Source organism: Rhizobium sp. BR 315 (genome assembly GCF_050577975.1).
Lineage (GTDB): Bacteria > Pseudomonadota > Alphaproteobacteria > Rhizobiales > Rhizobiaceae > Rhizobium > Rhizobium miluonense.
Window position 1 is genome coordinate 1 of sequence record NZ_JARWKZ010000048.1, and the last position, 43439, is coordinate 43439.

The 43439-nt window shown below is 60.0% G+C and carries 39 protein-coding genes and 2 pseudogenes; 27 read left to right on the forward strand and 14 right to left on the reverse strand.

Annotated features, from left to right (window positions below; genetic code table 11):
- Positions 1–169, reverse strand: a pseudogene (locus QD409_RS28640) (IS630 family transposase); the annotation flags it as partial.
- A gap of 481 nt (positions 170–650) precedes the next feature.
- Here QD409_RS28640 and galE point away from each other — a divergent pair.
- A complete protein-coding gene (galE, locus tag QD409_RS28645; RefSeq protein WP_430764283.1) occupies positions 651–1634 on the forward strand; it encodes a UDP-glucose 4-epimerase GalE in 984 nt (327 codons plus the stop codon).
- Entirely contained in the window at positions 1612–3180 is a 1569-nt protein-coding gene (locus tag QD409_RS28650) for an alkaline phosphatase family protein (protein WP_430764284.1), read from the forward strand. Before galE ends, QD409_RS28650 begins: the two co-directional genes overlap by 23 nt.
- A 6-nt stretch (positions 3181–3186) precedes the next feature.
- Here QD409_RS28650 and QD409_RS28655 read toward each other — a convergent pair whose 3' ends face one another.
- Positions 3187–3693 carry a DUF1993 domain-containing protein gene (locus QD409_RS28655; RefSeq protein WP_430764285.1) on the reverse strand — a complete coding sequence of 169 codons (507 nt, stop codon included), beginning with the start codon at positions 3691–3693 and terminating at the stop codon, positions 3187–3189.
- A 372-nt stretch (positions 3694–4065) separates the two neighbouring features.
- Between QD409_RS28655 and QD409_RS28660 the strand changes: the two genes are divergently transcribed.
- The 13 genes from QD409_RS28660 (at position 4066) to QD409_RS28720 (ending at position 18353) form a co-directional block, all read left to right on the forward strand.
- Positions 4066–4995, forward strand: a complete 930-nt coding sequence (locus QD409_RS28660) for a sugar ABC transporter substrate-binding protein (protein WP_430764286.1) — start codon at positions 4066–4068, stop codon at positions 4993–4995.
- 72 nt (positions 4996–5067) lie between these two features.
- On the forward strand, positions 5068–6609 hold the full coding sequence (locus QD409_RS28665; protein WP_430764287.1) for a sugar ABC transporter ATP-binding protein: 1542 nt from the start codon (positions 5068–5070) through the stop codon (positions 6607–6609).
- Positions 6610–6641: 32 nt separating this feature from the next.
- Complete coding sequence (locus QD409_RS28670) at positions 6642–7667, forward strand: ABC transporter permease (protein ID WP_004127101.1); 1026 nt, start codon at positions 6642–6644, stop codon at positions 7665–7667.
- 284 nt (positions 7668–7951) lie between these two features.
- Entirely contained in the window at positions 7952–9022 is a 1071-nt protein-coding gene (locus QD409_RS28675; RefSeq protein ID WP_092851741.1) for a dipeptidase, read from the forward strand.
- 36 nt (positions 9023–9058) lie between these two features.
- Complete coding sequence (locus tag QD409_RS28680) at positions 9059–10696, forward strand: ABC transporter substrate-binding protein (RefSeq protein WP_430764288.1); 1638 nt, start codon at positions 9059–9061, stop codon at positions 10694–10696.
- 21 nt (positions 10697–10717) lie between these two features.
- Entirely contained in the window at positions 10718–11785 is a 1068-nt protein-coding gene (locus QD409_RS28685) for an ABC transporter permease (protein ID WP_430764289.1), read from the forward strand.
- A complete protein-coding gene (locus QD409_RS28690; RefSeq protein WP_430764290.1) occupies positions 11782–12708 on the forward strand; it encodes an ABC transporter permease in 927 nt (308 codons plus the stop codon). Before QD409_RS28685 ends, QD409_RS28690 begins: the two co-directional genes overlap by 4 nt.
- Positions 12705–13538, forward strand: a complete 834-nt coding sequence (locus tag QD409_RS28695; protein WP_430764291.1) for an ABC transporter ATP-binding protein — start codon at positions 12705–12707, stop codon at positions 13536–13538. The genes QD409_RS28690 and QD409_RS28695 overlap by 4 nt, the downstream gene beginning before the upstream one ends.
- Positions 13535–14284: an ABC transporter ATP-binding protein gene (locus tag QD409_RS28700; protein WP_430764292.1), complete on the forward strand. Its 750-nt coding sequence runs from the start codon at positions 13535–13537 to the stop codon at positions 14282–14284. Before QD409_RS28695 ends, QD409_RS28700 begins: the two co-directional genes overlap by 4 nt.
- A 262-nt stretch (positions 14285–14546) precedes the next feature.
- Positions 14547–14735 carry a hypothetical protein gene (locus QD409_RS28705; RefSeq protein ID WP_430764293.1) on the forward strand — a complete coding sequence of 63 codons (189 nt, stop codon included), beginning with the start codon at positions 14547–14549 and terminating at the stop codon, positions 14733–14735.
- Positions 14736–14898: 163 nt separating this feature from the next.
- Positions 14899–15057 carry a hypothetical protein gene (locus tag QD409_RS28710; protein WP_430764294.1) on the forward strand — a complete coding sequence of 53 codons (159 nt, stop codon included), beginning with the start codon at positions 14899–14901 and terminating at the stop codon, positions 15055–15057.
- 757 nt (positions 15058–15814) lie between these two features.
- Positions 15815–16918 (forward strand): OpgC family protein, encoded by a 1104-nt coding sequence (locus QD409_RS28715; protein WP_425348543.1) that lies wholly within the window; start codon positions 15815–15817, stop codon positions 16916–16918.
- Positions 16919–17261: 343 nt separating this feature from the next.
- Entirely contained in the window at positions 17262–18353 is a 1092-nt protein-coding gene (locus QD409_RS28720) for a porin (RefSeq protein WP_430764295.1), read from the forward strand.
- Positions 18354–18600: 247 nt separating this feature from the next.
- On the opposite strand, the gene QD409_RS28725 is transcribed toward QD409_RS28720, so the two are convergent.
- Positions 18601–20370, reverse strand: coding sequence for a glucan ABC transporter ATP-binding protein/ permease (locus QD409_RS28725; RefSeq protein ID WP_092851823.1), 1770 nt, complete (start codon positions 20368–20370; stop codon positions 18601–18603).
- A gap of 368 nt (positions 20371–20738) precedes the next feature.
- Between QD409_RS28725 and QD409_RS28730 the strand changes: the two genes are divergently transcribed.
- Positions 20739–21479 (forward strand): helix-turn-helix transcriptional regulator, encoded by a 741-nt coding sequence (locus QD409_RS28730; RefSeq protein ID WP_092851824.1) that lies wholly within the window; start codon positions 20739–20741, stop codon positions 21477–21479.
- Between the two features lie 115 nt (positions 21480–21594).
- A complete protein-coding gene (gene pyc / locus QD409_RS28735) occupies positions 21595–25056 on the forward strand; it encodes a pyruvate carboxylase (RefSeq protein WP_430764296.1) in 3462 nt (1153 codons plus the stop codon).
- Positions 25057–25155: 99 nt separating this feature from the next.
- On the opposite strand, the gene QD409_RS28740 is transcribed toward pyc, so the two are convergent.
- The 4 genes from QD409_RS28740 to QD409_RS28755 all read right to left on the reverse strand — a co-directional run bounded on the left by QD409_RS28740 (position 25156) and on the right by QD409_RS28755 (position 28972).
- Positions 25156–26412 carry a multidrug effflux MFS transporter gene (locus QD409_RS28740; RefSeq protein WP_430764297.1) on the reverse strand — a complete coding sequence of 419 codons (1257 nt, stop codon included), beginning with the start codon at positions 26410–26412 and terminating at the stop codon, positions 25156–25158.
- Between the two features lie 262 nt (positions 26413–26674).
- Entirely contained in the window at positions 26675–27436 is a 762-nt protein-coding gene (locus tag QD409_RS28745) for an amino acid ABC transporter ATP-binding protein (protein ID WP_430764298.1), read from the reverse strand.
- A complete protein-coding gene (locus tag QD409_RS28750) occupies positions 27433–28113 on the reverse strand; it encodes an amino acid ABC transporter permease (protein WP_092851776.1) in 681 nt (226 codons plus the stop codon). The genes QD409_RS28745 and QD409_RS28750 overlap by 4 nt, the downstream gene beginning before the upstream one ends.
- Before the next feature lie 85 nt (positions 28114–28198).
- Positions 28199–28972 carry an amino acid ABC transporter substrate-binding protein gene (locus QD409_RS28755; protein ID WP_430764299.1) on the reverse strand — a complete coding sequence of 258 codons (774 nt, stop codon included), beginning with the start codon at positions 28970–28972 and terminating at the stop codon, positions 28199–28201.
- A 284-nt stretch (positions 28973–29256) separates the two neighbouring features.
- Here QD409_RS28755 and QD409_RS28760 point away from each other — a divergent pair, with 284 nt between their 5' ends.
- A complete protein-coding gene (locus QD409_RS28760; protein WP_430764300.1) occupies positions 29257–30195 on the forward strand; it encodes a LysR family transcriptional regulator in 939 nt (312 codons plus the stop codon).
- Here the strand turns inward: QD409_RS28760 and QD409_RS28765 are convergent.
- Positions 30146–30880 (reverse strand): SDR family oxidoreductase, encoded by a 735-nt coding sequence (locus QD409_RS28765; protein WP_430764301.1) that lies wholly within the window; start codon positions 30878–30880, stop codon positions 30146–30148. The genes QD409_RS28760 and QD409_RS28765 overlap by 50 nt on opposite strands.
- 595 nt (positions 30881–31475) lie before the next feature.
- A complete protein-coding gene (locus QD409_RS28770) occupies positions 31476–31721 on the reverse strand; it encodes a DUF2188 domain-containing protein (RefSeq protein ID WP_430764302.1) in 246 nt (81 codons plus the stop codon).
- Between the two features lie 128 nt (positions 31722–31849).
- Between QD409_RS28770 and QD409_RS28775 the strand changes: the two genes are divergently transcribed.
- The 3 genes and pseudogenes from QD409_RS28775 (at position 31850) to QD409_RS28785 (ending at position 34156) form a co-directional block, all read left to right on the forward strand.
- A complete protein-coding gene (locus QD409_RS28775) occupies positions 31850–32641 on the forward strand; it encodes a type IV toxin-antitoxin system AbiEi family antitoxin domain-containing protein (RefSeq protein WP_430764303.1) in 792 nt (263 codons plus the stop codon).
- Positions 32628–33545 (forward strand): annotated as a pseudogene (locus QD409_RS28780) (nucleotidyl transferase AbiEii/AbiGii toxin family protein). The gene QD409_RS28775 and the pseudogene QD409_RS28780 overlap by 14 nt, the downstream one beginning before the upstream one ends.
- 158 nt (positions 33546–33703) lie before the next feature.
- Positions 33704–34156 carry a hypothetical protein gene (locus QD409_RS28785; protein ID WP_430764304.1) on the forward strand — a complete coding sequence of 151 codons (453 nt, stop codon included), beginning with the start codon at positions 33704–33706 and terminating at the stop codon, positions 34154–34156.
- 7 nt (positions 34157–34163) lie between these two features.
- Here the strand turns inward: QD409_RS28785 and QD409_RS28790 are convergent, their stop codons facing one another.
- Together QD409_RS28790 and QD409_RS28795 are read right to left on the reverse strand one after the other, a co-directional pair.
- On the reverse strand, positions 34164–34748 hold the full coding sequence (locus QD409_RS28790; RefSeq protein WP_430764305.1) for a hypothetical protein: 585 nt from the start codon (positions 34746–34748) through the stop codon (positions 34164–34166).
- Positions 34749–34871: 123 nt separating this feature from the next.
- Positions 34872–35744: a DMT family transporter gene (locus QD409_RS28795; protein WP_430764306.1), complete on the reverse strand. Its 873-nt coding sequence runs from the start codon at positions 35742–35744 to the stop codon at positions 34872–34874.
- A 252-nt stretch (positions 35745–35996) separates the two neighbouring features.
- Between QD409_RS28795 and QD409_RS28800 the strand changes: the two genes are divergently transcribed.
- Positions 35997–37196, forward strand: coding sequence for an MFS transporter (locus tag QD409_RS28800; protein WP_430764307.1), 1200 nt, complete (start codon positions 35997–35999; stop codon positions 37194–37196).
- A gap of 126 nt (positions 37197–37322) precedes the next feature.
- A complete protein-coding gene (gene ispG, locus QD409_RS28805; RefSeq protein ID WP_430764308.1) occupies positions 37323–38576 on the forward strand; it encodes a flavodoxin-dependent (E)-4-hydroxy-3-methylbut-2-enyl-diphosphate synthase in 1254 nt (417 codons plus the stop codon).
- Positions 38577–38650: 74 nt separating this feature from the next.
- Here ispG and QD409_RS28810 read toward each other — a convergent pair whose 3' ends face one another.
- Both QD409_RS28810 and QD409_RS28815 read right to left on the reverse strand, forming a co-directional pair.
- On the reverse strand, positions 38651–39292 hold the full coding sequence (locus tag QD409_RS28810; RefSeq protein ID WP_430764309.1) for a LysE family translocator: 642 nt from the start codon (positions 39290–39292) through the stop codon (positions 38651–38653).
- 183 nt (positions 39293–39475) lie between these two features.
- On the reverse strand, positions 39476–40390 hold the full coding sequence (locus tag QD409_RS28815; RefSeq protein WP_430764310.1) for a polyprenyl synthetase family protein: 915 nt from the start codon (positions 40388–40390) through the stop codon (positions 39476–39478).
- A gap of 100 nt (positions 40391–40490) precedes the next feature.
- Between QD409_RS28815 and mtgA the strand changes: the two genes are divergently transcribed.
- The 4 genes from mtgA to rpmF all read left to right on the forward strand — a co-directional run bounded on the left by mtgA (position 40491) and on the right by rpmF (position 43152).
- Entirely contained in the window at positions 40491–41315 is an 825-nt protein-coding gene (gene mtgA / locus QD409_RS28820; protein ID WP_430764311.1) for a monofunctional biosynthetic peptidoglycan transglycosylase, read from the forward strand.
- Between the two features lie 95 nt (positions 41316–41410).
- Positions 41411–42133 carry a DUF1868 domain-containing protein gene (locus tag QD409_RS28825; protein ID WP_092851798.1) on the forward strand — a complete coding sequence of 241 codons (723 nt, stop codon included), beginning with the start codon at positions 41411–41413 and terminating at the stop codon, positions 42131–42133.
- Positions 42134–42149: 16 nt separating this feature from the next.
- Positions 42150–42797, forward strand: a complete 648-nt coding sequence (locus QD409_RS28830; RefSeq protein ID WP_092851804.1) for a glutathione S-transferase family protein — start codon at positions 42150–42152, stop codon at positions 42795–42797.
- Between the two features lie 169 nt (positions 42798–42966).
- Complete coding sequence (gene rpmF / locus QD409_RS28835; protein ID WP_016556742.1) at positions 42967–43152, forward strand: 50S ribosomal protein L32; 186 nt, start codon at positions 42967–42969, stop codon at positions 43150–43152.
- Positions 43153–43256: 104 nt separating this feature from the next.
- Here rpmF and QD409_RS28840 read toward each other — a convergent pair.
- The coding region (locus QD409_RS28840) for a transposase (protein ID WP_430764312.1) at positions 43257–43439 on the reverse strand (183 nt) is incomplete at its 5' end.

The window sequence follows — 43439 nt, forward strand, 5'->3', positions numbered from 1 at the left end:
AGCGTAGCGTGATATTGCCCAGGCGGGCGGCGTCTGAACGAGAGCCGCCATCATAGATGACGGCAAGCGCTAAAAGTCGCCGGGCTTGAGCGGCATCCTTACTCTGGCGCGCCAGACGGCGCAGACGCTCGCCATCAAAATCTTCTCGCAATGAAATCGCTGAACCCATCGCAGCAAACCTCCCGTTTGCCACAGAGATTCAGATTCATCCCCTCTTGGGAAGCCCGTGAGTCAGATTTATCGAGACGCCGTATGAGTAGCAACGGAACAGAAAACCTACGTAAGGCTTGGGCGATCCAATACCGAGAACCACCAAAGGGAGGATTAGGGTTAGGTCCAATGCGGAGGATCGCGCGGCGGTTAAGGTACCATCAAAGCAGAAGCACTTGGCTGGTTTCGCTTTAACAGACGAAGCACTTCCACAGCGTCGCCGTTTGCGCTTCTCTTAATAACTCAGTCCATGGCGTTCCTCACCCAAGTCAATCCGAGTGGAAGACTGTTCAAGATTGAGAGAGCTTACACCCCGGTGCCGCTTCACACCCTAAGTCATTTTCCAACCTTGCAACTCGTCTAGAGATCTCTAACTCTACACCTCGGATCAAGCACGATCCGACATGCTTTGGGCAGTACATCGTTGAGAAGGGATGACTATGGCAGGGGAAATGGTTCTTGTGGTGGGCGGAGCCGGCTATATCGGTTCGCACACATGTCTGGATCTGGCGAACAAGGGCTTTCAGCCCGTCGTCTATGACAATTTCTCCAATGGGCATCGTGAATTCGTCAAATGGGGTCCGGCCGAGGAAGGCGATATCCGCGATCGGGCGCGTCTCGACGAGGTGCTGGCCAAATACAAGCCCGCCGCCATCCTGCATTTCGCCGCATTGATCGAAGTGGGTGAATCGGTCAAGGATCCCGTCTCCTTCTATGAGAACAACGTCATCGGCACGCTGACCTTGCTTTCGGCAGCCCAGGCGGCCGGCGTGAAGGCCTTCGTCTTTTCCTCGACTTGTGCAACCTATGGTCTGCCGCAGAGCGTGCCGCTCGACGAAAGCCATCGACAGGTGCCGATCAACCCATACGGTCGCACGAAATACATCGTCGAGCAGGCGCTCGCCGATTATGACCAATACAAAGGGCTGCGCTCGGTCGTGCTGCGGTATTTCAACGCTGCCGGCGCCGATTTCGAGGGCCGTATCGGCGAGTGGCATAAGCCGGAAACCCATGCCATCCCGCTCGCCATCGATGCAGCCCTCGGTCGTCGCGAGGGCTTCAAGGTCTTCGGCAGCGATTATGATACCCGCGATGGGACCTGCGTGCGCGATTACATCCATGTGCTCGATCTTGCCGATGCCCATGTCCGCGCCGTGGAATATCTGCTGCGCGGCGGAGACTCCGTCGCCCTCAATCTCGGTACGGGTACCGGTACGACGGTGAAGGAATTGCTGGGAACGATCGAGGCGGTTTCGAACCGGCCGTTCCCGGTCGAATATGTCGGCCGCCGCGAGGGCGATTCGACGACGCTCGTCGCCAACAACGACAAGGCCCGCGATATCCTCGGCTGGTCGCCACAATATGATCTGACCGAGATCATCCAATCCGCGTGGAACTGGCATGCCAAATCCAACCAGCACTGAGCATTCCTCCTTTGCTGGCGTTGGAGGCAAGCGCCCAAATGTGCTGTTGATTTCGGCTGACCAATGGCGGGGGGATTGCCTCTCCGCCGTCGGTCATGAATGCGTGAAGACGCCGAATGTCGATGCGCTGGCGCGGGAAGGCGTCCTGTTCCGCCGGCATTATGCGGGTGCGGCACCCTGTTCGCCGGCGCGGGCGACGCTCTATACCGGCCTCTATCAGATGAACCATCGCGTTTGCCGCAACGGATCGCCGCTGGATGCGCGTTTCGACAATATCGCGCTTGCGGCACGTCGGGCGGGCTATGATCCGACGCTGTTCGGCTATACGGACACCGCGCCTGATCCGCGCGGCCGCGATCCGCACGATCCGCATCTGACGACCTATGAAGGCGTCCTGCCGGGCTTTACCGCACGGCAGCTGCTGCCCGAACATGAAAAGCAGTGGTTATCCTGGCTGCGGTCGCGCGGCCATGCCGATGCCGTCAGTCGCGATATCCATATTCCGGTCGGCGCGGCGCCCGGCGAGATTTCCAACAATGCGCCGGCCTACTCTAAGGACGAGACGCAGACGGCCTTTCTGGCCGGCGAATTCATTCGCTGGCTCGGCGAGCAGGACGCACCCTGGTTTGCACATGTTTCGTTTCTGAGGCCCCATCCGCCATTCTCGGTGCCAGAGCCGTACAATCGCATGTTCTCCGCGGCCGATGGCCCTGCCTTCGCCCGCCCCGTTGATCGAGAGACTGAAACGGCGACGCATCCATTGCTTGCCTTCGCGTTGCCGCAGATCGGCAAGAGCGGCTTCATGTATGGTGGCCAGGGCTCCATTAACGAATGGACGTCGCAGGATTTTTCAGCGATCCGCGCCGTCTACTACGGCATGATTGCCGAAGTCGACGCGCAGCTCGGGCGGATCTGGCAGGCGTTGAAGGATGCCTGTGCCTGGGACGACACGGTCATCGTCTTCACCTCGGATCATGCGGAAATGATGGGCGATCACTGGATGCTCGGCAAGGGCGGTTTCCATGACGGCAGCTATCATGTTCCGCTTGTCATTCGCGATCCGTGCCAGCCCGCCACGAATGGCCGACAGGTGGAGCATTTTACTAGCGCTGCGGATATTTTTCCGAGCCTGTGCGACCGACTTGGGATCGCTCCAGCAAACCATGTCGATGGTGAAAGCCTTCTGCCGTTCCTGTCCGATTCCGAACCGGCGCACTGGCGCGAGGCGGCATTCTGGGAGTTCGATTTCCGCGATATCGCCAACGAAAGTCCCGAGCGGCATTTCGGCCTGAAATCCAATGCCTGCAACCTCGCCGTCATCCGCGACGAACGGTTCAAATATGTCCATTTCGCCGGTCTTCCGCCACTACTGTTCGATCTGGCGAAAGATCCGATGGAGCTTTCAAACGTCGCGAATGATGGCACTTATACGTCGACCCGGCTCGCCTATGCGGAAAAACTGCTTTCTTTGCGGGCGGAGCATCTGGACCAGACGCTTGCCTATACGGAGCTGACGGAAGAAGGGCCGGTTTCGCGCCGGCCCTGATCCGTTTTAGGCAAACGATCCGAGATAGGTCATCTTGCCGACGGGCAAGCCGCGGCTGCGCAGAATGCCGTGTGCGGTGGCGACATGGAAGAAGAAGTTCGGCAGGGCGAACTTCGTCAGATAATCCTCACCCTTGAAGACCATCTTGTTGCCTCCCGGCGAGATCGTCACCTCCCGCGTTTCGCTGCCTTCCATCACAGCCGGCGTGACCGTTGCCAGGAAATCCTGTGTTTTCTTCAGGCGTTCGCGCAGGTCGGCGACTGTCGTCTCATTGTCTTCGAAGCGTGGGGCATCGACGCCGGCCAGCCTGGCGATGGCGAGTTTCGCGGCGTCGGAAGCGCGCTGAAATTGGCCGGAAAGCGGCAGCATATCGTCGAAGAGGCGTGCTGCGACGAGCTCTTTGGGCTCGATGCCTTTTTCAGAGGCATAGGCTTCGATCTGATCGAGGTAGACCGAAAGGTTTTGCAGGCCGCGTTGAAAGACGGGGACCGAGAAACTGTACATCGAGGGCATGTTTGTTCTCCGTTACGGGCCACCGTCGGCGGCCGGGATCAGTCGCATTCTACCCCGTTCCTATGGCGATGGAATAACCGTTTCATTGGGCAGGGTGCCGGTATGTAGGTTCGGCGGCCGATACTTGCACTAGCGCCCGCCAGAAATCCGTCTTTTTCGCCTTCGGCAATGCGGCCCGAATTTAGTATTGACCTTTGCTATAAAAAATGGAATGAATATTCCGTACTTGGAATTTTACGGTTTGTTTGTTCCGTTTTTTCAATGTGGTCGTCATGGGAGTGCCGACCGAATTGATGACAGGCCCCACGGTCGAGACCGGGGGCTCCGGCATTTAGGAGGGGTGTGGCCGGGCACCGTATCTGGGAGGAAAACATGAAGAAATTCATTCTTGGTTCGGCGATGGCACTTCTGTTGTCGACCACGGCTCATGCCCAAACCGTCGGCGTGTCGATGGCGCTGTTCGACGACAACTTCCTGACCGTTCTGCGCAACGGTATGCAGGACTATGCGAAGGGCATGAATGGCTTGACGCTGCAGGTCGAAGACGCTCAGAACGACATTGCCAAGCAGCAGAGCCAGATCCAGAACTTTATCGCCAGTAAGGTCGATGCCATCATCGTCAACCCGGTCGATACCGATGCAACGGCTGCCATGTCCAAGCTGGCTGCTGACGCCAAGATCCCGCTGATCTACGTCAACCGCGAGCCGGCAAACGTCGACAGCCTTCCGGACAAGCAGGCTTTCGTCGCATCCAACGAGCAGGAATCCGGCACTCTGGAAGCCAAGGAAGTATGCCGAATCCTCGGCGGCAAGGGCAAGGCCGTTGTCATGATGGGCGAATTGTCCAACCAGGCCGCCCGCATGCGTACGAAGGACGTTCATGACGTTCTGGCCACTGACGGGTGCAAGGGTATCAAGATCGTTCAGGAGCAGACTGCAAACTGGCAGCGTACCCAGGGCGCCGACCTGATGACCAACTGGCTCTCCAGCGGTCTCGAATTCGATGCGGTCATCTCCAACAACGACGAAATGGCGATCGGCGCCATCCAGGCGTTGAAGGCTGCCGGCAAGCCAATGGACAAGATTGTCGTTGCGGGCGTCGATGCAACGCAGGACGCGCTTGCCGCCATGCAGGCAGGCGACCTGAAGGTCACCGTGTTCCAGGATGCTGCCGGTCAGGGCAAGGGCGCGGTCGATGCCGCGCTGAAGCTCGCCAAGGGCGATAAGATCGACAAAAAGGTCTATATTCCCTTCCAGCTCGTGACGCCGACAAACGTCAAGGACTTCGTGAAGAAGAACTGATCGCTTGATGATCGACGGATGCGGGCATTTGAGCCCGCATCCTCATAAATCCGATCTGCCCGGGAGGGAAAAATGGTTGTGAGCCCATCCACCATGGCGGCGGTGCGCGCCAGCGGCGTTGTTCCGAATGCCGCCTATCTGCTGAGCGCGGAAAGCATCCGCAAGGAATTTCCCGGCGTGCTGGCCCTCGACGACGTTTCCTTTCACCTGAAGCGCGGAACGGTGCATGCGCTGATGGGCGAAAATGGCGCGGGCAAGTCTACGCTGATGAAGATCCTTGCCGGCATCTATATTCCCGACCAGGGCGAGGTGCGCCTTAAGGGCGTCGAGATCCGGCTGAAGTCGCCGCTCGATGCGCTGGAAAACGGCATCGCGATGATCCATCAGGAACTCAACCTGATGCCCTATATGACGGTCGCAGAGAATATCTGGATCCGGCGTGAGCCGAAGAACCGTTTGGGCTTCGTCGATCATACGGAGATGAGGCGCAAGACCGAGGAACTCTTCCACCGCCTGAATATTTCCATCGATCCTGAAATCCAGGTGCGCGAGCTTTCAGTTGCCAACAGGCAGATGGTCGAAATCGCCAAGGCGGTTTCCTACAATTCCGACGTGCTGATCATGGATGAACCGACCTCGGCCCTGACCGAGCGCGAGGTGGCCCATCTCTTCCAGATCATCCGCGATCTGCGCGCCCAGGGCATCGGCATCGTCTACATCACCCACAAGATGAACGAGCTGTTCGAAATCGCCGACGAATTCTCGGTGTTCCGCGACGGCAAATATATAGGCACTCATGCCTCCACCGATGTCACGCGCGACGATATAATCCGCATGATGGTCGGCCGTGAGATCACGCAGATGTTCCCGAAGGAAGAGGTGCCGATCGGCGATACCGTCCTTTCGGTCAAGGATCTCAGCCTCGACGGCGTGTTTTCGAATGTTTCCTTCGATGTCAGGGCCGGCGAAATTCTCGGCGTTGCCGGGCTGGTCGGCTCCGGTCGGTCGAATGTCGCCGAGACCATTTTCGGCGTGACGCCCGCATCGTCAGGCACGATCCAGCTCTTCGGCAAGATGGCCGAGATTTCCTCGCCGGCCGACGCGATCCGCCACCGTATGGCGTTCCTGACAGAAGACCGCAAGGATACTGGCTGTCTTCTCATCCTCAGCGTGCTTGAGAACATGCAGGTTGCGGTCCTGCACGACAAGTTCGTGCGCGGCGGCTTCGTGCAGGAGGGGCCGATCGAGCAGGCCTGCGAGGAGATGGCGAAGAAGCTGCGCGTCAAGACGCCTAATCTCGATGAGCGCATCGAAAACCTTTCCGGCGGCAATCAGCAGAAGGCGCTGATCGGGCGGTGGATGCTCACCAACCCGCGCATTCTGATACTGGATGAGCCGACGCGCGGTATCGACGTCGGCGCAAAGGCGGAAATCCATCGCCTCGTCACCGAAATGGCGCGCAACGGCGTCGCCGTCATCATGATCTCGTCGGAAATGCCCGAGGTGCTCGGAATGAGCGACCGCATCATGGTGATGCACGAAGGACGGGTGACCGGTTTCCTGGATCGCGCGGACGCAACTCAAGTGAAGGTGATGGAACTGGCCGCGCAGTGACGCCGCCAATCATCGCAAGGGAGGATTGAACCATGGTTAGCAAAGTTGCAGAGGCGGCCGCACCGGCACTGACTCGTCCTAGACGGCGCCGCGTTCCCCCGGAACTCGGCATCTTCCTCGTGCTGATCGGCATCGCGCTCCTCTGTGAAATCCTCGGCTGGATCTTCGTCGGCCAGAGCTTCCTGATGAACCTGCAGCGTCTGAAGATCATGATCCTGCAGGTCTCCGTCATCGGCATCATCTCCGTCGGCGTGACACAGGTCATCATTACAGGCGGCATCGACCTATCGTCGGGTTCCGTCGTCGGCCTGACGGCCATGGTGGCGGCCAGCTTCGCTCAGTCTTCCACCTGGGCACGGGCCGTCTATCCGGCGCTGACCGACATGCCCTTCTTCGTTCCGATCGGCATCGGTTTGCTGATCGGCCTCGTTGCGGGCTATATCAACGGCCAGCTCATTACCCGCACGAAAATTCCACCCTTCATCGCCACGCTCGGCATGATGGTCTCGGCGCGCGGCCTGTCGAAGCTCTACACCAAGGGCCAGCCGATCTCGGGCTTGACCGATCAGTTCAATTTCATCGGCTCCGGCATCTGGCCCGTCGTCGTCTTTCTGATCATCGCGGTCGTTTTCCATATCGTGCTGCGCTACACGCGCTACGGCAAGTTCACCTACGCGATCGGTGCCAATGTGCAGGCGGCGCGCGTCTCGGGCATCAATGTCGAGGGACATCTGGTCAAGGTCTATGCAATTGCCGGGCTTCTGGCAGGCCTTGCCGGCATCATTACGGCAGCCCGCGTCCAGACGGCGCAGGCCGGCATGGGCGTGACATATGAATTGGACGCTATCGCAGCGGCTGTCATCGGCGGCACCTCGCTCACCGGCGGCGTCGGGCGCATCGCCGGCACGGTGATCGGCACGATCATCCTCGGCGTGATGATCTCCGGCTTCACCTTCCTGAACGTCGACGCCTATTACCAGGAAATCGCCAAGGGCGTCATCATCATCGCTGCCGTCGCCATCGACGTCTACCGCCAGAAGAAGCGCGCCAAACGCTGAAATGCCCGACACATCGTCAGCGATCTAGAGCATTTCCGCTTTTTCCTCGAATCGCGAAAATGCTCTATTTCCTTGTTTCTTTACGCATTCCGGACGGAAAACCGCTGCGCACTTTTCCTGGACATGCTCTCAAGGCGGGGTTTTTACCCCGCCTTTTCTGTTTGAATGGGCCATTCCATGCAAATGCAAATTTTTTTCATTTGGGTATGGCGAATCCTGTCAGCTTTTCTATTCTGCCACTTTCCATTCGCTCCCCCCATCGGGGTGCCTATCCAGGGTAGACGATGCAATCCGTATTCGATGGTCATAACGACGTCCTGCTGAGACTGTGGCATCATGCGCGCGATGGCGCCGATCCGATCGCCGAGTTCAGGGACGGGATATCTAGCGGCCATATCGATGCGCCGCGGGCCCGCGCCGGCGGGCTGGTCGGTGGTCTCTGTGCCATCTACATCCCCTCCGGCGATCTCGTCTTCGCCGATCCGGACGGCAATGGTCATTACGCAACGCCGCTTTCCGCTCCCCTGGAGCGGGCGCCGTCGCTTGACATCGCGCTGGAAATGGCAGCGATTGCCTTGCGGCTTGATCGTGCCGGTGCCTGGAAGCTCTGCCGCTCCACCGCGGAAATCCGCGATTGCATGGAAAAGGGCGTCTTCGCAGCCGTGATGCATATGGAAGGCTGCGAAGCCATCGATGCCGATCTCGCAGCGCTCGAAACCTTCTATGCCGCCGGGCTGCGCTCGCTCGGCCCCGTCTGGAGCCGGAACAATGTCTTTGCCCATGGCGTGCCTTTCGCCTATCCGAGTTCTCCGGACACCGGACCGGGCCTGACGGAGGTCGGCTTCGCGCTCGTGCGTGCGTGCAATCGGCTCGGCATCCTTGTCGATCTCGCCCACATCACCGAGAAGGGCTTCTGGGATGTGGCCAAGACTACGGACCAGCCGCTGGTTGCCAGCCATTCCAATGCCCATGCCCTGACGCCGGTTGCGCGTAACCTCACCGACAGGCAGCTCGACGCCATCAAGGAGAGCCACGGCATCGTCGGCCTCAACTATGCGACGGCCATGCTGCGCGAGGATGCGCGCTCGGATGCCGATACGCCGCTCGAAGCAATGGTGCGGCATGTGGACCATTTAGTGGGACGCGTCGGCATCGACTGCGTCGGCCTTGGATCAGACTTCGACGGCGCGACGATTCCCGCCGAAATCGGCGATGCTGCGGGTAACCAAAACCTGATTGCCGCCCTTCGGAAGGTTGGCTATGGTGAGGCCGATCTTGTAAAGCTGTGCAAGGAGAACTGGCTTCGCGTCCTCGCGTCCGCTTGGAAGGAAGGCAGCCGATCAAGTGCGTCCTGATATTGCGTAAAGTTTATTAAGAGGGGAATGAAAACAATGATTACCAAGATGAACAGCGCTTTCCGCGCGCTTTCCGCCGGCGTGGCTCTCTCGCTTCTGCTGATGGCGGCGCCGAACGCATACGCTGCGACGCCCAAGGATACGCTGGTCGAAGGCTTCGCCTTCGACGATATTCTGAGCATGGACCCGGCCGAAGCATACGAGCTGTCCGCTGCCGAAATCACTGGCAACACCTACAGCCTGCTCGTGCGCCTCGACATCAACGATACCTCCAAGATCAAGGGCGACCTTGCCGAGAGCTGGTCCGTCTCCGATGATCACCTGACCTATACGTTCAAGCTGAAGCCCGGCCTGAAATTCGCGTCCGGCAATCCGATCACCGCCGACGACGTTGCATGGTCCTTCGAGCGTGTCGTCAAGCTCGACAAGAGCCCGGCCTTCATTCTCACCCAGTTCGGCATCAACGGCGGCAACGTGACGGAAAAGGCCAAGGCGACCGATCCGAACACCTTCGTCTTTACCGTCGACAAGCCCTACGCGCCGAGCTTCGTGCTGAACTGCCTGACGGCAACCGTCGCCGAAGTGGTCGACAAGAAGCTGGTCATGCAGCATGTGAAGCCGGTAACGCCGTCTGCCGACTACAAGTATGACAACGATTTCGGCAATGGCTGGATGAAGACCGGTTTTGCCGGTTCAGGCCCGTTCAAGCTGCGCGAGTGGCGCGCCAACGAAGCCGTCGTGCTGGAGCGTAACGACAACTACTACGGCGAAAAGACGAAGCTCAACCGCGTCATCTATCGCTTCATGAAGGAAAGCTCCGCACAGCGCCTGGCGCTTGAAAACGGCGATATCGATATCGCCCGCAATCTCTCGCCGACCGATCTCACGGCTATCGAGAAGAACCCGAAGCTCGCTTCGACCAGCGCGCCCAAGGGCACGATCTACTACATGAGCCTCAACCAGAAGAATGCGAACCTTGCCAAGCCGGAAGTGCAGCAGGCGTTCAAGTCCCTGGTCGATTACGACGCCATCGGCAAGACGCTGATCAAGGGTATCGGCGAGATCCACCAGACCTTCGAGCCGAAGGGTATGCTCGGTTCGCTGGACGAGAACCCGTTCAAGCTCGACGTCGCCAAGGCCAAGGAATTGCTGGCCAAGGCAGGTCTGCCGAACGGCTTCTCGATCACGATGGACGTGCGCAGCATCGAGCCGGACACGAGCATCGCCACGGCGATCCAGCAGACGCTCGGCCAGGCCGGCATCAAGGTGGAGATCATCCCCGGCGACGGCAAGCAGAAGCTGACCAAGTATCGCGCCCGCAATCACGACATCTATTTCGGCAACTGGGGCCCGGACTATTGGGATCCCCATTCCAACGCCGATACCTTCACGACCAACGACGACAACTCCGATACCAGCACGAACAAGACGCTCGTCTGGCGTAACACCTGGACGGCGCCGGAGCTGGAGAAGCTGGCCAAGGCTGCCCTCTTCGAAGGCGATGCGGCCAAGCGCGGCGCCATGTATCAGGACATCGAGAAGAAGTTCATGGAAGCGAGCCCCTTCGTTATCCTGTATCAGCAGACGGAAGTCGCCGGCTATCGCAAGGACGTGAAGGATTTCAAGCTCGGCCCGAGCTTCGACAACAACTTCGTCTGGCCGATCTCGAAGTGATGATCCGGCAGGATTAGTCTTTTGAGCACTGTCGAACGTAAAAAGCAGGTGCGGCCCAAGAAGGGCCGTGCCGCTCCGTTTTTCATGGGGCTGCTGCGATTCCTCGTCGTGGCAATCACCACTTATCTTGGCCTTCTCGCAGTTACCTTCTTCATCGGGCGCGTCATTCCGATTGATCCGGCGCTGGCGATCGCCGGCGACCACGCGCCACAGCAAGTGCTGGAACGCCTGCGGCGCGAGATGCATCTCGACCAACCGCTCTATCTGCAGTTCTATTACTATCTATTGAGCGCCTTGAGCGGCGATTTCGGCACGTCGGTGCTGACCACCAATGCCGTCATGGACGACATCAAGCGCGTCTTCCCGGCGACGATGGAGCTTGCGACCGTCGGCACGATCATCGGCGCCGTATTCGGCGTTCCCTTCGGCGTTCTCGCTGCAGTGCGCCGCAACAGCTTCATCGACCAGATCGTCCGCGTCATCGGCCTTGTCGGCTATTCCGTGCCGGTCTTCTGGCTGGCCATGGTTTCGCTCGTCATCTTCTATGCGAAGCTGAACTGGGTGGCCTATCCCGGCCGCATCGACATCGCGTTCGAATATACCTTCACGCCAATCACGGGCTTCTTCCTGCTCGATAGCGGCATGCAGGGCCAGTGGGACGTCTTCTGGGACGTCTTCCGCCATATCATCCTGCCGGCGTCGCTGCTTGGCTATTTCTCGCTCGCCTATATCAGCCGCATGACGCGCAGCTTCATGTTGAACGAGCTGGGCCAGGAATATGTCGTGGCCGCCCGAGCCAAGGGCCTTTCCGAGACGCGGGTGATCTGGGGACATGCCCTGCGCAGCGCCATGGTACCGTTGATCACGGTGATCGCGCTTTCCTATGCTGGATTGCTCGAGGGCTCGGTGCTGACGGAGATCGTCTTCTCCTGGCCGGGCATCGGCTTCTACATCACCAGCTCGCTGCGCAATGCCGATATGAACGCCGTCCTCGGCGGCACCATCGTCGTCGGCACGGTTTTCATCGGCATCAACTTGATTTCCGATCTCCTGTATCGGACTCTCGATCCAAGGACTCGACGTAAATGACGGCTGAGACCATCCAACCCAGCTTGCGGGACTGGCTGCTGTCCGACCGGCCGCAGTCGCGCAGACAGGCAAGACTCGGGCGTGCTTATGTCACATGGCGGCAGTTTTCCGCCAATCGCCTCGCCGTTGTCGGCCTGCTGATCATCATCGCGCTCGTGCTCATCGCGGCGCTTGCCGATGTCATCGCACCTCACTCGCCCGTCATCGGCGATCTGACCAATGCCTATCTGAAGCCGCCCGGCACGCCGGGCTACCTTCTCGGCACAGACGACCTCGGGCGCGATATTCTTTCGCGCCTCATCTACGGTTCGCGTTGGACGCTCTACATCGTCGTTCTGGTTGCGATCATATCGGCGCCGGTTGGCCTGATCATCGGCATGATCTCCGGCTATCTCGGCGGCTGGACCGATACCATACTGATGCGGATCACAGATATCTTCCTTGCCTTCCCGAAGCTGGTGCTGGCGCTTGCCTTCGCCGGCGCACTCGGGGCAGGCATTGAAAACGCCATCATCGCGATCGCCATCACCTCCTGGCCGCCCTATGCGCGCTTGGCGCGTGCGGAAACGATGACTGTGCGGCACTCGGATTATATCGCCGCCGTACAGCTTATGGGTGCCACGCCTCTGCGCATCATCTTCCGCCACATCATGCCGCTGTGCATTTCCTCGGTGATCGTGCGCGTCACGCTCGATATGGCGGGCGTAATCCTGACCGCGGCTGGTCTCGGTTTCCTCGGTCTTGGCGCGCAGCCGCCTTTGCCCGAATGGGGGGTCATGATCGCCAGCGGCTTCAAATACTATCTCGATCAATGGTGGGTGGCGGCTATGCCCGGCATCGCGATCCTGATCGTCAGCCTCGGCTTCAACCTGCTTGGCGACGGCCTGCGCGACGCGCTCGATCCGAAGGAGAGCGGCCAATGACAACGCTGCTGACAGTCGAAAACCTCAGGGTCCGCTATCCGACGCGCACAGGTGTCATCGAAGCGGTGCGGGGCGTATCCTTCACACTCGGCCGCGAAAGGCTCGGGATCGTCGGCGAAAGTGGCTCCGGCAAGTCGCAGACGGGCCGAGCCATCATGGGGCTGACCCCGCCGCACGCGCTCGTCAGCGCCGACAAGCTGAATTTCAGCGGCATGGACCTTCTGTCGATTTCCGCCAGGGAGCGGCGGTCGCTGCGTGGCAAGCGCATCGCCATGGTGCTGCAGGATCCGAAATATTCGCTCGATCCTGTGATGACCATCGGCAAGCAGATCACCGAGACGCTGCGCACGCATGAGAAGGTGAGCAAGGCGGAGGCGCGTGACCGTGCGCTGGCTATGCTCGAAGCCGTGCAGATCCGTGATCCCGGCCGTGTTTATGACCTGCATCCGCACGAGGTTTCGGGCGGTATGGGACAGCGCGTCATGATCGCGATGATGCTGATCGCCGGGCCGGAACTGCTGATCGCCGACGAGCCGACCTCGGCGCTGGACGTGACTGTGCAGCTCGATGTTCTCAAAATCATGGACAAGCTGGTGTCGGAGCGCGGCATGGGACTGATTTTCGTGTCGCACGACCTGCGGCTGGTTTCCTCCTTCTGCGATCGAGTGCTCGTCATGTATGCAGGCAAGGTCGTGGAGGAAATCAAGGCTTCCGAGCTCAACAATGCCCAGCACCCCTACACTCGTGGTCTGCTGAGCTGCATGCCCGTGATCGGAGAGAATCGTCATCCGTTGCCGGTTCTCGACCGTAAGCCGGAGTGGGCGGCATGATGGCGGCGCTTGCGGTTGATGGCCTCAGCGTCGTCTATGACGGTTACTATGCCCTCGATGCCGTCAGTGTCGATGTGAACAAGGGCGAATCCTTCGGTCTGGTCGGTGAATCCGGCTCCGGCAAGTCGACGCTGCTGCGTGCCGTCGCGGGCCTTGCGCCCGTTACCGATGGCACCATCCGCGTCGGCGACGAGCAGCTGAAGGGCGCAAGGCGCAGCAAGGTCTTTTATAGCCAGGTGCAGATGGTATTCCAGGATCCTTACGGTTCCTTGCATCCGCGCCAGACGATCGACCGTCTGCTGCTGGAGCCGCTGGCGATCCACGGGATCGGCGACAGCGAAACACGGATTGCCAGGGCGCTCGACGAAGTGGGCTTGGGGACCGGCTTTCGCTTCCGCTATCCGCATCAGCTCTCCGGCGGCCAGCGTCAGCGCGTCGCCATTGCGCGGGCGCTGATTGTCGAGCCCTCCATCCTGCTACTCGACGAGCCTACCTCGGCACTGGATGCCTCGGTGCAGGCCGAAGTGCTCAATCTGCTCGAACAGGTGCGCAGGGATCGTCAGCTGACATTCGTGATGGTGAGCCACGATCTCGGCGTCGTCACCCATATGTGCGAACGCCTGGCGGTCATGCGCAACGGCGCGGTCGTCGAGAGACTGACGGCGAAAGAGCTGGCGGCGGGCGACGTCAAGGAAGACTACACGCGCAATCTCATGGTTGCCAGCAAAGGCTTCGTCCGCGCCTGAGCGGATGATTTCCGGCGGCTTGCCAGGTTAAAGCGGCTCAGGGTTTCACGGGAATCGCCGAGCCACTTTAACCGCTTGTTTTAATGCAAGTCTGGACGGAAGAACCTCCGTGCGCTTCTCCTGGAATTGCTTAACGGACGAGCTGCCGAAACACGACCAATCGTATAGACTATTGACACCTGCCGCAATTCTGTCATGATCTCGTTAATGGCGGTTAACTTTCGTGATCCCAAACATGGGTCACACGCGAGTGGAGGCAGGCATGTTTTTCATGGGTGGCATGACCATGGGCTATCTTCATCCGCCGGTCCCGGCGAAGCAGGACGGTGTGCGGTCTGCCTCTCTTTCCGATGAAAAATGCCGCCGCCAGGCCGGATCTGCCGAAGAGCAGGTGGCCGATACGAGCGCCATAGAGCGCAGTTTGATTTGGGCTCGCCGCATTCTCTGCTGATTTGGTTTTTGCCGATCTTATGAGCCCTTGCAACCCAGTGGTTTATTTTTTCTCGAGCGTGCTGCTGGACAGAAATTCATCTCTACCTAATTGATAGGAATTGTGTGAATGTCTGTTCGAAGCTCGATCAGAGACACATAAGAAGAACGAACGGAGGCAACACATGGCGAATTTGGGCATATCGAATGCGCATGTGAATCAGTTCGACGGTTCCAAGCGAACCGTCAAGACGCGGCACAAGATACAGACAGCGGTTAACGTCGTACTGTTTTCAGCGGCGTTTCTGTTCGTAGCGGCGATTGTCTTAGGCTTCGTGATCTGATCGAAGAGCGTTTGCGGGGAGGCGGGTTTGACCGTCTCACGGCAAGGCTCTTCGGAGTTCATTTTCTTCAATAGCGAATGGTGAGGGCGCGGCCGACAGAATTGTCGATGCTGCGCTTTTTAGTATGGGCCACGTCGTCATGGGCGTGCGCGAGATCGCACCGAAGATGCCTGTATTGCTTCGATATGCTCAGTCGGGTCAGCCATGCACATGATCGTGATCGGGTCGATAGCGATCGTGTAGAGCCCTCTGTCGTTACGGCTGATATCTAATATAAAGGGAATCGACTCGCCGTGGCGACTGGACCTGACAACACAGGATCCGCCGGCCGGCTGTATCGTGTCGCGATCGAAGGCATTCTCGGCAACAGCGCCAATATGGCCGGCCTCACCTCAAGCCGCCGCTGCCTTCATGACGGGATAGCTTGGCGGCGGACATTGAGCCGTCAGACGGAAAAATCTCTGCTTCCGTCTCAAAAGCGCCCGAAGCGGCGGGATACTCGGTCATCGTAATATCGGACGGTTGCCCATCCCGAGGGCATCCGATCGGACAGTAGCATTTACTGCACTGTTTTGCGTCGTCGTTCGGTGCAGGGAAGGAACTCTCTAGCTCCGATCGCATTTGATTGTCGGAACAGGAGATCTCGATGAACTCAAGGGCGAATATCGGCCCGGCATCGGCACAGCCAGTCAGTTTGCCGCGGCCGGTGCTTCAGAGGGATACGCGACTGGATGTCCTCAGGGCCTTGGCCCTGATCATGATCTTCATCAACCATGTGCCGGGGCAGATCTTCGAGTTCATGACCTCGAAGAACTTCGGCTTTTCCGACGGAGCCGAAGCCTTTGTGCTGATCTCCGGCATATCGGTCGGTCTCGCCTACGGAACCCGCTTTTCTCCTGGAAGCCGGCTGTCGATGGCATGGAAGGCGGTCAAGCGCGCCTTCACGCTCTATACCGCGCATATGATCACCACCTTCGTGACGCTGGTGCTTTTCATCGCCGGTGCCTGGATATTCCAGCAGAAGGGTCTGCTGTGCGAAGTGAATATTCTGGCCTTGCTTATGGATCCGGCTGGCGGCATTCCGGCGCTGCTCACGCTTGGACACCAGATCGGCTACAATAATATCCTGCCGATGTACGCAGCGCTGTTTCTCATGTTGCCTCTGATCATGCTGCTGGAGGCGAAGAGTCCGCCGCTGCTGCTTTTGGTTTCCGCCAGTGTCTGGCTTGTGTCGGGCATCTATTACATTGCGCCCCATACGACCTTGCTCGAAGGCTTTTGGTTCCTCAACCCACTGTCCTGGCAATTCCTGTTCGTCATAGGCTTCGTCGCCTGCATGCATGTGAAGCGCGGTGGAAAGATCCCCGCTCATCCGGTGCTGATCGCACTCGCGTCCGTGTATGTGCTCGTTTCTTTTGTCTGGGTTACCGACAAGCTCTGGGTGCTCGGCGATTACCTGGCGACGCTGGGTCTGCCGACCGTCGTCACCGGTTTCGACAAGACCTTCCTGTCGCTGCCGCGATTGCTGCATGTGCTGGCGCTGGCCTACCTGATCGTCAGCGTGCCGTCCATTTCGCGGTTTCTGCGCCGTTCCGCTCATCATCCGCTGACGATCCTCGGGCGGCATTCGCTCAATATTTTCGTCGCGGGTACGATCCTCGCCATGGCCGGCCAGGTTCTTCTCTATGTGACCAACAAGAGTCCCATCGTTGGTGCGATCTATGTTGTCATCGGCACCGCCACGCAGTTCCTCTATGCCTATCATCTCGAGCGCAAGCGGCTTCAGACTGCCGGGCAGCGGCCTGAAAAGGCACAGCTGGCGGCGACCGCCGTGCCGGCGCATATCGCAAAGCGCCGCTGAGCGCCCCACCGGGCCACGCGTAAGGCGCGGCCTAATTATCTGATTTTTCTCTAAAATTCATTTGTGACACTTTCACGAAGGAAGTGTGACGTGATTTTTCTGCAACGCAAAATGATTGCGCTGCGGTGCGGCAGAAATTTAAGTGCCCAAAATCTTGTTGTGCAAAATTTAATTGTTATATCGTCGTCGTGACGGCACTTAGGGAGTGCCGCCATCGCGTCGCCGGCTTTTCCAAGGGGGATGGCCGCGCATTCGTGGGGATTGTCAAAATCGGGAATGGGTACGGACGTCGAACTCTCGGCGCGATAGCTCATGTCCAATCGATACTGAATTGGAGTAATCTATGAATATCAGAAGTCTTCTTCTCGGTTCGGCCGCCGCTCTGGCAGCTGCATCGGGTGCGCAGGCGGCTGACGCCATCGTGGCCGCCGAGCCGGAACCGCTTCAATATGTTCGCATTTGTGATGCCTATGGCCCCGGCTACTTCTTTATTCCGGGCACGGAAACCTGCCTCAAGGTCGGCGGCCGCGTCCGTACCGAGGGTGAATGGTACGATGCCTACAATGCCAGCAGCAAGAGCGGTACGCTCTGGCATACCCGTGCAGAACTCGCCGTCGACACAGCGACGGACACCGAATACGGCCCGCTGAAGACCAACACGGTTATCCGCTGGGACTGGAACGACGGCAACACGACCAGCACCAAGCTGCTCTGGGCCAATATCAGCCTCGGCGGCTTCCTCGTCGGTAAAGCTGACTCGCAGTACAACTCCTACATGGGTTATGCCGGCAACGTCATCAACGACGACGTCATCTATGACGGCCCGAAGGAACTCAACCAGCTGACCTACAAGTATGATGCCGGCAATGGCTTCACGGCCGTCATCTCGGTGGAAGATTCCAACTCCGCAGGCGATACGTCGTCCTATGGTGGCGCCTGGCAGACCGGCAAGGGCAACCACTACGCTCCGGACGTCGTCCTCGGCGCCGGCTACAAGACGGGCGCCTGGACCCTCCGGGTCATCGGCGGCTACGACAGCATCGTCGAGGAAGGCGCCATCAAGGCTCGTGTCGACGCCGACTTCGGTGCCTTCAAGGCCTTCTTGATGGGCGGCTGGAACACGAACGGCGACAAGCTGAACAAATATGCCGGCTCCTATCTCAACGGCAACCGCGCGGCCTGCCCGACCAATGGTGCTGATTGCGGCTGGGGCGACTGGGCCTTTTGGACGGGCGCCAGCTATCAGCTGACTCCGAAGCTGCAGGCCAACGCGCAAGTTGCCTATACCGACTCGAAGATCTTCGCCGCAACCGCCAACGTTGCCTGGCGTCCGGTCAAGGATCTGCTGGTTCAGCCGGAGGTTTCCTACACGAATTGGGATGCTGCCGATCGCGACCAGTGGGCCGGCGTCCTCCGTTTCGAGCGCAAGTTCTGATCCGATCTCGGTTGGGTACCGATGTTAACTCCTGGTGGCGCCCAGCCGTATTGACCTCCGATCAGAAAACGGAAAGGCCCGGTTTTCCCGCCGGGCCTTTCTTGCATCTGCGTGTCTGCTTTCCGCCATTCCAGTGTGGATATTGCGGAATGGTTTTGGCAAGGCGGCGACCCAGCCAAGAACTGGGCAAGAAAAAAGCCGGGAGAGCATCGCTCTCCCGGCTTCCATTTTGGGCCCCTTGCGAAGATCAGGCGGCTTCGTGTTCCGTCGTGTGCGCCTTGCGGACTTCTTCGTCCGTCAGGATGCCGCTGGCGCGCAGCAGGGCGGCGAAACGGCCGTTGCTCTGGCTGAGCTCGTTGAAGCTGCCGTTCTCGATAATGCGGCCGTTGTCGAGGAAGAGAACCATATCGGCCTCGCGTACCGTCGACAGTCGGTGCGCAATGATGAAGGTCGTGCGGTTCTGGCGCAGATTGTCGATCGCCGCCTTGACCCGGTTTTCCGTTTCGACGTCGAGCGCACTCGTTGCTTCGTCGAGGACCAGGATCGGCGCATCCTTCAGGATGGCGCGGGCGATCGCGATTCGCTGGCGTTCACCACCAGAGAGCTTGTTGCCACGCTCGCCGACGCGGGTATCGTAGCCGCTTTCGCGGGTTTCGATGAAGTCGTTGGCGGCGGCGGCCTGGGCTGCACGGATCATTTCTTCCTGCGTAGCACCTTCACGGCCGAGGCAGATGTTGTCGCTGATCGAGCGGTTCAGCAGACCGGCATCCTGGAACACGGTGGCGATGAAGCGGCGCAGCGACTTGCGCGTCACCTTGGTAATGTCGTGACCGTCGACGAGGATCTGGCCCTTCTGCGGGTCGAAGACGCGCTGCAGCAGGTTGACGAGCGTCGTCTTGCCGGCGCCTGTCGGGCCGACGATGGCGACGGTCTGGCCAGCCTTCACCTTGAAGGAGATGTCGTGCAGGCCCTGCGAGGTATTGGCGAAGCCGAAGGATACATCGCGGAACTCCACTTCGCCCTTGACGTCCTTGATCTCGGCCAGGCCAGCAGGCTCTTCGCGGTCGCGTACCGAATCTTCCAGCGAGTAGAAGTCTACGAGCTTGGCGCGAGCCTCGAAAATCTGGTTTGCGAAGTTGCGCAACTGCTCCAGGCGGCCGATCAACACGTTGGCGAAGGCGATGAAGGTGATCAGCGCGCCAAGGCTCAGGCTGCCGTCCTGAACGAGAACGGTACCGATCATCAGGATCGCCATCATGGCAACCGTCGAAGCCGTACGGTTCAGCGCACCGGCAAGAGCCCACCAGTCGAGAACCGGATACTGGGCGGCCAGCAGGCGTTCAGTGAACGACTTCAGCGCCTTGGTTTCAGCTTCGATGCGGTTGTAGCTGTGCAGCACCGAGACGTTGCTGATCGAGTCGCTGACATGCGAGAAGACGGTATTGTAGTGGCTTTCGACCGAGGTCTGGCCGTCCTTCGTGCGGCTCATGACCAGGCGGCCGATGAACCAGTAGAAGACGCCGAGCAGGATGAGCACTGCGGACAGGCGCAGGTCCATCGACATGGCGGTCGGAATCATGATGACGAGCGCCACGGCGGTCGACAGATGGTTGCGCATGAATTCGAGCCACAGGCCGAACAGCGCTTCGCAGGCGCGCAGCAGCGTGTTCAGCGCGCTCGCCGTGCCGCGCTGGCTATGCCAGGACAGCGGCATCGAGATGATGCGGCCGAATGCTTCGGTCAGCAGGGAGGCGCGGCGGCCATGCGCGAGACGATCCGCCTCGCGGGACACCACGATGAACGCTACGGCACTGAAGACGGCGAAGCTCGCCCACAGCACCATGGTCGGCGTGACGGCTTCTTTCTTGGCAATGGCGTCGAAGATACGGCCGAACAGAACCGGTTCGTAAATGGTGGTCATCGCCAACGCGATGTTTGCGATCACGACCATCCACACGCGGTATCGGTACGCGCCAAGATACTTCAGGGCTCTCGCATAGACTTTGAACAGTGACACGTCTGGCACCCTCTTTGCATCGGCAAAACTCGGAATGCTCGGATGCTACAGATCGCTACCTGAACCGGCGATTAACGGAATCTGACGCTGTTTTTTAACGCGAATTTTCGCGTCATACGCGCGCACTTTTTAAGTTGACGCTATCGGTTTTGTTTAAAGTGTGAGAGTTTGATGCTGCCTTGGCGTCGCATTGCCACATCGCGCAAGATCTGCCATCCAAGGTTGAATGATAAAAATTTCGCCAAGTACGTTCAATTTTGTGCCGAGCTGAGTATGTTGCCGGCAATTGGATGCGCTTTGGACGAGGCGGGACACCGTTCTGGATGTCAGCGCGCCAGCAATTCAGGCTGTGAAGCCAAGAGGTAGATGTGAATATCCATTCGTTGTTACAGCTGCTTGTAGTCATCGAAGAATGCAAGCTGGCCAAGAATGTCGTGTCCGAACTCGAGGTGGTGCTCCGTTCCTACAAGTTCGATTTCTACGGCCTGCTGCGGCAGCCCCGGCCGAATATCGAGCTTGCGAGTTTTATTCTTGCTGGCCGCTGGCCAGAAAAATGGCCGCTGACCTATGAAAACAAGCGCTATATGCTTGTCGATCCGGTCGCGCGGCATCTCAGCCGGGCGCAGCGGCCCTTCCGCTGGCGCGACGCCGTGACCGCGCTCAAGAGCGATCCGCTGCGGCGGCGCATGGAGCAGATGATGGCGGATGCCCGCGCCAACGGGCTGGTCGACGGCTACATCTTTCCCATTCACGGACGCAACGGCCTGCTCGGCAGCATGACCATCGGCGGCGATGCCGTCGATCTGTCGCCGACGGAGCTTTCGCTCTTCGATGCCGTGGCCAGGAAGACGTTCTGGCGGCTTCTGGAGCTGCGCGACGAGGCGAAATCGCTGGAGGAAGCCACCAAGGTCGATGCGAAACTGACAAAGCGCGAGATGGAGGTGCTGAGCCACCTGGCCGAAGGCATGACGTCGATCGAGATCAGCCGCCTGCTGGTGATCTCCAACCATACCGTCGACTGGTATATGAACAGCATCCAGGACAAGCTGAGGGCGAAGAACCGGCAGCACATTGTCGCAATCGCTTTCAGAAACGGTCTTATTCCGTAGCGGCAACTATTTTGATTTCTGGCAGCATGAGGAAATTGAACTTCGTGTGACAAGAAGTTAAGAATTTTCTTCGCGGGTGCAGCATTGCCCGTTTCGATGCCGTGAGGAGACTGCATTGCCCATTTCCAAGATCCTGGTTGCCAACCGTTCCGAAATCGCCATCCGCGTATTCCGCGCCGCCAACGAGCTTGGCATAAAAACGGTGGCCATCTGGGCCGAGGAAGACAAACTCGCGCTGCATCGCTTCAAAGCGGATGAGAGCTATCAGGTGGGCCGCGGCCCGCATCTTGCCCGCGATCTCGGGCCGATCGAGAGCTATCTGTCGATCGACGAGATCATCCGCGTCGCCAAGCTTTCCGGTGCCGATGCCATCCATCCCGGCTATGGCCTTCTGTCGGAAAGCCCTGAATTCGTCGATGCCTGCGATGCCGCCGGCATCATCTTCATCGGCCCGCGCGCCGATACGATGCGCCAGCTCGGCAACAAGGTTGCGGCGCGCAATCTGGCAATCTCGGTCGGCGTGCCCGTCGTGCCGGCAACCGAGCCGCTGCCGGAGGACATGACGGAAGTTGCCCGTATGGCCGAGGAGATCGGCTATCCGGTTATGCTCAAGGCCTCCTGGGGCGGCGGTGGCCGCGGCATGCGCGTCATTCGCTCCAAGGCCGATCTCGCTAAGGAAGTGACGGAAGCCAAGCGCGAGGCGAAGGCCGCCTTCGGCAAGGACGAGGTCTATCTTGAAAAGCTCGTCGAGCGCGCCCGCCATGTCGAAAGTCAGATCCTCGGCGATACGCACGGCAATGTCGTGCATCTGTTCGAGCGCGACTGTTCGGTTCAGCGCCGCAACCAGAAGGTCGTCGAGCGCGCGCCGGCGCCCTATCTCAGCGATGCGCAGCGCCAGGAGCTCGCCGCCTATTCGCTGAAGATCGCCGGAGCAACCAACTATGTCGGCGCCGGCACCGTCGAATATCTGATGGATGCCGATACCGGCAAATTCTACTTCATCGAAGTCAATCCGCGCATCCAGGTCGAGCACACGGTAACCGAGGTCGTTACCGGCATCGATATCGTCAAGGCGCAGATCCATATTCTCGACGGCTTTGCCATCGGCACGCCGGAATCGGGCGTGCCGCGCCAAGAGGACATCCGCCTCAACGGCCATGCGCTGCAGTGCCGCGTGACGACGGAAGATCCGGAGCACAATTTCATCCCGGATTACGGCCGCATCACCGCCTATCGCTCGGCGTCCGGCTTCGGTATCCGTCTCGACGGCGGCACCTCCTATACCGGCGCGATCATCACCCGCTACTACGATCCGCTGCTGGTGAAGGTGACCGCCTGGGCGCCGAACCCGCAGGAGGCGATCGCCCGCATGGACCGCGCGCTGCGCGAATTCCGCATCCGCGGCGTGGCGACAAACCTCACCTTCCTCGAAGCGATCATCACCCATCCGAAATTCCGCGACAACAGCTATACGACGCGCTTCATCGACACGACGCCGGAGCTGTTCCAGCAGGTCAAGCGCCAGGACCGCGCCACCAAGCTTTTGACCTATCTCGCCGACGTCACCGTCAACGGCCATCCGGAAACGCGCGGCCGGCCGATGCCATCGCCGAAGGCTGCCAACCCGGTGCTGCCCTATATCGACAGCAATATTCCCGATGGCACCAAGCAGCTGCTGGACAAGCTCGGTCCGCAGAAATTCGCCGAATGGATGCGCGGCGAAAAGCGGGTGCTGATGACCGATACGACCATGCGCGACGGCCATCAATCGCTGCTCGCCACGCGCATGCGCACCTATGACATCGCCAGCGTCGCCGGCACCTATGCGCGCGCCCTGCCGCAGCTTCTGTCGCTGGAATGCTGGGGCGGCGCCACCTTCGACGTCTCCATGCGCTTCCTCACCGAAGACCCGTGGGAGCGTCTGTCGCTGATCCGCGAGGGTGCGCCGAACCTGCTGCTGCAGATGCTGTTGCGCGGCGCCAACGGCGTCGGCTACACCAACTATCCCGACAATGTCGTCAAATATTTCGTCCGCCAGGCGGCCAAGGGCGGCATCGATCTCTTCCGCGTCTTCGACTGCCTGAACTGGGTCGAGAACATGCGCGTGTCGATGGATGCCGTCATCGAAGAGAACAAGCTCTGCGAGGCGGCGATCTGTTATACGGGCGATATCCTCAATTCCGCCCGCCCGAAATACGATCTGAAGTACTATACGGATCTCGCCGTCGAGCTGGAAAAGGCCGGTGCCCATATCATCGCGTTGAAGGACATGGCCGGCCTGCTGAAGCCGGCCGCGGCCAAGGTGCTGTTCAAGGCGCTGCGCGAGGCAACCGGGCTGCCGATCCATTTCCATACGCATGATACGTCGGGTATCGCAGCCGCCACCGTGCTGGCCGCGGTCGACGCCGGCGTCGATGCCGTCGATGCGGCGATGGACGCGCTGTCCGGCAATACCTCGCAGCCCTGCCTGGGTTCGATCGTCGAGGCGCTTAAAGGGTCCGAACGCGATCCAGGCCTCGATCCCGAATGGATCCGTCGCATCTCCTTCTATTGGGAAGCGGTCCGCCACCAGTATGCCGCCTTCGAAAGCGATCTCAAGGGACCGGCTTCGGAAGTCTATCTGCACGAAATGCCGGGCGGTCAATTCACCAACCTCAAGGAGCAGGCCCGCTCGCTCGGTCTTGAGACCCGCTGGCACCAGGTGGCGCAGGCCTATGCCGATGCCAACCAGATGTTCGGCGATATCGTCAAGGTAACGCCGTCCTCCAAGGTTGTCGGCGACATGGCGTTAATGATGGTGAGCCAGGACCTGACGGTTGCCGATGTCGAGAACCCCGCCAAGGATATCGCCTTCCCGGACTCGGTCGTGTCCATGCTGAAGGGCGATCTCGGCCAACCGCCGTCCGGATGGCCGAAAGCGCTGCAGAAGAAGGCGCTGAAGGGCGACAAGCCCTATATCGTCCGTCCCGGCTCGCTGCTTGCCGAAGCCGATCTCGATGCGGAGCGCAAAGTCATCGAGACCAAGCTGGAACGCAAGGTCGGCGATTTCGAATTCGCCTCCTACCTGATGTATCCGAAGGTCTTCACCGACTATGCGCTGGCGGCCGACACCTACGGCCCGGTCTCGGTGCTGCCGACGCCGGCCTATTTCTACGGGTTGAAGGAAGGCGACGAACTGTTTGCCGAAATCGAGAAGGGCAAGACACTCGTCATTGTCAACCAGGCGATGACGGCGACCGATGAGAAGGGCATGGTCACGGTGTTCTTCGAACTCAACGGCCAGCCGCGTCGCATCAAGGTGCCGGATCGCGCCCATGGTGCTTCGGGAGCCGCTGTCCGCCGCAAGGCGGAGCCGGGCAATGCCGCCCATGTCGGTGCGCCGATGCCGGGCGTCATCTCCACGGTCTTCGTCTCGCCCGGCCAGGCGATCAAGGCCGGCGACGTGCTGGTTTCGATCGAAGCCATGAAGATGGAGACGGCGCTGCACGCCGAAAAGGACGGCACGATCTCCGAGGTGCTGGTGCGCGCCGGCGACCAGATCGATGCCAAGGATCTGCTCGTCGTCTACGGCGCGTAATCGGCAAGGTCGGTTTTCGAACCGAGCCGCTGACTGGGATGTGGAATGTCTTCGTCGCAAGGCCGCGCTGTTACAGCCGGCCTTGCGACGAAGATGCCTTCATCTCGTTGTGTGAGCCTGCCGCTCTGCGATGGCTGCCCAAAAGGCCGCCAGTAGCGCGAGCACTGCCGATACCAGCAGTAGTGTAAATAGAGCGTGGATCGTCGGCGATCGGGCGAGAAACAGGCCGGCGACGGAGCCTATCAGCGCGCCGCCTGATATCCTCATGGCGGCGGCCAGACCAGCAGCTGTTCCGACCATGTCCGGCCGTACCGACATTGCGCCGCTGTTGGCAGCCGGCATGGTCAGCCCGTTGCCGAGGCCGATGAACATGCAAGGACCGAAGAGCGCCAGAACATGTGTCATGCCCAATAGCGAAAGAGCGAGGCCGGTCGTCAGGCCGATGCAGGTGAGAAGCCGCGCGATGACAAGGATCATGCCGAGCGGGATTCTTGCCCCGTAGCGGCCGGCCAGGTAGCTGCCCAGAACGAAGCCGGTGGGAATCAGGCCCATGTAGAAGCCGAGCTTGGCGCTCGATCCGCCGAGCGTATCGCCTATCGTGAGCGGCGCTCCTCCGAGGAAGACATAAAGCACGCCCATCGAGCAGGCCATGCAGAGGGTGTAGGCCCAAAAACGCGCCGAACGCAAAAGCAGCGCGTAGGAGGCAACGTAGTTTCTGCGCGCACCCGACGCGGGCGCTCTCGATCCCTTCAATTCGTGCATGGACAGGACGAAGGCGGCAACACCGAAGATTGCGAGGACAATGAAGCTGGCGCGCCAGCCGAAAAACTCGTCCAGTGAGCCGCCGAACAGAGGTCCAATCATGGGCGCAAGCGCCCATCCCATGGCGAGATAGCCGAATTTGCTGGCCGCTTCGCGCTCGTCGGATGTCTCCTTGATGACGACAAGCGCAACGGAGTAGCACGGCCCGATGCAGGCCTGCATCGCGCGGAAGACGAGAAAGGTGCCGATATCAGGAGCGAGAACGCAGCCGATCGAGGCGATGATAAAAATGGAAAGCGCCGTCAGGACGACCGGCCTGCGGCCGAAGCGATCCGATATCGCGCCGCCGATGGCCTCAAGCGAGGCGGTGACGAAAGAGAAGCCGGCGACCGAGAGGTTCACGAGGGCGAAATCGGCATGGAATGCCGCTGAAATCTTCGGCAGAGACGGCAGGATCATGTTGACCGGCAGCACGGCAAGGGCGGAAAGCAGGATGAGGGTCGTCAGCCGCGGCCGTGTGGCTGCTCTTTCGATTGTCGTGTCTTCGATTGCTTGTGTGGATGAACTTTCGATGCGGCTCTTTGTGCGCGTCATGGCCTTGTCCGTCGTGTGGGTGGGAAGTCGAGGAAAATCTGACGGGCGCCGCCCAGTTTCAGGGCAATAAAAAAGGCCCCGTCAGGAGCCTGCTTACCGCGCATGGATGCTTTCGCCGGATGGTTACACCATCCTGCCCATGCGCCTTCCTACCACCACGAGAACCAATGTCGTGTTCATGGGCACTAGAGCTAGACGGAAAGCCGCGCGTGGTCAATGCGCGGCCCATTCGCCGGAGCAGCGATTTGTCTACCGGGAAATCCTAGATGTCGTAGCTGTGGCCGGCATTCAGCGTCGAGATGAATTGCTTGGTCCGCTCCTGAGAGGGGTTGGAGAAGACGTTACGCGAGGAACCGGTCTCGACGATGCTGCCCGCTTCCAGGAAGACCACGTTGTTGGCAATCTTCGAGGCGAGGCGCAGGTCGTGCGTTGCCATGACCATGGTGGTGCCTTCATTGGCGAGCTTGCCGAGGACCTCGACCACTTCCGCCGCCAGTTCCGGATCGAGCGCAGAGGTCGGCTCGTCGCAGAGCAAGACGCGGGGCGAGGGGGCAAGCGCCCGGGCGATGGCGACGCGCTGCTGCTGGCCGCCCGACAGCGTCGAGGGCCAGGCATCCATCTTGTGCGCCATACCGACCTTGGTCAGCAGTTCGACGGCGCGGGTGCGGGCCTTTTCAGTCGGCCAGCGCAACACCGTCGTCAGGCCTTCCATGACGTTCTCGATGGCGGTGCGATGCGGAAAGAGCTGGAAATTCTGGAAAACCATGCCGGTCTGCCGGCGGATCTTCTGGATATCCTGCCAGGCCACGCGCTTGTTCGGCGCAAAGGAGACTGACTCGCCGCCGATGTTGATCGTTCCGGCAGTCGGGATTTCCAACAGGTTGATGCAGCGCAGCAGCGTGCTCTTGCCGCCGCCGGATGGACCGACCAGCGCCGTCACCGTGCCCTCTGGGATCATCAGGCTGATATCCTTGAGGATGACGTTGTCGCCGAAGCGCTTTTCGATGTGGGACAGCTCGATCATGCGCGTGCCTCCAGCGTGCCGCCGGAGCGGGAGAAATGGCGCTCGAGGTAGCCCTGCAGCGTCGAGAGGAAAGTGCTGAGCACGAGATAGATAATGGCAGCCTCGACATAGAGGATCAGCGGTTCATAGGTCGTCGCCACGATGCGCTGCGCGGCCTGGAACAGCTCCGGCACGGTGATGGCGGCTGCGAGCGAGGTATCCTTGACCAGCGAGATGAAGGTATTCGACAGCGGCGGCACGGCGACGCGAGCTGCCTGCGGCAGGATGGTGCGGCTCATCGCCTGGCGCCAGTTCATGCCGATCGAATAGGCGGCTTCCCACTGGCCCTTCGGTACGGAGGAGATGACGGCACGGATGATTTCCGACGTGTAGGCGCCGACGCTGAGCGTGAAGCCGATGACAGCGGCCGGAAATGCGTCGAGCAGAATGCCGAGGCTCGGCAGGCCATAGAAGATGACGAAGAGCTGCACCAGCAACGGCGTACCGCGGATCACCCAGACATAGAAGCGCGCGACGGCGACCAGCGGCGGCGGGCCGAACAGGCGCGTAACGGCGGTGAGCAGGCCCAGCAATATGCCGAGGATGAAGGTGATCAGGGTGAGCGGGATGGTGAAGATGAGCCCTGCCCAAAGCAGCGTGCCCAGTGACTCCGACATCAGTTGCAACCAATGCTCCACGGAGAAGCCTTTCGATAAAAGAATGCGTCCGGAGGTGACCCCGGACGCATCTTTTTCACAGTTTTATGTCTCTGCCTATGCCTTCTTACTTCGAAACATCCTGTCCGAAGTACTTCTGCGAGATCTTGGCATAGGTGCCGTCTGCCTTGATATCGGTCAGCGCCTTGTTGATAGCGGCCTGCAGTTCCGGCTCACCCTTGCGGATGATAACGGCCGAATAATCGGCATTGGACTGCTGGGCGACGATCTTCACCGGCGCGTCGGGCTTATGCTTCTTGAAGTCGAGGAAGGAAAGGCTGTCGTTGATGGTGGCGTCGGCGCGGCCGGTCAGCACCAGCTGGATCGACTGGTCGAAGCCGTCGGTGCCGACGAGCGTGGCGCCGGACTGTTCAGCGAGCTTGCCGAAGTTGCTGGTCAGCGACTGTGCGGCCTTCTTGCCCTTCAGATCAGCGAAATCCTTGATGTCGGCGTTGCCATCCTTGACGATCAGCACCGCCTTGGAGGCAATGTAGGGCTCGGAAAAATCATACTTCTTCTTGCGGGCATCGGTGACGCCGACTTCGTTGATGACGGTATCGTAACGGTTGGCGTCGAGGCCGGCGATCAGGCCGTCCCACTTGCCTTCCAGGAACTGTGCCTTGACGCCGAGCTTGGCGGCGATGGCTTCGGCGATCTCGACGTCGAAACCGGTGAGCTTGCCGCTCTCGTCATGATAGGTGAAGGGCGCGTAGGTGCCTTCCGTGCCGACCTTCAGCGCGCCGGCGGCCTGGATCGCCTTGAGATTGTCGCCGGCATGGGCGGGGAGCAGGAGCGCGGCCTGCACGAGGGCGGCGGCGGCAACAGTCTTCAACCAGTTCATCGTTTTCTTCCGTTTCTGGAGCGGTTTCATTCAATATTGCATACATCGCAGAAAAAATGGATCGAGGAAGCGTAGAAAACTGCGAGATAAATGGGCAATTGCGAATATTTTTCTCAAGATGCAGCGGATATCGCGCATTAGCTCATAGCGGGTGATGAAGGCGCGAGATGATCCACCGCCTGTTGACGAGGGTTGCCGCGGCGTGGCAGCTTTCAGTTGAGAGCGTGGTCTTTTTCCGCTCGCTCGTCGTGGTGCCTGCCGCGACATCGTTACGGTATTGATTGATGCATCCGAGGCTCCTCAAGACATTTCTGGCAGTCGCCCACAATAGAAGCTTCACGCGCGCTGCCGACGAGGTTCATCTCGCGCAGTCGAGCGTCAGCGATCAGATGCAGACGTTGGAGGCCGAGTTGGGCACCGCGCTCTTCGTCCGTTCGCGGCACGGTTTGGAATTGACGCAGGCCGGTCAGGTATTTGTTTCCTATGCCGAAGAAATTCTCGTGCTGGCTGATGAGGCGCGCATAGCCGTCACGGCTGCGGGCGGTTCCAAGACAGGTTCGGTCAACATCGGCGCGCTTGAGACCATCGCCGCCGTCCGGCTGCCGGAATGGTTAGCCGGCTTTCAGAGCGCGCATCCTGATATTGCGCTCAGGCTGAAGGTTGCGGGAACTGGCGAGCTGATGCGCAAACTGGAGGCTGGCGAGCTCGATGTCGTCTTCTGTTTCGACAATGGCGGTCTCGATGAGCGCTTCGTCAAGCGCGTGGTTTGCAAGGAGGTGCTGGTTCTCGTGACACCCACGGGGGGCGCCTTCGACTTGCGAAAGCCTGATCTGGCTGAGCTTGCCACGAATAATTTCCTGGCAACCGAGGTTGGGTGCGTCTATCGCAACATGTTCGACAAGGCCTTTGTCGAAGCCGGTCTGGCGCCGCCGAGGCTCGCCGCCGAAGCTGGCAGCATCGGCGCGATCGTGCGATTGGTTGCCGCGGGTGCTGGTATGGGACTGGTGCCGCGCCTCGGCGTCGTCGATGCCATTGATCGGGGCGAAATCAACGAGCTGCCTTGGCCTGGGCCGTCGCAAACCGTTCCGCTGGTGATGATCTGGCGCCGCCGGCGCGTGCAGCCGCCGTCTCTGAAATTGCTGTTGGCGGCTGCGAGCGAAGGTTTTGCGCCGGCTAGATCAGTCGATGCCCACCCTCGACATGCAGTACGGTTCCCGTCGTAAAGCCGTTGCCCATCAAGTAGCCGATGGCGTCGGCTACATCCTCCGGCTGGCCGACGCGTCCGACCGGTAGCCGTTTTGCCATGGCGTCCAAGGTTTCGTTTCTTTTATCGCCGGCCACGAACGTCCAGATCGGTGTGTCGACCCAGCCCGGCGACACGGCATTGACGCGGATCGGCGCCAATTCGACCGCAAGCGCGCGTACCAGCCCTTCCAGTGCCGCATTGACTGCGGCCACGACCGATCCGCGCGGCGAGGGCCGGTAGGCCGCCACGCCGGAGGTGAAGGTGAGGGAGCCAGAAGGCGACAGTGCTGGCGCGCCGTATTTTGCCAGCAGCAACGGCCCGAAGAATTTGCTGTCCACGACCTTTTGTGCGGCCTTCAAATCCACGTTGGGCAGGAGTTCATAGGCTCCTTCGATGTCGGCGGCGGTGCTGACGATGTGGTCGACCTTGCCAATGCGATCGAAAAGGGCGGCTACCTCAGCTTCCCGAGAAATGTCTATCGCCACCGTCGACAGCACCGGATGTGACAGTTCGGTGCTGATACGGCCGAGCCTGTCCGCATTCCGCCCGGCGATGATGACCTCCGCCCCGGCGGCAAGCGATTGCTTCGCCAGCGCCAAGCCCATTCCGGAACTGCCGCCGACGATCAGAATCCTTGAATTTGCTATGTCTGCCATTGCCATGCTTTTCACTCCTACAGCTGATGACCGTAGTGGAGATTTGGCAGAGAGGGGCGCGGAGCGAAAACGGAGAAAACCGATGGCGCTATCGGCATGTCCGATAGAGGGCTGACGGCGAGATTTTAGACGATATGCGGGAGTCTCGTCTCAAGCCGTGCGTCGTCTCATCGCTATGCTCACCGAGGAGATTTCGGCCGAGCCGAGCCCCAGATTGTCGGCGTTTCTGGCTTGGACCACAGAGCACTTGGCGCAGCGCGAGTCTCGCTTGTCTCCGCGGGCGATCGAGGATCGCTTCGAGGCGGAGCGCCTATTTGGTGACGATGACGATCACGGCTTCACGCCCACGCGGTGGTAGGCTGGCGAGAGTAAGGAAGTGTCGATAGGTTATTGATGGCGCGGCAGGCGAGGTCCGATGCTTTTGGCCGCGGGCGGGTCGTCTGGCGCTTTGTCGCGCTGCGGGAACGGCGGGGTTCGACGCAACGCGTGATACCGCCTCTCGATTTCTTCCTGCTGGGCCGGTGGAAGATCGGCCATAACTTCGTCGATCGTGCGAGGCATGCGGGTTGCTTTCGTTGAAGTGCCGAGAGGTGGATACGAATTAGCCCGGCGATTTCTTGGGATCGGCAGCGCGCGGATAAGTCCGCTCTTCTTGAAATTGACCGTCGACCTTCTGGATCTTGACCGATCCTCCATCCTTGCCGGCAGCCTTCTCGAGGGCGCCGCCTTTGGTCGCATCGGATTTGGTACCGAAGCTCGCCGTAGGACGACTCGCGCCGTCTTTGGTCAAATCCCAGCGATCTTTCTTCTCGTTATGCGTAAGCGTCAATTTCGGCAGCTTGGCCATTTCCTCCTCCAGAAGCGTTGCGCCTCTCTGGTTTGAATGTTGCGTTTTTATTCCTACTATTGATGGGTCGAAAATGCGAAACCCCGAACTTGTCCTTCGGTTTAGACTCATGCTATTTTCAACCACTAATGGTAGGTCGAAAGAACGAAAAGATAAACCAACTTCATCGCCTGCTCCCCGAGGGGCTGGTGGTTGACACCGCTTGGCTGGAAAAACACGGCTACCGTCGGCAGTGGCGGGAAAAATACGTGGCGCATGGCTGGCTCGAAGGTGTCGTTCGTGGCGTCTATAAGCGACCGACCGGCAACCTTGATCAGGCGATAGCCTGGCAGCGCGTGATCATCTCGCTCCAGCGACTTCTGGACAAATCCGTGCACGTCGGCGGCCGCAGTGCCCTCGAGCTACAAGGCCTGACGCACTACCTCCGCTTTTCTGGCAAGCCAGGAATCCATCTCTATGCCTATGTCAGCTTGCCTGGCTGGGTCGAGCGAATACCGACCGACGCTCAGTTCGTCGAACACAAGGCAGACAAGCTCTTCGATGCCGACGCACCTGGAAGGACACGTATCGCATGGGGACACTGGGGATGGGAGCTCGATCTCTCCGCGCCGGAGCGCGCGCTTTGCGAACTTCTTGACCTGCTCCCGTCCCGGGAGACGTTCCATCAAGCGGACGTCCTAATGGAGTCGGTTCGCACGCTAAGCCCAAAGCGGGTTCAGGCCGTGCTGGAAGCGTGCCGGAGCGTGAAAGTGAAGCGGCTGTTTCTGTGGTTCGCCGAGCGGCACGCCCATCCATGGTTCGGCCGGCTCGATCTCAAACGTATCGACCTCGGTCGTGGCAAGCGCCAGATCGTGGCCGGCGGTCGGCTGGACAGCAAGTATCAAATCACTGTGCCGGAGACACTCGATGCCGGCGTCTGAAGCCTATCGCGCACAAGTCAGTCTCCTCGTTCGAGTTCTGCCGCTCGTTGCAGAGGAGAACGTCTTTGCATTGAAGGGTGGCACCGCCATCAATCTTTTCGTTTGAGACCTTCCACGTCTGTCGGTCGATATCGATCTGACCTATCTGCCGCTCGAGGATCGCGCGACCTCTCTCGCCAATATCGACGCCGTCATACGACGGATCGCTGCTCGAATTGGGGAGAATGTACCACGCAGCCGCACCCAGGTCGTGCCGCTGCACAGCGAAGGCGCAGCCACAAAGGTGCTGGTTGCCTCCGACGGTGTGCAGATCAAGATCGAGGTGACGCCTGTCATTCGTGGCTGCGTCTACTCTCCCGAGACACGCTCGGTTTGCGACCGGGTCGAAGAGCTCTTCGGCTATGCCGCGGTGCCTGTTGTGTCCTTCCCGGACCTCTACGCAGGCAAGATCGTCGCCGTCTTGGATCGGCAGCACCCGCGAGATCTGTTCGATGTCAGAGATCTGCTCGCGAATGAGGGTATGTCCGATGAGCTACGGCGCGCCTTCATTGTCTACATCCTGAGCCACAACAGGCCGATGGGCGAGGTCTTGGCGCCGACGCGCAAAGACTTACGCCACGAGTTTGACGCGGGGTTTGCCGGCATGACGGAAGAGCCCGTGACCCTGGAGGCGTTGTACGATGCTCGTGAAGCTCTAATCGCCGATGTCGTTGGCAAGATGCCTGCCGAGCACCGGCGCTTTCTTCTCTCCTTCAAGGCCGGCGAGCCAGAGTGGGACTTGCTAGGAGTGCCTGGAGCCGCGGACTTGCCGGCGGTGCGCTGGAAGGTCGACAACTTGGCCAAACTTTCGGAGGGCCGACGCGAAAAGCTGTTGTCTGATCTCAGGCGGGTGCTCGCGACATGAGATACGGAGGACGCATGGGGAACGCCGAAGTGAAAAGGAACAGGGCGACGATCTGCAAGCTACGCTCCGCAGTAGTTGGCTCTCGGGCTGTGGCGCTGACAATGTGGATTGCCAGAACGTCGACGCTTCAAAGCACAGCCGAGCTGAGAGGCTAGACCATGGTCCGTCTCTTCGTCGGCGTTACGGACAAGGCCTGGTTCGATCAGTTGAGCGCCTCTGTTCCGCATGACGAAGTCAATTTCTGGCAACCCAGCGGAACGACGCAGTTTCGCGCGCTTCAGCCCGGCGAACTATTCCTCTTCAAGCTGCATGCGCCAAACAACTTCATCGTTGGCGGCGGCATTTTCGGTCACGCGTCAATCGCGCCGCTGTCTCTGGCCTGGGAAGCCTTTGGCCTTAAGAACGGTGTTTCCAATCGCTCTGAAATGCGGGCGCGAATTGCGAGCTATCGCCGGGATCCAATTGCTCTGGATGATAAACAGGATCCGGTCATTGGTTGTCGAATACTGACCCAGCCGTTCTTTTGGCCTGGGAAGTGTTGGTTTCGAGATCATATCGGCAACAGTCGTGTATGCACGTCTTATGCGGCAACGACCGGTCGTCGCAGATAGCTGCCGTTCACGATCTCGCAGAAGCTTTGCCGCCGGTTCCTTGAAACAGGGCAATCGCCAGCTCGTCGCCGTCAAAATTACTTGCCAGTTTGACGGCCTCCTCCAGGGCGACCTGCTTTTCAAGGAGGTGATAGAAAAAACCATGCACGAAGAGCGGGATGGCCGCGCCATCCGGGTATTCGGCGGGCGCAATGTAGGCGCGGGCGCCTCCGGAAAGAAAGGCCTGTGCGAAGGCCTCGTTGCCTGTCAGGCACGCCGTACTCAAGACGACCTTACCTGGCAGCTTGATCCGGTTCATGAGATTGGCGGGCGGCAGGCTCCCTTTGACGAGGGCTGACGTGTCGATTTCCTCGACGAATTGCCCGAGTACGAAGCCCGTCTCATCGCCGTGGCCGGACAGGATGACATATTCCGGCGCGGTTTCCCCCTGACCCAGGCATTTTAGAACATCGACGGGTGTCCCCGGCAAATGCAGCAGAACCGCAGCCCCAAGGCTTTCGAGAATTGCCCTGAGAAGAAGCGCCTCGCCGGTATCGCCGATGGCGATAATCGCAACCGGCTCACGGGGCCAGGAAAAATACTTGTCGATCATCACCTAATCTCCGGCCTTCCCGAAGGACGTGAAGTTCTGGCACAGCATGCACGCTTTTCGGCGCCTTTGCCGCGAATGGCGTAGTAGCGACACCTCTAGCGATAGAATTTATTCCCGCTTACTTCAAGCCGTAGCCGTGCGCCGTTTCATCCGCTCGCTGATAATGATGATAAAGCCGGCGCTAAGGATGAGGATGGCGCCGATGAAGGTGTTGATGCCAGGAATATCGCCCCAGATCAGGTAGCCGAGCAGAAAAGCCCAGACGAGCGAGGTATATTCGAACGGCGCCAGCACCGAGACGGGCGCCTGGCGCATGCCTTCGAAGAGGGCGAGCTGGCCAGTGCCGGCAATGACGCCGGTTAGCAGAAGCAGGACGATCTGGAATGGGGTCGGCGTGTGCCAGTAGGCGATGGCCATGCCGGCGGTCAGGATGATGAACAGGATGTTTGAGACGGCCATCTGGATATGGCTCTTCTCGTGCAGCGCGGTCTTGCGCAAGAGCACCATGCCGCTTGCCCAGAGGACGGCTGCCTGCAGCGCCAGATAGACCGGCCAGGAGATCGACAGGCCCACCGGATTGGACGCGATCACGACGCCGCAGAAACCGACGCCGACGGCCATCCAGCGCGCGACGGTGACCTTTTCGCGTAGCACGATGGTCGCAAGGATCGTGCCGACGATCGGTGCGGCGTAGTAAAGTGTCGTTACCTCGGCAAGCTGCAGATAGGAGGCTGCCGTATAGTAGGAGATCCAGGCGATCAGGATGATAATGCTACGCACGATCATCGGCTTGATGATCGGCGAGCGTGCCACCTTACGGGCGAGCGACGGTCCTTCGAAGACGAAGCAGCCGGCAAGGATCGTGCAACTGCGGATGAACAGGACCTGCCAGACCGGGATGGAGGTGACGAGCAGCTTCACCGCCGAATCGTGGGCAGTGAACATCATATAGGCAAACACCGTAAGTAGGATGCCAAAGCTGATGGAATTTTTCACGGAAACACCAAGGGATAACCCGACGCGCGCGGGCCAAAGAATCTTTCAGGCTTCAAGCGATAGGAGCCTAGTTTTTCATCGTCAATAGGGCTTTTCGCCTATGCCGTACGGTTACGATTTATTTATTCGGGGTTGTGGCACCTTTGCCTCCGCTTTAACAGGTGGAGATGAAATGTGACCGTTCCTGCCTGTTTCCATCGTTGAGATTTCAATCGATTTAAATAGACTGCGGTGCCGATTTGGAGGAATTTCATGGACGAAATGGCAAAATTTGAGGGACTCGAGGCCCGTCGGAGCGCATTTTTCACAAAACCGCGCGCAGCTGTTTCGTTGATGTTCCTGTTGAACGGCTTCATGGTCGGCTGCTGGGCACCGAAAATTCCGGAATTCGCTGAGCGGCTGCAACTCACGAAATTCGAGCTCGGTTTGATGATCCTAGTCTTCGGCGTTGGCTCGCTGGTCATGATGCCGCTTGCCGGCGCGCAGATTGCCGTGCGTGGCTCGCGCGTCGTGGTGCGTGCCTTTGCGGTGCTGCTGCTGCCGATGATTCTGGCCCTCACGCTCGCGCCGAACGTATGGACCGCGGCCGTCGCACTCTTCCTCTTCGGTGGCTTCATCGGCGCCATGGACGTGGCGATGAACGCCAATGCCGTCTCGGTCGAAAAGGCCATGCGCCGGGCGATCATGTCCTCGTGCCACGCCTTCTGGAGCCTCGGCGGCCTGTTGGGTTCGGCGATCGGCGGTTTGCTGATCTCTCGCTGGGGCTTTCTCGGCCATGCCGAGGCCTCGACGGTTCTTGCCGTTCTCTTCCTGATTATTGCCTGGCCGATGGTTCTCGGCGACCAGCCGCATCCCGATGAGGCTAAGCCGAAGGCGCGGCTGCCGATGATCCCGCTGCCGTGGCTGCTTGGCATTGTGGCGCTGTTCTGCATGGTACCGGAAGGCGCGGTGCTCGACTGGAGCGCGCTCTATCTCGGTCAGGAAAAAGGCGCGTCGGTGGCGCTCTCGGGTTTCGGTTTCGCCGCCTTCTCGGCCACCATGGCGACCATGCGCTTCGCCGGCGATTTCGTTCGCGATTGGCTGGGCGCAGTCCGGACGCTGCGCGTCTGCACGGTCTTTGCCATCGTCGGTATGCTGATGGCGGCGCTGGCGCCGAATGCCGAGATTGCGATCCTCGGCTTTGCGCTTTGCGGCATCGGCATTTCCAACATGGTGCCGATTGCCTTTTCCGCTGCCGGCAACATTCCGGGGCTGCAGCCCGGCATCGGCATTTCGGTCGTCACCACGCTTGGCTATTCCGGCATGCTGGTCGCGCCGTCGGCTATCGGCTTTGCCGCCGAGCATGTTGGCTTCTCGCCGGTCCTGATGGCGCTGCCGGTGCTGTTGCTTGTCGTGTTGGCGTTGTCGTCGTTGGCGCGCTATGCTGACGGCATCGGCGAGAGCGAGCAATAATTTCGTCGTTTTTACCCGCTAGCGGGTGGATCCGTCCGATCAAAAGAGATTGCCGCAGCGGTTGACAACGACCGTTTCGTGATCCACCTGAAAGGTACCCATTTCCGAGGCCTGCGAGAGCTTTCCATGTCGTCCGCCACCGATTTCGATCCGAAACCGCGCCGTTCCTCCGTTGCCGTCGATGTCGGCGGCGTGATCGTCGGCGGCGGTGCCCCCGTGGTCGTGCAGTCCATGACCAATACCGATACGGCCGATATCGATTCGACCGTCGCCCAGGTCGCCGCCCTTTACAAAGCCGGTTCGGAACTCGTGCGCATCACTGTCGATCGCGATGAAAGCGCCGCCGCCGTGCCGAAGATCCGCGAGCGGCTGCTCCGTCTCGGCATGGACGTGCCGCTGATCGGCGACTTCCACTATATCGGCCACAAGCTGCTGGCCGATCATCCGGCCTGCGCTGAAGCGCTGGCGAAATACCGCATCAATCCCGGCAATGTCGGCTTCAAGGACAAGAAGGATAAGCAGTTCGCCGAAATCATCGAGATGGCGATCCGCTACGACAAGCCGGTGCGCATCGGCGTCAACTGGGGGTCGCTCGATCAGGATCTCCTGACCGCACTGATGGACAAAAATGCCGCCGAAGGTTCGCCGCTGTCGGCACGCCAGGTGACGCGCGAGACGATCGTGCAGTCGGCGCTGATCTCGGCCGATCTTGCCGAGGAAATCGGCCTGCCGCGCAACCGTATCATCCTGTCGGCCAAGGTCAGCCAGGTGCAGGATCTGATCGCCGTCTATTCCATGCTGTCCGAGCGTTCCGACCATGCGCTGCATCTCGGCCTCACCGAAGCGGGCATGGGTTCGAAGGGCATCGTCGCCTCATCCGCCGCCATGGGCTATGTGCTGCAGCACGGCATCGGCGATACCGTCCGCGTCTCGCTGACACCGGAGCCGAATGGCGACCGTACCCGCGAAGTGCAGGTGGCGCAGGAGCTGCTGCAGGTCATGGGCTTCCGTCAGTTCGTGCCGGTTGTTGCAGCTTGTCCCGGCTGCGGTCGCACGACCTCGACCGTCTTCCAGGAGCTGGCGCAGAACATCCAGAATGATCTGCGCAAGAACATGCCGGTCTGGCGCGAGAAATATCCGGGCGTCGAGGCACTGAACGTCGCCGTCATGGGCTGCATCGTCAACGGACCTGGCGAGAGCAAGCATGCCGATATCGGCATCTCGCTGCCCGGCACCGGCGAATCGCCCGCCGCTCCCGTCTTCATCGACGGTCAGAAGGCCATGACGCTGCGTGGCCCGAACATCGCTTCGGATTTCGAGGCGCTGGTGAGCGACTATATCGAAAAGCGGTTCGGCCAGAAGAACGTCGCGGCGGAGTGATCCGCCGCTTGCCGGATTGCGGTTCTTACGCAATTCCGGCCGGAAAACCGCTGCCCACCTTTCCTGGAATTGCTCTAGATATTGCTCGTCAGCAGCTTGATGCCGGCGAAGCAATAGAAGCCGGCCATCGCGCCTTCGATCCAGCGACGCGCACCGCGGTAGATCTTCAGCGCATGCGGCGTGGAGAATAGGACCGCATAGCCCATGAACGCCAGGAAACCGGTGGTGCAGCAGACGACGATGATCAGCACCGCGACCGAGGCGGGGGCGCCCTGCGGCATGCCGAGCGCGATGATGGCGAGCCAGGCGAAGATCGCCTTCGGATTGGTGACGTGGATACCGTAGCCGCGCAGGATCAGTGACTTGAAGCTTGGCGTTTTCGGCCCCTCTGTGGTGGCGGTCAATTCTCCGTTTGAGCGCACGGCGCGAAACGCCTTGTAGGCGAGGTAGAGCAGATAGATGCCGCCGAAGATCTTCAGGAGCTCCAGCGCCATCGCGTAGGTCTGCAGCAGCGTGGCGAGGCCGGCGGCAGCGGCAATCGCCCATGTCAGCGAGCCACCGAAGATGCCGAGCGAGAAGGTCATGCCGGCCTTGCGGCCGTGGGTCATCGACGTGCCGATAATAGCCATGATGGCCGGGCCGGGACTGACCACGGCAATAATATAGGCGATATAGGCCGGCAGGATCTGCGGCAGGTAGGTAAGCGCTTCGCGCATGAGGAACATTCCTGGGGCGTTGGTTGGCGCGAAGGATTCCGCGTCTACGGGCCAATTCAGCGCAGGAACTTCTCACAAAGCGAAACGGAAATCACCCTCCGGAGCGCAGATTCTTGTCATGGTGACATTCGCTGGCGTCGAGCGAGGTCCGGGTGAAGGAGCGCTCCAAGACGCAGCGCGCGCTCAGTTTCTGCGATTTGCCACGAACCGGGCCGTCTCGATCAAGATGTTCGCTTTGTCGCCATAGCCGGACAACAGGTCGCCGGCCTCGGTCACCAGCCTTGAAACCGTCGCCTCTGCCCATTCCCGGCCGTGCAGGCCGACGAGCGTGCCCTTGCCGCGGGCAGCATCCTTGCCGGTCGCCTTGCCCATGGTGGCGGCATCGGCGGTGAGGTCGAGCAGATCATCGGCAAGCTGGAAGGCAAGGCCGGTCTTTTCGCCGAAAAGCCGCAGGCACTTGCGGTCTTCGTCTGAGGCGCCGGCGATGATGGCGCCGGCCTCGCAGGCAAAGCGGATCAGCGCGCCCGTCTTCATCGCCTGCAGCGTCGTGATGCCGCTTTCGTCAGGCGTTTCCTTTTCTGCGGCAAGATCGAGCGCCTGGCCGCCGGCCATTCCGCCGATGCCGGCCGCCCGTGACAGCGCTAGCACGAGCGCCACTTTCCGGTCGGCGGGCAGTTGCGTTTCGGGCGCCGCGATGATGTCGAAGGCATAGGTCAACAGGCTGTCGCCCGCCAGGATCGCCGTCGCATAGTCGTAGGCGATATGCACGGTCGGCTGGCCGCGGCGCAGGTTGTCATCATCCATGGCAGGTAGGTCGTCATGGACGAGAGAATAGCAGTGCACGCATTCGAGCGCGGCGGCGATCCTGAGCGCTGCGTCTGCGTCGCCGCCGAGAAGGGCTGCGGATTCCAGGATGAGAAAGGGCCTCAACCGCTTGCCGCCGTTCAGCACACCATGGCGCATTGCGCTCAGCAGCCGGGCCGGGCGGACGATTTCGTCGTCGAGGCTGGCGTCGGCCAGAAGCCGGTTCAGCAGGGCTTCGATCTTGCCGGCATTGTCCTTGAGACGGTGCTCGAATGAGGAATAGGTGCTGTCCATGGCGGCTGTTTGGCATGAGAGGCGGTTGCTGGCAACGAGAATTGTCAACAGCCGGGCGCGGAATCATGCCGTACTCTGGTCATCACTCCGTGTAGACGGTATGACGAGTGCAGCATCAGAGCGTTTCCCGGATGCATTGAGAGTGCCCCGGGATGGAGCGACCGTGGACTTTCGGCAATTGGACATATCGACCGACAATGAGGAGGAAGCCGAGGTGCCGCAACGGTCCTCCCTGTTTGCGCGCTTCAAGGAAAGGCCGCTTTGGCAACGCATCGTCCTCGCACTGATCAGCCTTTTCCTGCTGCCCTATCTCCTCATCGTCCTCTACCTGCTGCCATTCATTCACCCGATCTCCACCTTGATGCTAGGAGATGCCGCTACCTTTAAGGGCTATAATCGCCGCTGGGTTCCGCTCGAGAATATCTCGCCGGTGCTGGTGAAATCGGTGATGGTTTCCGAGGACGGGCAGTTCTGCTTTCACGGCGGCGTCGATTGGGGCGAGATGCGGATGCTCGTGCAGGAGACACTGCGCGGCAAATCCACGCGCGGCGGCAGCACGATCCCCATGCAGACGGTGAAGAACCTGTTCCTGTGGAACGGCCGTTCCTTCGTGCGCAAGACGCTGGAGCTGCCGCTTGCGGTTTCCGCCTCCTTCGCCTGGTCGAAGCGCCGGATGATGGAGATCTACCTCAATGTCGCTGAATGGGGGCCAGGCATCTATGGCATCGAGGCGGCGGCGCGCTATCATTTCAAGGTGCCGGCCTCCAAGCTGACGGCCCGCCAGGCAGCCCTGCTTGCGGTCTCGCTACCGAACCCGATCGATCGTGTCGCTGGCAAGCCGGGGCGGGGGCTCAGCCAGCTCGCATCGCTGATCCAGCGCCGCGCGCAGAATGCCGACGCATACATCAAATGTCTTTATGACTGAGATCAGAACTTGTCGTTCGATCGGCTGATCGTCATCTGGCATTCTTGGCCGTGACGTATGGGCGGATGATCTGCCAACGATGATCGGACGCACCCATGGATTTCGACGTTTTCTCGCCCGAGCTGCTCAAATATTCCAAGAGCCTGCATCCGGAGCCGCCGCCCCATTTCGGCAGGCGCTATGATCGCTCCGGCGTCTTCCAGCCGGAGCCCGGCAACACGATCGTCTGCCACGTAGCCGAAGGCTCGCAGACGCAGCATGCGATTGTTGCGGCGCGACAGAAATATCTCGACATGCCGGAGGCCAAGCAATTCGCCTTCACGCCGATTTCCAGCCTACATATGACCCTGTTCCAGGGCGTCATCGAATATCGTCGCAGCCTGCCCTTTTGGCCTGATGGCATTGCGCTCGACGCGCCGATCGACGAAATGACTGACGTCATGGGCGAGCGGCTGAAGGCTTTTGCCATGCGCGATCCGTTCAAGGTGGCGGTGACGAAGGCGCGGCCGAGCGGCCTTCTGGTCGACGGAGCAACCGAGGCGGATCGCAAGACGATGCGCGCCTGGCGAAATGCGCTGGCGGATCTTCTCGGCTATCGTCATCCCGATCATGAGGCCTATCCTTTCCATATTACGTTTGCCTATGCCATCGAGCGGCTGGCCGACGAGGCTCTGCCGCGCTGGCAGGCGATGCTGGATGAGGCGGCGGCCGCGCTTCGTGCCGAAGTGCCAGTTCTGGAGCTGCGGCCGCCTGCCTTCTGCACGTTCGGCGACATGAACCATTTCGAGGAGCTCCTCGTCTTTGAATTCCGGAGTTAACAAGGAAAAGGGAACTATGGAAAAGCTGACCCTCTATATCGGCAACAAGAACTATTCCTCCTGGTCGTTTCGGCCGTGGATCGCGCTTGAGGGCTGCGGCGTCGCCTTCGAAGAAATATTGATTCCTTTCGACTTTCCGGCCGGCAATCCGCAAATTCGTGAGGTTTCGCCGACCGGAAAGGTGCCGATGCTGGACCATGGCGGTTTCAAGATCTGGGAATCGCTCGCCATTATCGAATATGTGGCCGAACTGTTCCCCGATGCTGGTCTTCTGCCCGAGGATCGGCAGGCGCGAGCCTTAGCGCGGTCCTACAGCATGGAAATGCTTTCGGGCTTCAGCGCATTGCGCACCAACTGCCCGATGAACATGCGCCGTCCGGTGAGCCGTCCCGATCTGCCTGAGGATGTCACGAAGGATGTCGCACGCATCGAAACCATCTGGCGCGAGGCGCGTTCCCGTTCCGGCGGCCCCTTCCTGTTTGGGGCCTTTTCTGGCGCCGATGCGATGTTCGCACCGGTCGTCAGCCGCTTCGAACGATACGGCATCGCCGTCTCCGCCGATGCAAAGGCTTACATGGCGGCCATGAAGGCGTTGCCTGCCTGGAAGAAATGGGAGGAGGCGGCACTGAAGGAAGCATGGATCGTGCCGGAGGACGATGCCTGAGCGCTTGATTCGGCTTGAATCAGGCGCGGTCGGCAAAAAATGCTGGAAGGGACTGGTCAAAGCCCTGCAAGCCATGTATAAGCCCGGCCAATTTCCGAAATTGATGCATGTCTGTTTCGGCCGCCTTGCTGGCCGTGGATATGTTTCGTCCGTACATGGAGTAACGAGAATGGCTGTACCGAAGAGAAAAACGAGCCCGTCCAAGCGCGGTATGCGCCGCTCTGCTGACGCCCTGAAGGCTGCGACTTACGTCGAAGACAAGAACTCCGGCGAACTGCGTCGTCCGCACCACATCGACCTGAAGACCGGCATGTATCGTGGTCGCCAGGTTCTGACGCCGAAGGAAAGCGCATAATTTAGCGCTGCCTTAGTGGCATGAATAAAAAGGCTGGCGTTTCCAGCCTGTGTGGAAACGTTTGGAGGCTCCGGTTTGACCGGGGCCTCTTTTGGTTTCTGGGTCTATGCGGGTTTTGATGTTATGTTTATGGTGCGCCTGATGTTGTAGGCGAGCACCGAGAGGGCCATTTCGGTTCTGGTGCCCTTGAGGTTTCTGGTCAGGAAACGTCCGCCTGCCATCATCCGTTTGATGGTGCCGAACGGATGTTCTGCGGTGCATCGACGCTTTCGCATCATGTCGGGCGT

Coding starts and splice junctions, on each gene's coding strand:
- galE (WP_430764283.1), top strand. CDS start 651: ATGGCAGGGGAAATGGTTCTTGTGGTGGGCGGAGCCGGCTATATCGGT.
- QD409_RS28650 (WP_430764284.1), top strand. CDS start 1,612: ATGCCAAATCCAACCAGCACTGAGCATTCCTCCTTTGCTGGCGTTGGA.
- QD409_RS28655 (WP_430764285.1), bottom strand. CDS start 3,693: ATGCCCTCGATGTACAGTTTCTCGGTCCCCGTCTTTCAACGCGGCCTG.
- QD409_RS28660 (WP_430764286.1), top strand. CDS start 4,066: ATGAAGAAATTCATTCTTGGTTCGGCGATGGCACTTCTGTTGTCGACC.
- QD409_RS28665 (WP_430764287.1), top strand. CDS start 5,068: ATGGTTGTGAGCCCATCCACCATGGCGGCGGTGCGCGCCAGCGGCGTT.
- QD409_RS28670 (WP_004127101.1), top strand. CDS start 6,642: ATGGTTAGCAAAGTTGCAGAGGCGGCCGCACCGGCACTGACTCGTCCT.
- QD409_RS28675 (WP_092851741.1), top strand. CDS start 7,952: ATGCAATCCGTATTCGATGGTCATAACGACGTCCTGCTGAGACTGTGG.
- QD409_RS28680 (WP_430764288.1), top strand. CDS start 9,059: ATGATTACCAAGATGAACAGCGCTTTCCGCGCGCTTTCCGCCGGCGTG.
- QD409_RS28690 (WP_430764290.1), top strand. CDS start 11,782: ATGACGGCTGAGACCATCCAACCCAGCTTGCGGGACTGGCTGCTGTCC.
- QD409_RS28695 (WP_430764291.1), top strand. CDS start 12,705: ATGACAACGCTGCTGACAGTCGAAAACCTCAGGGTCCGCTATCCGACG.
- QD409_RS28700 (WP_430764292.1), top strand. CDS start 13,535: ATGATGGCGGCGCTTGCGGTTGATGGCCTCAGCGTCGTCTATGACGGT.
- QD409_RS28705 (WP_430764293.1), top strand. CDS start 14,547: ATGTTTTTCATGGGTGGCATGACCATGGGCTATCTTCATCCGCCGGTC.
- QD409_RS28710 (WP_430764294.1), top strand. CDS start 14,899: ATGGCGAATTTGGGCATATCGAATGCGCATGTGAATCAGTTCGACGGT.
- QD409_RS28715 (WP_425348543.1), top strand. CDS start 15,815: ATGATCTTCATCAACCATGTGCCGGGGCAGATCTTCGAGTTCATGACC.
- QD409_RS28720 (WP_430764295.1), top strand. CDS start 17,262: ATGAATATCAGAAGTCTTCTTCTCGGTTCGGCCGCCGCTCTGGCAGCT.
- QD409_RS28740 (WP_430764297.1), bottom strand. CDS start 26,412: ATGACGCGCACAAAGAGCCGCATCGAAAGTTCATCCACACAAGCAATC.
- QD409_RS28745 (WP_430764298.1), bottom strand. CDS start 27,436: ATGATCGAGCTGTCCCACATCGAAAAGCGCTTCGGCGACAACGTCATC.
- QD409_RS28755 (WP_430764299.1), bottom strand. CDS start 28,972: ATGAACTGGTTGAAGACTGTTGCCGCCGCCGCCCTCGTGCAGGCCGCG.
- QD409_RS28760 (WP_430764300.1), top strand. CDS start 29,257: ATGCATCCGAGGCTCCTCAAGACATTTCTGGCAGTCGCCCACAATAGA.
- QD409_RS28765 (WP_430764301.1), bottom strand. CDS start 30,880: ATGGCAATGGCAGACATAGCAAATTCAAGGATTCTGATCGTCGGCGGC.
- QD409_RS28770 (WP_430764302.1), bottom strand. CDS start 31,721: ATGGCCAAGCTGCCGAAATTGACGCTTACGCATAACGAGAAGAAAGAT.
- QD409_RS28775 (WP_430764303.1), top strand. CDS start 31,850: ATGGTAGGTCGAAAGAACGAAAAGATAAACCAACTTCATCGCCTGCTC.
- QD409_RS28785 (WP_430764304.1), top strand. CDS start 33,704: ATGGTCCGTCTCTTCGTCGGCGTTACGGACAAGGCCTGGTTCGATCAG.
- QD409_RS28790 (WP_430764305.1), bottom strand. CDS start 34,748: ATGATCGACAAGTATTTTTCCTGGCCCCGTGAGCCGGTTGCGATTATC.
- QD409_RS28800 (WP_430764307.1), top strand. CDS start 35,997: ATGGACGAAATGGCAAAATTTGAGGGACTCGAGGCCCGTCGGAGCGCA.
- ispG (WP_430764308.1), top strand. CDS start 37,323: ATGTCGTCCGCCACCGATTTCGATCCGAAACCGCGCCGTTCCTCCGTT.
- QD409_RS28810 (WP_430764309.1), bottom strand. CDS start 39,292: ATGCGCGAAGCGCTTACCTACCTGCCGCAGATCCTGCCGGCCTATATC.
- QD409_RS28815 (WP_430764310.1), bottom strand. CDS start 40,390: ATGGACAGCACCTATTCCTCATTCGAGCACCGTCTCAAGGACAATGCC.
- mtgA (WP_430764311.1), top strand. CDS start 40,491: ATGACGAGTGCAGCATCAGAGCGTTTCCCGGATGCATTGAGAGTGCCC.
- QD409_RS28825 (WP_092851798.1), top strand. CDS start 41,411: ATGGATTTCGACGTTTTCTCGCCCGAGCTGCTCAAATATTCCAAGAGC.
- QD409_RS28830 (WP_092851804.1), top strand. CDS start 42,150: ATGGAAAAGCTGACCCTCTATATCGGCAACAAGAACTATTCCTCCTGG.
- rpmF (WP_016556742.1), top strand. CDS start 42,967: ATGGCTGTACCGAAGAGAAAAACGAGCCCGTCCAAGCGCGGTATGCGC.